Source organism: Martelella mediterranea, assembly GCF_021021415.1.
GTDB lineage: Bacteria > Pseudomonadota > Alphaproteobacteria > Rhizobiales > Rhizobiaceae > Martelella > Martelella mediterranea_C.
Genome location: NZ_JAINWJ010000007.1, coordinates 1 through 56680 on the forward strand (window position 1 = coordinate 1; position 56680 = coordinate 56680).

Sequence of the window (56680 nt, forward strand, 5' to 3'; positions counted from 1 at the left end):
CCGGGCGTGCCGGGGTTGCCGGCAAGGTCGGTATAGGAGCCATTGCCGACGGAGACCGTGACATCGCCGGTGGCTTCCGGGGTGACCGTCGCCGTCCAGGTGGTGTCGTTGACCTTGGTCAGGTTCGACAGCGTGCCATTGCCAACGCTGACATCGCTGCCATCGAAGCCGGTTACGGGCTCGGAGAAGGTGAAGGTCACATTGCCGGTCTGGCCGTTGTTTTCGATATCAACCACGACCGAGGGGCCGTCGACGTCGAAGGTCTCCGTGTCGGTGCCTTCGGAGCCAACATTACCGGCCGTGTCGGTGTAGGAACCGTCGGTGACGGTGGCCGTGACTTCGCCATTGCCGGTCGGGGTGATCGTCGCCGTCCAGACCTGGTTTCCGTCGGCATCTTCCGACCAGGTGCCGTTCGTGCCGAGATCGGCGTTCTCCAGATCGAGGTCGGCTGCGGGATCGAAGCTGTTACGATCGGTATCCGGCGAGAAGGTCAGCACCAGCGTGCCGTCCTGACCGTTATCGGTGATCTCGACGCCGACCGTCGGTGCGGTGCGGTCGAAGGGCTCACTGTCGGAGCCGGGCGTGCCCGGATTGCCGGCAAGGTCGGTATAGGAACCATCGCCGACCGAAACAGTGACATCGCCGGTTACTTCCGGGGTGACCGTGGCGGTCCAGGTGGTGTCGTTGACCTTGGTGAGGTTCGAGAGCGTGCCGTTGCCAACGCTGACATCGCCAGCCTCGAAACCGGTAACCGGCTCGGAGAAGGTGAAGGTCACATTGCCGGTCTGGCCGTTGTTCTCGATATCAACCACCACGGACGGGCCGTCGACGTCGAAGGTCTCGGTGTCGACGCCTTCGGAGCCTTCATTGCCGGCCGTGTCGGTGTAGGAGCCATCGGTGACGGTGGCGGTCACTTCGCCATTGCCGGTGGGCGTGATCGTGGCGGTCCAAATCTGATTGCCGTCGGCATCTTCCGACCACGTACCGCCGGCCGGATCGAGGTGGGCGTTTTCCAGCACCAGATCGGTGGTCGGATCGAAGCTTGCGCGATCCGTATCCGGCGAGAAGGTCAGAACCAGTTCACCATTGTGGCCGTTATCGGCTATGTTAACGCTAACATCGGGCTCAGTAAGATCGAGCGTGGCTGTTTCCGTATCCGTCACCGGATTGCCGTCTTCGCCCGGAACCGGATTTCCATCCGGGTCAGTCACAGTACCGACGATCTCAACATCGCCCTCGGCAATGCCGTCGCGCGGTATGTCGTAGCTCCAGCTACCATCCTCGCCGACGGGGATCGGCTCCGACTTCACGATGTTGCCGTCGCCGTCCGGATAAGAGACCACCACGTACTCACCGGTGCTGTTGCCGGTGACTCGCACCTGGCCGGCTTCTGGGTCATCAACGACGTCTTCCACATCAACAGCCGGAAAGACTGGAGCTGCGTCATCGTCACCGCCGCCGCCAGCGAAGGCAAGGCCGCCGGCTGAGGCGGCGCCAAGGCCGCCAAGCGCGCCCCAGGGAAAGGCGCCGACGCTGTCCGCGCCGATTTCGGCAAAGGCGAAGTCGCTCCACGGACCCGAGGCATACTGGCCCCACCAGGCGATGCCGTCATCGTCGACCAGAACCAGTTCGTTGCGCTCATCGCCGAATTCGACGAAGAAATCGCCGATGGTGATCGTCTTGCCGTCGGCGGTCGCGATCATCAGATCGTCGCCGCTCTGTTCGAAGGAAGTGACGCTTTCCGGGGCGAGCGGCAGCTTTACGACAGAGGCTTCGTCAAGCCGCAGACCCTGGGTGGACTGACGATGCTGTGATCCGTCGTCCTTGTCGACAATGATTGCGTCCATGATGCTTTTCCTCGAAGTTCGGTCAAAATGATAGCGCAACCACATCTCTCGGATGTAATAACGCAGCTCTTTTGGCGCACATATTGAAATTGTTATGGAGACCCATGTGGCGACTTATGCCTTGCCACGTTAGCGGGGGTGACTATCTCAACTTCGCGCGTCGTGCAAGTGGCATAGTGACACTTTTATGAACCGGAGCTGAATTTTTGGGCTCCAATAAGCCGATGCTTTTCAATGACAAATTGGCTTGCGCGCAATCTTTCTCCATTAAAAGCCTTTGGAATCAGCAGTTTTTGTCATTTGATTAAAACAGACTATATGAAAGTACATGGAAGAAATTTAATGTTCGTCCAACTGAAAAAAATTGTTAAGAAGACAAAGGAATAGTCCTTGCTGCGGGTCGCCAGCCCCAAAAAATCGTCCACACGTAGACTAAACCTATAATTGCGTCATAAAACCGAGGACATTTCCGGCTCTTCGCACGGTCAGAGTCTGTCCGTGCGGCGAAAGGCAGCGACCGCCAGGCGAGATGAGCCTGCAGCGGTTGTGTCACAACCGTCACCAAACCGGCACTGATGATCGACAGCGGTTCGAACAAGCCAACGCCTACAGTTCCGCCGCGAGCTTTTCGGCGCGGGCGATGCGGATGTCGGAGGCCGGATGGAAATTGGTATAGCCAGATCGGCCAGCCGCCTTATCATCAGCCTGCATGATTTTCAGGAAACGCGCGACAGCGGCGGGGTCGTATCCCGCCTTCGCCAGCAAGCGGATCGCCATGGCATCGGCCTCCAGTTCCTGTTGGCGCGAAAGCTCGGCAACGCGCGCTCTCCTTTCAGCCAGAAGCGCCTTCACTTTTTCGCTGTCGGGAAGCAGCTCGGCGATCTGGTCGCTCGAAACAGCCGCCTGCGTGCCGGCACTGGAGCGCGCCGCAGCATGGCCGGAAAGCTTGTGGGCAATTTCATGGGCGATAACGGCGGCCACTTCCGAGTCATCGTCGGTCAGTTGCAATAGTTGCCGCGTCAGATAGATATCGCCGTCCGGCCCGAGAGCGGCATTGGCAGTGGAGGCGTTCACAACCCGAATTGAAATCGGCGCTGTGCCGGCAGCAGCAGTCAGCTTTTCGCTGATCGCATCCACATCGCCCGATGCCTGCGCGTCTTTGAGCGCCCCGCCGGGCTTCGCCGCCGGATTGCTGCGAATTGTCTCCTCACGGCTTTGAGGTTGCCTCTCGGAAAGGGGTGAACCGATATTTTCGGATTGACATCCAGTCAGGCCCGCCAGAACCGCCAGAACCGGAATCCAGAGCCGCGCTCGGTGACTGCTGGTTGCCTGCAAAAGCCAACCAACGCTCGGCATATCATGTATTCCCGTCATTCCGATAAACGTTCTCCACAAAAAGCACGTGCCGAATTTGCACAGCATCAGTGTCGCATATATCGGAGGTTTCTTCGCAGTTTATTGACGCCAACACCTGCTTTTTTTGCTGCACAATCACCTGTCATGTCCGGAAATTCTTTCCAGCACGCCGACTCAGATCGCGGCCCGGAAGGCCGCCAATTTCTCGGCAACCCGGCTCTGAAATTCCGGATCGGCCAGCGGGATTTCCTGTTCCAGCGCCAGGAACGCGTCGATCAGCGCCGTGGCGACGATGACGCCGTCGGCCACGCTTGCGACACCCGCGGCCATTTCCGGCGTCTTGACGCCGAAGCCGACCATGACGGGGAGCCGGACCTGCCGGCGGCAGCGTTCCACCGCTTCGGCAATCGCGTCCTGCGAGGCCGATGGGCCGCCGGTGGGGCCGACCACCGGTATGCAGTAGAGAAAACCGCCAAGCCCCGGCTGGTCCGCGGCAAAATCCTTGGCCTCCAGCGTTGGCGCCGCCAGCGGGATCATGTAGAGCCCGTGGCGGGCGAGCGCCTTCAACAGATCGCCCGCCTCGCGCAGCGGCAGGTCGGCGGCGATGATGCCGTCGATCCCGGCCTCGGCTGCCTTTTCAGCGAACCGCTCGTAGCCGAGCGCGATGATCGGGTTGGCATAGCCCATCAGCACCAGCGGTGTTGTGTCGTCCTCTTTGCGGAAAGCGGTGCAAAGCTCAAAGGTCTTTGAAAGATTGCCGCCGGCCGCCATCGCGCGCCGGTTCGCCTTCTGGATCGTCGCGCCATCGAGGATCGGGTCGGAAAACGGATAGCCGATCTCGATCAGGTCGATGCCGGCCTCCACGAATGTCTTCAGCCGGGCGAGGCTTTCCTCGAAGGTGGGGTCGCCGCCGACCGTGAAGGTCGCGAATGCCGTTCGCTTTTCCTTTCTAAGGCGGGCGAACATGGCGTCGATGCGGTTTTCGCGTTTGTCGGTCTTGCGCGCCATATCAGTCATCCTGCCAGAGAAAATCGATGTCCTTGTCGCCCGAAGACGGCGCCATCACCACGACCGTCTCATGCGGCTCCATGGTCCGCGCCACATGCTCTGCAGCGGCGAGCGCGTGTCCCGCCTCCAGGCAGAGCAACACGCCCTCGGTCTCGGCGAGACGGCGCACGGCGGCGCGGGCCTCGCTATCCGTCACCGAAACGGTCTCGACCCGGCGGCGATGGACGAGATCGGCAAGCTGCGGCGCGGAACCCGGATAGGCAAGCCCCGGCGCGATCGAGGCGGCCGGCAATATCTGCCCTTCCGCGTCGGACAGAACCAGGGTCTCCGCCCCGTGGAAGATGCCGCGCTGGCCGTGCGACAGCCTCGCGGCGTGGAGCGCACCCGGCTCTCCGGTGCCCGCCGCTTCCACCGCGACCAGCCGGATGGAGAGGTCATCGACGAAGGACGAGAACAGGCCGATGGTGGAGGAGCCGCCGCCGACGGCGGAAAACACCGCTGCCGGGAAGATGCCGCCCTCGATGAGTTGGAGCCGGGTTTCCTTGCCGATGACCGACTGGAAGGCCGCGACCATCTCGGGATAAGGATGCGGGCCGATCGGCGCGCCGGCGAGATAGGCATCGGTGTCGGAATGGCCCATCCAATGACGGATCGCGGCGCTGGTGGCCGCACTCAGCGCCCGGTCGGCATCGTCGACGATCTCGAGCTTCGCCCCGAACAGGCGCATTTTCTTCACCGCCGCGGCCTGCTGCGCGGCATCGCGCGTGCCCATATAGATGGTGCAGCCCATGCCGAAACGCGCGGCGGTGGCCGCTGCGGCGATGCCGTTCTGACCCGAACCGGTGTCGGTGACGACGGCGGAAAGCCCCATGCGGCGCGCCAAAAGGCACTGGCCGACCGCCGAATTGGCGTAATTGCCGCCATTGAAGGTCAGGTCGTCGCGCTTGAGCACGATTCGCGCGCCACCGGCGCGCGACGGAAAGGCCGGGATATCGAACAGCGGCGTCGGGCGGCCGACGAAGCGGTTGAGAAGGAAGGTCAGTTCCGTATGGAAGGCCGGATCCGCCCACGCCTCGCGAAACGCCGCCTCCAGCCTGTCGAGCACCGGAAGCAGGACGGGCGCGACGAACTGGCCGCCGAACGTGCCGTAGCGGCCCGGCCGCGCCTCCCGCTTTTGCATGCGCGCCATGTCAGCCTCTTTCCTTACCCGCGCGGCGCACGAGCACGGCGGCGAGAATGATGGTTCCGGTGATGATATCCTGCAGGAAGGTGGAGACCCCGAGAATGGTGAGCCCGTTGCCGATGACGGCGATGATCGCCGCCCCCACCAGCGTGCCCGGAACATTGGCCTCGCCCTCGCGAAACGCGGTCATGCCGAGGAACACCGCCGCATAGGCCGAGAGCAGATAGCCGCCGCCGCCCGTCGGCCCCGCGGAGCCGATGCGCGCGGTGAGCAGAATGCCGACCAGCGCGGAGAACACGGCAGACACAATGAAGGCGAACATGGTGTTGGAGACAATCCGCACGCCCGCAAGCCTTGCTGCCTCGCGATTGCCGCCGATCGCATAAAGCCGCCGCCCGATCTCGAACTTGTCGAGGATCAGCCAGGCGAGGATCGCGATACCGATCAGCCACCAGGTCAGCGTCGGCAGGCCAAGGGTGCGGCCGCGGCCGATATCGCGGAAGGCAGCGGGTATGTCGCCGAACAGCGTCGCGCCCTCGCTGAGCCAGAAGGTGATGCCGCCAACGATCGTGCCGACCGCAAGCGTGGCGATGAAGGACAGCACCTCGAAGCGGGCGACCACGAAGCCGGAGACCATGCCGAACACGGAGGCCGCCGCCAGCACGATGACGCAGGCAAGCGGCGCCGGCACGCCGGCCTTGAACAGCACCACCACAAAAATCCCGCCAAAGGACACGATCGAGGCGGTCGAAAGGTCGAACTCGCCGACCGCCATGACCACGGTCGCGCCGATCGCGACAATGGCGAGCAGGGTCATCTGCTGGGTGATGTTGATCAGGTTGTTCGCCGAACCGAAGGCGTTCGGAGACGCGATCGAGAAGGCGATAATGATGACGACAAGCGCGGCAAGCGTGCCGTAACGTCTGACAAGGCCGGTCATGCAGCGGGGTCTTTCCGTGATTGATGTTGAAAGGCGGCGTCGATAATGCGCTCGGGCGTGAGCGTCTCGCCGGCAAGTTCCGCGGTCACCTCGCCCCCGGCCATCACGAGAACGCGGGCGGACAGCGCCAGCAACTCGTCCATGTCCGAGGTCGTCATCAGCACCGCCGCGCCCTCATCGGCGAAACGGCGCGCGACCGCGTGGATTTCCGCCTTGGCGCCGACATCGACGCCGCGCGTCGGCTCGTCCAGGATAAGGAGCCGGATCGGCCGCCCGAACCAGCGGCCGAAGAGAAGCTTCTGCTGATTGCCGCCCGACAGTGTCAGCGGCTTGGCGAAGGGCGATCCCATCTTGACCGACAGCGCCTCGCGCACCTCCTGCGTGCGGCGCTTCAGCGCGGCAACGCTGGTCCAGGGCAGGCCGGATGACGCCCGCACCGAGGCCAGATTGGCGATAGCGAGGTTTTCGGCAATCGTGCGGCTCACGATCAGCCCCTCATGGCGGCGATCCTCCGGCACATAGGCCCCGCCGCGCTTGATCCGGTCGTCGATCCGGCCGGGACGCAACGGTTTGTCCTCAAGGCTGATTGCGCCCACGCCGTGCGAAGTCGCGCCCCAGATGATCTTCATCAGCGAAGACCGGCCCGCGCCGATAAGCCCGTAAAGGCCGAGAATTTCGCCGGCCCGGATGTCGAAGGAAACCCGTGAGCCGTGGTCGCCGAAAGGCAGATCGCGGACCTTCAGCACGGTCGGCGCGTCGACCGTCATCGGCCCCGGCGTCAAACGCACCTCTTCGCGTCCGGACATCAGGCGCACGAGACCGGCGCGGTCGATATCGCCGATGGCCCCTGCCCCGGCGGTCGCCCCGTTTCTGAGCACCGTGAACCGGTCGCAGATTTCCATCACCTCATCCAGCCGGTGCGAGATGAAGATGACGGCGACGCCGCGTTCGGCAAGTCGCGCCACAGCCCGGTAAAGCCTGCGCGCCTCGCCATCGGACAGCGAGGCCGTGGGCTCGTCCATCACGACCAGCCGCGCCGGTTCGCCGATCAGCGCGCGGATGATCTCGACAAGCTGTTTCTGGCCGGTCGTCAGCCGCGCCGCGGGCACGTCAAGCGGCAGGTCGGGCGCGATATCGCGCGCGGTCTCGGCGATCTCGGCGGCCATTTGCCGGCGGTCGATGAACAAGCCGCGTTTCGGGTAGCGCCGGCCGACGAACGCATTTTCCACCGCGGTGAAATGCGGCACCAGGCTCAATTCCTGATGGATGAAGCGAAAGCCGAGGGCCTCGGCATGGCGCACGTTCTCGATCTCGACCGGCTTGCCATCGATGCGAATCTCGCCCGCATCCGGGGCGATCAGGCCGGAAAGCGTCTTGATCAGCGTCGACTTTCCGGCGCCGTTTTCGCCCAGAAGCCCGTGCACGGAGCCGGCCTCGACCGCAAGGTCGGCGCCGGCCAGCGCGCGCGCGCCGCTGAAGCGCTTTTCAAGCCCCTTGATGCTCAGCAACATGTTGATTGTCCCGCGAAAGGTGAAAGGCGGAGCCGCGGCTATCGGCGGCTCCGGTTTCGAAACGGCCCGTCAGGGGCAGGTCACGCCAAGCGATTCCGGCGTGATCATCACCGCCGGCACGTAGATTTCATCGCTTTCGGCAGCGCCGCCGGCGAGGATTTTCTCGAGCTCTTCAGCGCCAACCGCCGCCATGCCGGGGAAGTCCTGGCGGAAGGTGGCCTTAAAATGGGTGCAGGACTTGATCATGTCGACCGCCTGTTCGTTGCCATCGATGCCCATGATGATCAGCTTGGACTCCGGCAGTTCCGATTCCGTCGCCAGTTCCGCGCCGATGCCCGGATCGTCGAAAGCGGCCCAGACGCCGTCGATCTGGTCGCCATATTGCCGCAGGATGTTTTCCATGGCGATGCGGCCGTCATCGACCGGGCCCGGCACCTTGACGAAGTGATCGGCGATCACCTTGATATCCGGATATGCCTTCAGCGTCTCATCCAGTCCGAGTTCGCGCTGATGCACGCCCGGATGGGCGGAGTGATAGAACTTGACGATATTGCCCTTGCCGTCCAGCGCCTTGAACAGCGCTTCGGAAAGCTGGGTTCCGAGCTCGAAATTGTTGGAGGTCACGTTGACATCGACATTGTCGTGCTTCGAGCCGTCAAGCGAGATCACCGGAATGCCGGCCTCGGCAGCCATCGCGACCTGGTCGCCGACCTGGGCGGGATCCGTCGAGATCAGCACGATGGCATCAGCCTTGGCGTTGACCGTGTCTTCCATGCGCGAGGCGAGCTGGCCGAAATCGTTGCGGGTGTCGATGATGGTGACATCCCAGCCGCGCTTCTCGCCTTCCGCCTTGAAGCTCTGCGCCATCTCGTTGGTCGGGATCGAGCTGATATAGGGGGTGAGAATGGTGACGTCCGTCGCGAACGCGGCGGTCGTGCTGGCAAGTGACAGCGCGAAGGCTGCAAGTGTGGACTTGATCATTTTCATTCTACTGTTCCTCTTCCTTGTTTGATTTTCATGCGTGACCCGTTAGCGGAGCGGGTCGCCCATATCGATGATTCCGATGGGTTTGAGTGCGTCGATGGCCTTGGTATAGGCCTCGAACATGCGATCATAACGGCGCGCGCGCTTCGGGTCCGGTTCGAAGATGGTCTGGACCGATGTCATCGCCGGCACCGCCTCGGCAATGGTCGGAAACGCGCCGACGCCGACGGCGGCCATGATGCCCGCGCCAAGACAGCCGACGTCATTATAGGAGAAGCGGTGGAGGGCCACGCCGAGACAATCGGCGCGGATCTGGCTCCATAGATCCGACCGCGCCCCGCCGCCGCCGTAAAGCAGCCAGTCGGGGCGGTAACCCGCAGCCTCGGTCAGCGCATTGAACAATTGCCGGGCCGAGAGCGCCACGCCCTCCAGCACCGCCAGCGCGAATTCCGGCCCGCTGGTCCGGCTGTCGAGACCGATGAAGGAGCCGCGGATATCGGCATCCCACAACGGCGCGCGCTCGCCTTCCAGATGCGGCAGGAACAGGATCGGCCGGCCATCGCGATCGGCCTTTCCGGCCAATTCGGCGACGTCTCCGGGCTCGATGCCGACCGTGCGGCTCCACCAGCGGAGCGAATCCGCGCCGCTCTGGGTCGGGCCGGCATTGACGACAAGATCGTCGACCGTTGCGAAGGTGACGATGCCCGGCGCGCCGACGCGTTTTGAGCCGGCAAGCGCCAGAATTTCGCTGGTGCCGCTGACATACATGCCCTGGCCTGCGCGAAACACGCCGCAGCCGAACAGATTGCCCCAGGCATCCATGGTGCCGACAATCACCGGCGCGCGGCGGGCATGGCTGCCAAGCCGCATCTCGCCGGCGATATCGGTGAAGAAGCCGAGCGGCGGCAGGCGTTCGGCGGCGCCCTCGACGCGGGCGATCAGCGGATCGATATAGGTGAGGTCGAGACCGACATGGCCGAAGGAGGCGATCGGATCGGCAACCGCCTTCCCGGTCAGCCGCAGCAGGCAGTAATCCTTGGGCGACAGCACATAGCGGGTTTTCTCCCAGAGATCGGGATGATGTTTTTGAAACCACATCATCTTGGGAAGTGCGTGGCTCGCGCCGATCGGCATTTCCGCGCCCCACCAGGCCTTCTTGTCCTCTGCCGAAATCGTCCGGTCCAGCGCCTCGGCCTCGCGCGCGGCGCGCACGTCCTGCCAGACAATTGCCGGCGCCAGCGGTTCACCGGCCGCGTCCACGAACACATCGGTATTGACCTGGCTGCAAAGCCCGACGGCAACCACCCGGTCTGGATCACGGCCAACGAGAAGCCCGTCAATCGCATCGCGCACGCCATCGAGCCAGTGTTGCGGGTCCTGCTCGACGATGCCAGGGCCGGGCCGTTCCGTCGGATAGTTCCGGCTCCAGTGATCGACGACCGCGCCGCCGAGCGTGAACAGTCCCGCCTTGACGGCGGTCGAGCCGATATCGAAGCCGATCACATAGGCATCGTCACGCATTGAGGCCGCTCCTCAGATCACGCAACAGCGCTCTGAGCGCATCGCCGCCGGCAAGCGCCGCGCGCAGCACCTGCGACCCGACGATCACGCCATCCGCGCCGAGCTCCATTGCCTGGCGCGCCTGCGCGCCGCCGGAAATGCCGAAACCGAGAAGGATCGGCCGCGTCGCGCCCGCCGCGCGCAATTGCGCGATGCGGTCCGCATTGCCGGGATCGAGCGTCTCGCGGGGCCCGGTCGCGCCCGCATGGGCCTGCAACATGATGTAGAAGCCGGCCTCACGCGCGCGCTCAATGGCCTTTTCGTCCAGCGGCAGCGAGACAAAAGGCGACAGGGCAACGCCGTTATCGGTAGCTGCCCGCTCCAGCCGCATGGCCAGCGGATCGTCGGCCCTTGCCACCACCAGAAGACTGTCGAGGCCGCGCCATAGGTCCGTCTCATGAAGCCCGGGATGGGCCGGATCGGCATAGGTCATCAGCAGCGCGCGCGGCGGGTTTTGGAATTTCGCCAGCCGCTCCAGCACAGCATCGAGGTCCGTCCGCCAGCGGCCGCGATCGGCGCGCAGCATCGACTGGCGCACATCCGGACCGTCGAGGAACGGATCGGGCGAGGCCATGCCGATCTCGATCACGTCAACGCCCTCGCCGGCATAGATGTCCAGAAGGTCCGGGGAGACCTGCCGATCCCCCAGCGGAAAATAGCAGCTCAAAAGCGGCCTTTCCGGCAAGGCGCGACCGCGCGCCCTGGTTGCCTCGATCTCTGTTCCGGCATTCATCGCCAATCTGCCTTCCTGCGCATTTTCCGATCTCGCGTCATTGCCGGGGAAGATGCGGCAATGTCATGCGATTGTCATCCCGCGCACGGGGTTTCAGCCGCACCAGAAGGTGATTTATGCAGGATGTGGATAAGGCGGGTCGCCGCTGAGCCAAGCGGCAGCGGCCGTCAGTGCCTGCTCTTTCGGTCAGACGAGCGCAAGATGCCGAAGAATGCGCGGAATGCATATTCCGCTCTTGCGAAAGGAACGCAATCAGTCCTTCTTCGCAGAGGCGGCTTTGTCGGTGAGGCTTGAATCCCCGCCTTCACCGGAAAACTGATTTCCGCAAAAGCCGCATCCGATAAAGGCCGGCAACCCTAGTTTTCCGGCCTTCGGCGCGTTCCTGCCATAAACAAAGCCGCACTACTCCCGCGTCATCGCGTCCTCGATGTCGTCGCCGTCATATTCCTGGCGTTCAATCTCGTGCTGTTCGTGGCGGAAGCGGTCGAAGACCTCCTGGGAGACGCGGCCGCGGACGGCCATCAGGAAGATCACAACGGCAAACAGGCCGACAAGAACGGAATCGAGCGGGTGCGGAATGACGCCGAGGCCGCCGCCATAGCCGCCGAGATAGGAGATGACGGCGATGCCGGCCATGTAGACGCCGAACCAGACCGCGCTCTTCGGCTCCAGATCCTCCCGGCCGATCACCGCGAAGCGCATCAGGAACAGCAGCGCGCCGACGGCCAATAGTGCCAGCAGAAGCCAGATCGTGCTCCAGCCGGACCAGAAGATCATCAGGCTCGCGATCACGAAGGCGACGGCGCCGATGAAGCCTGCGGCGGGCACCACGAAGGGACGGTGCGCATTGGGCGCGAGATAGCGGAAGGCCACCATGGAAACCGGGCCGGCGATGAACGACAGCACGACCGCCGCGCTGTTCAGCGCCAGGATCTGCTGGAACGGCAGCACGATCAGCATGAACAGCGCCACAACATAGTTCAGGATCAACGCCCAGAGCGGCACGCCAAATTCATTGAGCTTGGCGAACAGGCGCGGGAACACGCCATTGTTCGACATCGCCAGCGCCAGACGCGCATTGGAACTGACCGAGACGAGGCCGCTGCCGGCGGGCGAGATCACGGCGGCGACGTTCAGCATGCTGAGCAGCCACAAGACGCCGATCGAGGTTGCCAGCGCGCCAAGCGGACCGAGTTCATGGGTCGCCTCGATGGTCTGCCAGCCGCCCGCAAGCGATGCCGGGTCTATGGCGCCGACGAAGGCGATCTGCAGGCCGACATAGATCGCAAGGCAGATCAGCACCGACAGGATCAACGCCAGCGGAATGACCCGCTGGGTGTTGCGCACCTCGCCCGCAAGGTCGATCGCATGGCGGAAGCCGATGAAGGCGAACACGACCCCGCCGGTGGAGACGGCGGCGAAAATGCCGGGAACGCCGAACGGCGCGAAGCCGCCGGCGGATGTGAAATTCGAGGACTCGAACCGGGACGCGACGATGACCACGATGAACACCACCGGCACGAACAGCTTGAACCATGTCATCGCCGTGTTGATGCGGGCGAACCAGGCCACGCCGAAGACGTTGACGACCGTCAGCACCGCGAGGAACACGGCGGCGGCGAGATAGCCGGAGACGGTCAGCCCGCCGGCGCTGTTGGTCAACCACGGCAGATAGGATGAGGCATAGCCGAGCGAGGCCTTCACCTCGATCGGCGCGGTGGTGCAGTAGCCGACCCAGGCGCTCCAGCCCATGGCAAGCGCCAGCAGCCGGCCGTGGGAGAATTGCGGGATGCGGGCGATGCCGCCGGCAATCGGAAACAGGGTGGAGTTTTCCGCATAGGTGAGCGCGATCAGCAGCATCGCCACCGCGCCAATCAGCCAGGCTATGATGGAGGCGGGCCCCGCAAGCTGCGCCGTATCAAGCGGAGCAAACAGCCAGCCGGAACCCAGTACACCGCCGACCGCGACAAATGTCAGTCCGATCAGCCCGATTTCGCGTCGCATTGCCATAGAAAATCCCCCTTAGCTCAATGCGCTTCAACGAGTGCAGCCGACCACCCCTGCTGGCTTACTACAGCGAATATGCAATTTTCGGCTTCAATTATTTGAACGGGCGCGAAACCGAGTCAATCGGTTTCGCGCCCTGCGTTCAAATTCATCGGCATTGCGTCCAAATTGCAACCGGGGCCTATCGACTACCGGCGCTGCCGAAGGGCCCGTCAAGTCTAGCTGGCGCTGGCGCGCATCCGCACCAGATCGGCCGTGGGGCGGAAACTGTCCGGGCTCGCCGCCCGCCACCAGTCGGCGTAGAGCGTGGAATCGGGATCGTCCACCAGCACGCCTTCCGGCAGGAAGGTATGCAGCTTGTCCAGCGGCACGGCGTCATGCGAGCCGAGACGGTGTATGATGTGATGCGGCTGCAGGTCCTGCGGATGGGCATAGCCGCAGGCGGCAACGATTTCCGACAGCGCCTCGACGGTCTTCTTGTGGAACCGGGCGGCATTGGCGCCCTGCTCTTCCGGCACAAGCGCGCGCTGGCGCCATTTGTCCTGGGTGGTGACGCCGGTGGGACAGGTGCCGGTGTGACAGCGCTGCGCCTGAATACAGCCGACCGACATCATGAAGGCGCGGGCCGCATTGCACCAGTCGGCGCCGAGCGCGAGGTTGTGCGCAAGCCCCATGCCGGAAAACACCTTGCCGCTGGCAGCAAGACGGACATGCTTCTTTACGCCCGCGCCGACAAGCGCGTTGCGCATGATGATCAGCCCGTCCCAGAGCGGCATGCCGACCCAGTCGGCAAGCTCCAGCGGGGCAGCGCCCGTGCCGCCCTCGGCGCCGTCGATCACGATGAAATCGGGATAGATGCCGGTCGAAAGCATGGCCTTCACCAGCGCAAAGGGCTCATGCGGCTGGCCGACGCAGAACTTGATGCCGACGGGCTTGCCGCCGGAAAGATCACGCATTTTGGCCGCGAATTCCAGCATCTCCACCGGCGTCGAAAATGCCGAATGACCGCGCGGCGACAGACAGTTCTGGTAGACCGGTACGCCGCGCACCTCGGCGATCTCGGGCGTCACCTTGGAGCCGAGCAGCATGCCGCCATGGCCGGGCTTGGCGCCCTGGCTGACCTTGATCTCGGTCATCTTGACGGCGTCATTGGCGGCCTTGTCGCGAAACTTCTCGGGATCGAAATGGCCATCCTTGTCGCGCGCGCCGAAATAGCCGGAGCCGATTTCCCAGACCACATCGCCGCCATGTTCGAGATGGTAGCGGCTGAGCCCGCCCTCGCCGGTGTCCTGGTAGAACCCGCCGGTCTTCGCGCCGATATTCATCGCGCGCACGGCATTGGCGGAAAGCGCGCCGAAGCTCATCGCCGAGATGTTGAGGATCGACGCCTCATAAGGCTTGGACGACTGCTCGTTGCCGACCGTGACGCGCGGCGAGCGATCCGGATCGGTATGCGGCGCCATCGAATGGGAGATCCAGTGGTGCGGATCCTCGTAGACCTCGAGTTCCGTACCGAAGGGCACCGTGTCGGAAAGGCCGTGCGCCCGGGTGCGGATCAGTTGCCGCGCGGCATAGGAATAGGGTGTGCCGTGGGTGTCGTCCTCCACCGCATAGGCGCGGATGAAAGGCCGCAGCGACAATGCGATCCAGCGGATACGGCCGGCAACGGGATAGTTGCGGGTAATGGTCCAGGACGACTGGAACCAGTCATAAAAGGCGATCGCCAGCAACGGAATCGTGATCAGCAGGATCCAGAACCAGCCCGTGGCAATCGCAATGACGGTGAAAAAGGCGGCGACGATCGGCACGATGCACCGCATGAGCATATCCAGCATGCAACCTCCCCTTGTAGTAAGCCAGCGTTATCAGACTCTGTACGCTTTTGCCACCGGAACCGAAAGACATTATGACGGCAAATCCGGCGAGAACGACACTCTCACCCACTACAACAAGTTTTCCAACACAGGATGAGCGGCGACGCAATGGCTGTCCTAATTTTCGCCTAACCGGCCATCCTTCCGTTTCGGACGACCGCCTTATATGTAAGAAGGTGCGCTCAGTACTGTCGCCAGAACCGTTACCGCAGGAGGAAAACATGCCGCCCGCTATCCGCCGCATCGCCACGGTTACATGCGCCGCGCTGCTGCTGCAGACCGCGCCTGCCCATGCCGAGGACCGCGAAATCGAAACGCTCAGGAGCCTGATCGAAACGCCCGAAAGCGCCGCCGGCCTCGTGTCCGAAAGCTTCGCAAAAGCCGTTCCGACCGCGCAGTTGACGGCCATACTTCAAAGCCTCCACGACAAGGCCGGTGCGGTGACCGCCATCACCGAGGATGACGAAGGTTACCTTATCCGCGCGGAGGCCGGCGACATACCCGCCGAAATCGAACTCGACGCTTCGGGCAAGATCACCGGCCTGTTCTTCCACCCGTTCCAGCCGAGCGGCGGAGGCATTGAGGATACGCTTGCCGATATCGCCGCCCTGCCCGGCACGGTTTCCTATCTGGTGATAGCGGAGGGCGAAACGCTCCACGAGAAGAATGCGGAGACCCCGCTTGCGGTCGGATCGACCTTCAAGCTCGGCGTGCTCAAGGTTCTCATGGACGATATCGAGGCCAGCAAGCGCCGATGGTCGGATGTGGAAACGCTCCGGCCAGAGGACCTATCGCTTCCCTCCGGCAAGCTGCAGACCTTCCCGCCGGGCTCTCCCTTCACGCTCCACACGCTGGCGGCGCTGATGATCTCGGAAAGCGACAACACCGCGACCGACATGCTGATGCGCATTCTCGGTCCCGAGCGCGTTGCCACTGCCCTTGGGCTCGACGACGTGCTCACCACCCGCGCCCTGTTTACCCTGAAGGCCGATCCCGCTCTTGCCGAACGCTACAGAACCGCCGATGGCGCGGAGCGGGCGGAACTGCTCGCCGAGATTTCCGATGCTCCCCTGCCGGCCGCCAGAGATGCAAGCGGACACGCAATCGAAGGGGTCGAATGGTATCTTTCGACGGAAACGCTTTGCCGGCTCTCGGGCGATGTCAAAGCGGCGGATATCTTCGCAATCAACAAGGGGCCGGTTCGCAGTTGGCAATACGTGGCCTACAAGGGCGGCAGCGAACCCGGCGTCCTGAACCTGACGGCGGCGCTGACCGGCGAGGACGGTCGCGGCTATTGCATCTCGGTAACGGTGAACAGCGACGATGAAATCGACGAAGCGACCGTAGCGGGGGCATTCGCGGCGCTGGCGTCCCAGCTCAAGGCCTCGCGCTGAAGGCGAGGCCCCGAGCGGATTGCTCAGCCGAATACGCGCCTGGGCTTGAACTGGCCCTCGGCGATCTCGCCGATCGCCACCAGCTTGCCGGCAAGCGAGGCGTAGGCGTCCGGCTCCTCCACCGGCGCATGGGCGCCGCGCAGGATGATCGGGTTGCCGAGCTTCAGCCGGCGGGCCTGATCCTCGTTCACCGGCACATGGGGAAGGCTGGCAAGCGCTTCCGATGTGTCAACGAGATATTCTTCCAGAGCGGCGAAGCGCTCCTCATCGTCCTCGATCTCCTCGAGCGCGGTCAGTTCCGATAGCGGCACCAGCATATCCTCGGAAAACGGCGCCACGAAAGGGCGGCGCAGCGACGAGATATGGCCGAAGCAGCCGAGATCGCGGCCCATGTCGCGGGCAAGCGCGCGCACATAGGTGCCCTTGCCGCATTCCACCTCGAATTCCGCGGTGTTTTCGTCCGGGCAGCCGAGCAACGTCAGGCGGTGGATTTCGACCTCACGGGTCGGGATATCGACCGTCTCGCCCTCGCGGGCCAGATCATAGGCGCGGTTGCCGTCGATCTTGATGGCGGAAAACTGCGGCGGCACCTGTTCGATCACGCCGGTGTATTTTTCGATCAGCGCCTCGATATCAGCCCGCTGCGGGCGTTTGTCGGAGCTCTCGCTGACCTCGCCCTCGAGATCGTCCGTGGTGCGCTCCTCGCCCCAGGTGACGGTGAATTCGTAGATCTTGCGGCCGTCCATCACGTAGGGCACGGTCTTGGTGGCGTCGCCGAGCGCGATCGGCAGCATGCCGGAGGCGAGCGGATCAAGCGTGCCGGCGTGTCCGGCCTTCTGCGCCTTGAACAGCCATTTGATCTTGGAGACGGCCTCGGTCGAGCCGTAATCGATCGGCTTATCGAGGATCAGCCAGCCGGAAATCGGACGGCCCTTGGGTTTTCTCTGTCGCGCCATTTTCTTATTCTTCGCTATCGTCTTCATCGCGATCGAGATCGCGCGCCACTTCGGGGGAATGCAGGAGTTCGTCGATCTTGCGGAAATTCTCGAAGCTTGTGTCGTCGCGGAACCTGAGTTCGGGAATGTTCTTCATCTGCCGGATTTCGCGCGTGATCCGACCGCGCAGGAACTTGGCATGGTGGTTGAGCGCCTTGACCACCGCGTCATGATCGGTCTGGCCGAGCGGCGTGACATAGGCCGTCGCGACCTTGAGATCCGGCGACATCCGCACTTCGGAAATGGAAATCACGGTGGTCTCGATCAGCGGGTCGAGAAGGTCGCCGCGCTGCAGCACCTTGGTGATGGCGGCGCGCACCTGTTCGCCAACGCGAAGCATGCGCTGGGAGGGCGCCGAGGAGGTAGCTCTCGTCATAAAAGTCCTGGTTCGTTCGTGTTCTATTCGATCCGGTCTGACGGGGTTCGAACCCGGCCGGACGCCATGGGACGCTCGTTTACCGCTTCGCTGCCGGAAGGTCAATCGGGCGCGCTCAGATGCAAATGCCGCGCGGGCCCTCCACCCGCGCGGCACGACACGTCAACAAGACCGGAAATGGTTACTGAACGTCGTAAATCCGGGCGATATCGTCGAGCATCAGGTCAGCCGCGATCACCCCGCCGGCGGTGTTCCAGATCGCGTCGGAAACGCCGTGGACCTTGCCGGCCTTGACGGCGGAGAGCGATTGCCAGAGCGGGTCCGCCAGAACCTCTTCCTCGAGCGCCTTGCCCTCGCCATTGCCGACCTCCCAGGTGAAATAGAAGATCCGGTCGCCATCCATGTCGGGAATGCTCTCCTTGCCGGTGCGGATCGCGAATTCCTCGACATTCTGGTTTTCAGGACGCTGGAACCCGATGTCCTTCAGCAACACGCCGGAGAAACTGTCGAGCTGGTAGATGCGGATCTGGCCCGGCAGGAAGCGGATGACGGAGACTTCCTCATTCGTCGCGTCGCCGAGTTTTTCCCGGAGATCGGCGACCTTGGCATCATATTCGGCGATCACCTCCTCGCCCTTGTCGGAAAGGCCTAGCGCCTCGGCATAGAGCTCGAAATTGACCTTCCAGTCGCCGCGCAACTCGCTCGACATCACCGTCGGCGCGATCGCGGAAAGCTGGGGATAGATATCCTCCTGACGCTGGCGGTTGCCGATGATCAGGTCCGGCTGCAACGCCGCGACCAGTTCCAGATTGACCGCGCTTTCGGTCCCGACCGGCTCGGCATCGCCCATCTGCGCCTCGATGTGATCCCACCACGGATCGCCCTGCCAGGAATTGACCGCGCCGACCGGGTGAACGCCAAGCGCAAGCAGCGCCTCGGTGCCCTCATTGGTAAGCACCACGATGCGCTCCGGCAGGTCCGGAACGGTGACGGTGCCCATGGCATCGCTCACCTCGCGGGCGGCAAGCGGGGTTGCGAGCAGGATGGCAAGGGCAGCCATTGCTGCCAATCGTATCGATCGAACCACTGAAACTCCCTAGTTGAATATTGTACTCATCTTTTGGGTTTTAAAGTTGACCATTTCAATCAGCAATGTCAATCGTCGCTGCGAAAGGGAAGCCCGTGCGAAAGACGCTGCTGCTGTTGAGCCTGACATTGCTGATCGCCGCGATTGCAAGCCTGCATCTCGGCGTGCGGCTCTATGGACCGGCGACGGTGTGGTCGGCCTTTTCCGGCGGCAATGACACAGCGGACATCATCATCCGCACGCTGCGCCTGCCGCGCACGCTGAACGCGATGGCGACCGGCGCGGCGCTTGCCGTCTCAGGCCTGCTGATGCAGGCGACCACCCGCAACCCGCTCGCCGAACCCGGCCTTCTGGGCGTCAATGCCGGCGCGGCCTTCGCGGTCGCCTTCGGCCTGGTGCTGTTCGGCGTGGTCTCGGTCGGCGCGATCGGCCTGCTCGCCGTCTGCGGCGCGCTTGCCGCCACCGCGCTGGTCTTCGGCCTGTCCGCAGCGCTCGGGCCGCAGGCGGGGCCAACGGGCATATTGCTGATCGGCGTCACGGTTGCCGCCATGCTTGCCTCGCTCACCCAGCTTGCGCTGCTTCTCGATGAAACCGCGCTTGAAACGCTGCTGTTCTGGCTCTCCGGCGGCTTTGCCGATCGCCCGCTTGCGCTGCTCTGGGTGGGTGTTTCGGCACTCGCGGTCGCGCTTTCCGGTTGCGCCCTTCTCGGCCCGTCGATCGATGCGCTGCGGCTTGATGACCAGAGTGCGGCCGGTATCGGCGTCGACGTGGCGCGCACGCGCATTGCCGCGCTTGCGCTTGCGGCGCTGCTTTCCGCCGGCGCGGTTGCCATGTCCGGCCCGGTCGCCTTTCTCGGACTGATCGCGCCGCATATCGCGCGCCGGCTTGCGCCGGGCCGCCCTGCCTTTCTCGGCATGGCCGTGCTCGCCATGCTGACGGGCGCGGTCATCGCGGTGCTGGCCGATATACTGGCCCGCCTGATCGTCGCCCCCGGCGAAGCGCCGATCGGCGCGGTGCTTGCCTTTGTCGGGGTGCCGTTCCTGATCGTGCTGTTGCGCGCGAAACGGCTGCGGGAGGTTGGCGTATGAACGCCCCTGCCCTCCGCCTGACCGTGCTTGCCGCGTTGCTGGCGCTCTGCGTGATTGGTGCGACCGGTCTCGGCTCGAGCTTCATCGGGCCGGATCGGGTGATCGCCGCCCTCCTCGGCGAAGGTAGCCGTATAGACACCGTCATTGTCTGGACCCTGCGCCTGCCGCGGGTGGCGCTGGCGGTGGCGGCGGGCATGGCGCTCGGCCTTGCCGGCGCGATCCTGCAGCGGGCGCTCAGAAACCCGATGGCCGCCCCCTCGATCCTCGGCATCACAGATGGCGCGGCGCTTGGCGTCGTCACCTTCCTGTGGCTGTTTTCCGATCAGGCCAATGTGCTCACCGTCTCGATCCAGTGGCAACCGCTCGCCGCGATCATCGGCGCGCTCGCCTTCGCCGCTCTTGTGGGGCTGCTGACGCTCGCCGATACCCGCCGCCGCGATCCCGTGCGCGTGATCCTCTACGGCATTGCGCTCTCAGCACTCGCCAAGGCCGCCGTCACGCTGATGATGATCATCGGCCCGGTCTATCGCGCCAGCCAGGCCTTGCAATGGATCACCGGCTCGGTCAGCGCCGCCCACTGGTTCGATGTCGGCGTGGTGATGCTCGGCCTCGCGGCGGCTGTCCCCGTGCTGATCTTTATGCGCCTGCCGATGCGCCAGATCGTGCTCGACGCCCAGACGGCGGCGACCACCGGTTTTTCGGTCGACCGAAACCGGATCGCGCTGATGGTGCTTTCGGTTCTGCTGACGGCGCTGGCGATCTCGCAGGTCGGCGCGATCGGTTTCGTCGGGCTTATCGCGCCGCACGCCGCGCGGCTCTTTCACGGCCAGTTCGCCGCCGGCTATCTGGTCGCGACCGCCCTGATCGGCGGCATGCTGGTGCTGGTTGCCGATACGCTCGCCCGCACCATCGCCAGCCCGCTGGAACTGCCGGCGGGCGCGGTCACCGCGCTGATCGGCGCGCCGCTTTTTCTCATGCTTATCCTCAGGAGCCAGCGCAGCAATGTCTAAGCCGCTTGCCGAAATGTCCACGCTTTCCGCCCATTATGACGGGTTCACCGCGCTCGATGCGATCGACCTCACGCTGCCGGAGCAAAAGATCATCGCCTTTTGCGGGCCGAACGGCAGCGGCAAATCCACCGCGCTCAAGGTGTTGCGCGCGCTCCATGCGCCAAGCAGCGGCGAGGCGGAGGTGGCAGGTCAAGCGCTTGACGACTGGACGCCGCGCGCGCTGGCCCGCGAAATCGCGATGCTCAGCCAGTCGCCGGATGCGCCGGAAGATATGACCGTGTTCGATCTCGCCATGCTCGGCCGCTATTCCCGCCGCAGCCGGTTTTCCGGCCCGTCGGCCGAAGACCGACGCGCGGTCGAAAACGCGCTCAGAACCACGGGCATGGAGGCGCTTGCCGGGCGCAGCATCGGCCAGCTTTCGGGCGGACAGGTGCAGCGCGCCTGGATCGCGATGACGCTGGCGCAGGACGCGCCGCGCATCTTCCTCGACGAGCCGACCAACCATCTCGATATCGCCCACGCGCTCGAAATCCTGGATCTGCTGGTGATGCTGAACCGGCGTGAACAACGCAGCTTCGTGATCGTGTTGCACGATCTGAACCACGCGCTGCGCTATGCCGATCACGTTGTGCTGTTCGAAAACGGCGGCATCGCCGCCGAAGGCGCGACCCGCGACGTGCTGACCGAAGAGCGGATCAGTTCCGTATTCGATATCGACTGCCGGATATTGCCGCTGCCGGAAACCGACCTGCCGGTGATCGTGCCGCTTTCGCGACAGTCGACTTAGTCCGAGGCTGCCTCCGCCGGCGGCAGTTCCACGCCGTAGACCTCGGCGAGGTCGTCCAGCATTTCCTGCGCGGCGAACCAGCCGCCGGCCGTTGCCCACACGCCGTCATCGACCTCATGGACCCGGCCATCCTGTACCGCCGAAAGCCGCGACCAGAGCGGGTCGGAGAGGAACTCCTCAGCCATCGCATCGCCCTTGCCGTCGCCGGTGTCATAGGTCAGCCAGAATATCCGGTTGCCATCCATGTCGGGAATGCTTTCGCGACCGACCGCGAGCGACAGTCCATCGGCATCCTGTTGGGGCGGACGGGTGAAGCCGGCATCGGCCAGGACATGGCCAAGGAAGCTGCCCTTGAGGTAGAGATAGGTCTGTCCCGGCACGAAGCGCACCACGGACAGGCTCTCGCCGGCATTGTCGCCGAGACCGTCCTTCAGGGCCTCAACCCGCGTCTCGTAGCTGGCGAGCGCCGCCTCGCCCTCGCCCTCGCGGTTCAGCACATCGGCGACGAAGGCGAAATTATCCTTCCAGGCGCCAAGCCCTTCGATGAACACCGTCGGCGCAATCGCCGAGAGCTGACCGTAAATCTCCTCGTCGCGCTTGCGGCTGCCGATGATCAAGTCGGGCTCGAGCGCGGCCACCAGTTCGACATTGACGGCAAGCTCTGTTCCGAGCACCTCGGTTCCCTCAAGCCTGTCGCCAAGATGCGGATACCACGGATCGCCATACCAAGATTGCGGCGCGCCGACCGGGGTGACGCCGAGCGCGAGTGCGGCCTCGGTCGTCTCGTTGGTCAGCGTGATCACCCTGAGCGGCGCGTCCGGCACCTCCGTCGTGCCCATGGCATGGTCGATCACCTGCCCGGCGAATGCGACGCCGCCGGAAAGGGAGATGGAAAGAACGGCGGATGCGAGAATGCGCGACTGCATGATAACCCCTGCTGGTTGCGAACAGGCGCAATAGTTGAGTGAAATAGTCATCATTGTCAATCGAGCGGGCCACCCTCAATCGCGAAGCTCGTAATCGAACCAGGCGAAATCGGCGTGGTGTCCGCGGCCGCCGGTGTCATAGGCCGCCATGCCGACAAAGGCGCCGGTGAAATTATTGCCCTCGCCCACGCCCGCCTCATCGGAAAGGATCGTGGCGTCAAGCACCGGCCCGATATCGCGCCACGCGCCCTCGCCGCTGCGCCAGGAAAACTGCAACGCCGCCTTGTCGACCGTGACCCGAAGTTCCAGCGGTCCATCCGGCACCGGCTCGGGATCGCAGCCGAAGACCGTCTTGCCAAACGGAAAATCGCCGAGCGCCGACATGATCCGCAACGCCCTTCTGCCGTCATCCTCGCGGCAGACGGCGAGGAAATGGTGCTGGGCCATGTTGTACCAGCACATCAGCCCGGCGAAGGTCTGGAAGTCGATCGGATCGAACTCGATCTCGGTGGTCGCCGTGAAGCGATGCTCCGTCTGACGGCGGGCGAGCATGGCGTTTTCGAACACATTGCCCGGCGACATCCGGCCGAATATGCGCAAGTGACCCGGCCGGGCATCGAGCGAGAACATCCGCTCCGGCTCCGGGCTGCGCAGCCACTGGAAGTCGGTGGGCAGCGGGCCGGGTGCGAACCGGGTGCGCACCGCAGGCGCTTCGAACGGCGCGGGCTCAAGCCCTTTCGGCGCGGGCGTGATCAGGCTTGTCGGCGCATGGCCGCCCTCGGCGAGGTAGAGCCAGCCGTCATCGCGCCATTCCATTTTCTGGATGCCGGTTTCGCGCCCCATCTGCGAGCGGCGGCGCTCGTTTTCCTCGCCCGGCAGGCCCCGGCGAAAAGCGGCCTTGCCCTCGTCCCACGACACCTCGACCGGGCGCGAGCAGAGATGCACCATATAGGTCTCGCCCGCCTGCGTTTCGACGATATCGGCATGGCCGCAGCGCTGCAGCGGCGCGTCCGGCGCATCGAATGTGGTCAGCACGTGGGTATTCGGATGCATCTCATAGGGGCCGAGAAGATCGCGCGAGCGGGCAAGCGTCACCGCATGCTCATAGCCCGTGCCGCCCTCGGCCGTCATCAGATAGTACCAGCCATTACGGTGATAGAGATGCGGAGCCTCGGTCAGCTTGCGCTCGGATCCCCGGAAGATGTTGTGGATCGGACCGACGAGCTTTTGCCCCTCGACATCGTACTCCTGCAGCACGATCCCGGCGAACTGGTCGCCATGACCTTTCTGGCGGTGGTCCCAGAGCATGTTCAGCAGATATTTCCGACCATCCGGCGCGTGAAACAGCGAGGCATCGAAGCCGCTGGCATTGAGATAGACGCGGTCCGACCAAGGGCCTTCCACCGACGGCGCGGTGGTGAGGTAATTCGGCGCGTCCTTGAAGCTGCCGGAAATGCGCTTCACGTCGGTGTAGACCAGCCAGAACAGCCCATCCGCATGCGTCAGGCACGGCGCCCAGATGCCGCCGCTGTCGCAATTGCCGCGCATGTCGAGCAGGCCGGCGCGGTTCAGCGGACGCGCCGCCAACTGCCAGTTGGCGAGATCGCGGGAGTGATGGATCTGCACGCCGGGATACCATTCGAAGGTCGATGTCGCGATATAGTAATCATCGCCGACGCGGCAGATCGATGGATCGGGATTGAAGCCCGGCAATATGGGGTTCCTGATACCGTTATCCGTCATGATGTCCTCCCGAAAGGTTCCTCAACCGCTGGCCGCAAAGAGGCCAGCAAAAACTCTCCCGCCCTGCTTAAATCGTTTCGCAGACAATTGGTATCGTCGCGTGGCCTAAATCCGCTGTTACACCGGACGGTCGACACGGGTTGACGGCGGCGGCCGTTCGCGACAAACCTCGCTGCCACTGGAAATGACGGAGACGACGATGCACGCATGGGAAAAACAAGGGATGGAGAACGTCTTTCCGGGCTTTTCCGATTTCGCCTCGCTGGATGAGATCGGCCCGATCGTGCTCTCCCACGGCGACGGCATTTACGTCATCGATGTCGATGGCAGACGCTATCTCGATGCCAATTCCGGCCTCTGGAACAATGTCGCCGGCTTCAACCATCAGGGCCTGATCGACGCGCTGTGCGCCCAGGCGCAGCGCTTCCCCGGCTACCATTCCTTCTTCGGCCGGATCGCCGATGTCACGGTCGAGCTATCGCGCCGGCTGATCGGCCTGTCGCCGTTCGAGGATGGCAAGGTCTACTACACCAATTCGGGCTCCGAGGCGAACGACACCATGGTCAAGATGCTGTGGATGATCAACCGCGCCAGGGGCGAGCCGGAGCGGCGCAAGATCATCACCCGCCACAATGCCTATCATGGCGTCACCATTGCCACCGCCTCGATGACGGGCAAGCCCTATAATGCCGAATTCGGCCTGCCGCTGCCCGGCTTTCTCCATGCCGATTGCCCGCATTTCTGGCGTTACGGCCTGCCGGAGGAAAGCGAGGAGGACTTCACCCAGCGCATGGCGCGCAACCTCGAAGACCTGATCGAGCGCGAGGGGCCGGAAACCATCGCCGGCATGTTTGCCGAACCGGTGCAGGGCGCCGGCGGCGTGATCCCGCCCTCGAAGGGCTATTTCCAGGCAATCCGCCCGATCCTCAGGAAATACGGCATCCCGCTGATCGCCGACGAGGTGATCTGCGGCTTTGGGCGGCTTGGCGAAATGTGGGGCAGCGATCGCTACGCCATGGAACCGGACGCGATCATCGCGTCGAAATGCCTGACGGCCGGCTATTATCCGATGGGCGCGGTCATTCTCGGCGAAGCGTTGTCAGCCGCACTGATGGAGGCGTCCGATCGCTTCGGCGAGTTCCCCCATGGCTTCACCGCCGCCGGCAGCCCGCTCGGCAGCGCGGTGGCGCTGAAGGCGCTGGACGTTATCGAGAATGAGGGGCTGATCGACAATGTCCGCGCGCTTACCCCGCACTTTCAGGAGCGGCTCGGCCGGTTCGCCGACCACCCTCACGCCGGCGAGGTGCGCGGCGTCGGGTTCATGGGTGCAATCGAAATCGTTGCGGACAAAGCCACCAAGACAGGTTTCGCCAGCAAGATCGGCATCTCCGAAAAGATCGCCAACAAGGCGCTTCAAAACGGGTTGATCTGCCGACCGCTCGGCGCCTCCGTCGTGCTGGCGCCGCCCTTCATCATCACCCGTCAGGAAATGGACGGGATGTTCGATACGCTGGAAAAGACCATCGCAGAGGTGTTTGCCGACGTCCGATCCTAGATCGGCAACGGCTAAGCTTCAGGCCGCGGACTGTTCGGTCTTGCGGTCTTCCTCGATGTTGAGCAGCTTGAAGATGTCCGTGCGGCGGCGCACGAGATCGGCGATCGTGTATTTCGCCAGAACCGCGAAGAAGGCGTTGAGCGCCTCGCGCAGCGCGGAATTGAAGCCGCAGCTATCCACCAGCGGGCAATCCGTTTCGGCCCCGACTTCGAAACATTCCGCCATGGCGAAATTTTCTTCCGTTACCCGCACCACATCGAACAGGGTGATTTCGGTTGCGGGACGGCCAAGGCGGACGCCGCCATTACGGCCACGAACGGTATCCATGATGCCGGCCTTGTGCAGCGGCTGGATGATCTTGAACAGGAACAGCTCGGAAACGCCGTAGGCCTTCGCGATCTCCGGCACGCGGCTCAGCTTGCCGTCATTGGCGGCGCAATACATCAGCATCCGAACCGCGTAATTTGTCTGCTTTGTCAGGCGCATGCCGTGCTCCTCTTTAGAATCTTTCCACGTTATAGCGCCTTTGGCTCTTTTGAACAATTCCAAAAGAAGAAATTTTCACTCAAGTCTTCCAGCGCATGGTTGACAGGGTCCGGCTATTACCTGATTACAATACTCAAGATATCAGATCACAGGGAGAAGCAAATGACAAGACTTTCAGCGATCACCCGCCTTTTGGCGACGGCAGGCATTATGGCATTCGCTGCGCCGGCGTTCTCCGCCGAGGAGGTTAACATCTACTCCTACCGCCAGCCGGAACTGATCGCGCCGCTCTTGGAGCGGTTCGAGGAGGAAACCGGAATCCAGACGAATGTCCTCTTCCTGGACAAGGGTCTTGTCGAACGCATTCAGGCCGAAGGGGTCAACAGCCCCGTCGACGTCATCCTCACGGTCGATATCGGACGGCTGACGGAAGCGAAGGAAGGCGGCGTTACCCAGCCGGTCGAAAGCGAACTGATCAACGCCGATATTCCCGCGCAGTACCGCGACGAAGAGGGCGAATGGTTCGCGCTGACCAAGCGCGGACGCGTGGTCTACGCCTCGAAGGATCGGATCGGCGATATTCCGATCACCTATGAGGAACTGGCCGACCCGAAATGGAAGGGCGCGATCTGCATCCGCGACGGCCAGCATCCCTACAATATCGCGCTGATCGCCTCGATGATCGCGCACCACGGCGCCGAATATACCGAGGAATGGCTGCGCGGCTTCAAGGCCAATCTGGCGCGCAAGCCGAACGGCAATGACCGCGGTCAGGCCAAGGCCATCATGTCAGGGGAATGCGATATCGCGCTCGGCAACACCTATTATGTCGGCCTGATGATGACCAACGAAAAAGAGCCGGAGCAGAAGGACTGGGCCGAGGCCATTACCGTGCTGTTCCCCAATGCCGATGACCGCGGCACCCATGTCAACATTTCCGGCATGGCCATGGCCAAGAACGCGCCCCATCCGGACACCGCGCTGAAGCTGATGGAATTCCTCGCCTCGCCCGAGGCCCAGGAAATCTACGCCGAGCAGGTTTTCGAGTATCCAGTGCTGCCGGGAGCCGAGGCCTCCGAGATCGTTCAATCCTTCGGCGAAATCAATCCCGATACGCTACCGCTTTCCGATGTGGCCGCGCACCGCAAGCAGGCTTCGGAACTGGTCGACAAGGTAAGATTCAACGACGGCCCCTGATTGTCAGGGAGCTCTCGCGAAAACGAACGGCGGCATCGTGCCGCCGTTTTTGATTGTTTCATGATGATGGCGACCATACCGAAAGGTCAGGCTGGCCCTCAGCTGCCGTCAATTCAGGATGCCGTTCGCGCTCCCAAGGATGGAAATCGACGGCAGAACCTGGGAAATCAAGCGATTCCAGTTGGTTACCGGCTGGGCAGCAACAAAGACGATATCGTTTGGCCGCAACTGCAGTTCGGTCGCCAGAAGCAGGTTGGCCGTATTCTTCGCATCAAGCGACCAGGCGGTGATCTCCATCGGGCCAGCCCCCTGCAACGGGCTCTTCCGCAACAGGTATATCCGGCTCGGGTTGCCGGTCACAGGCGAAATACCGCCCTGTTCGAACATCGCGTCGGCCAGGCTCGCATAGCGATCGAAAGGCAGCGGCCAGCGGCCCTGGTTCTTCACCTCGCCGAAAACATAGACATAGTCGCGATCGACGGCATCCATGCTCAGCCGCGTCTGGAAGATGCCGCGCTGTTCGTCCAATACACTCCGCTGGAAAGCCGCCAGAGTGAGCTCCTGTTGCATATAGCCTTCGGCAAGCGCCACGGAATACTCTGTGTCGACAAAAACCCGGTCGCCATTCTGCAACAGCACTTTCGGGATATCGTTCTTGGCGAACAGTCTGTCTGCCGCGATCTGATAGGCTTTGCCATCACGATAGAGCCGCACAGTGGCATAGCTGGAATCATCCGCCTGAATACCGCCTGCTGCCGTTATTGCCTCGTCAAGATAGAGCGGCGTGAGCGTGATAGGCTCAAGCTGGGGGCTACCGACAGCGCCTCCCACCGACACGCGCTGCGAATTGAATTCCCGTATCTCAAGGTTGAAAGTCGGGTCGATCTGGCTCGCGACGAGCTTCTGGAACAGGGCGGACTGCGCTTCCTGCAGCGTCATGCCCGCGATATTGACGCGCCCAACGGTCGGGATCGCTATCGCGCCATCATCCTGAACGGTGTAGCCCTGTCTCGCGTTCTGAGCCGCCAGCAGCCCGTTGATCTCGTTGACCGCCGAGTCGGCATTGGGCGTCGCCAGAAGAACGACATCGCCAACACCGATGCGATAGGATTTCGGTTGCTCAAGCGGGGGCAGCTTGGTGGCGACAGCGCCGGGCTTAGCCTGAGGCTTGTAGGCGGAAATCTGCGGTACGGCTGAGCCCTGGAGCGTTGCCGTCTGATCAAATACCGAAGGCAGTGACCGCGGCTTATAGGGCGTCATGGCGTTCGCGAGCAACACATTCTGGCTGGTGACCGGCACCACCTTGACCGACGAGCTCTGCCCTACAACCGGGCGCACTTCCGACGCACTATAAATGGCGCTGCAGCCGGAAAGCAGCACTGTCAGACAAATTGTTGTTACGGCACGCACCTAGAAATTCTCCGAATCGCCTTTTGTTTGCCCTGGCATTCGAGCCTTCTGAACACATGCACCGGAAACACATTACTCGATTTCAGATACGCGCGAACAGTTGAAGATGAATTAAAAAACAGCCCAACTTCATAAGTCACTAAAAAATTCGCAAGCCAAACTGCCCTAAACCGATTGCAAAGCTCCCGGTTAAATTAAGCCGTTCGATACGAACGGGATGACTTTAATACGCAAAACGTAAAGTGAGTCCATAGCGGGCCTCATCCTGAGCGAGCATTGTTCCGACTCCGTGCAGACCTGTTGCATTTGTAACATAGGCATCCGCGCTGAACGGCGTGTTTGGAAGGGCATAACGCGCGCCGCCCGCCCATACCGGGTCACCACCATCAAGAACCGCCGTAACCTCACCAATAAGCGCCAGATCGCGCAGCGGACGCACGGTCACGCCGCCCCCGATGGCTTTCAAACGTTCGTCGCCATAGGCCGCGAATTTCGGCTCGACCGCCACGGAGACGGTATCCGAAAGGTCAAGGCTTGCCGGCAGCGAGGCATAGAGGACGCCGATCGTCGGCTTGTTGAAGTCGCGCCCGGCAAGGACCTGTCCGGCAAGCGAAAACAGGTCGCCATATTTCTGGTCCATCAGCCGCAATTTGCCGCCAACCATATAGGCCCATTCATCCCCCCAGGGGCTGACCGCGTCTCCAGCCATGCCGCCACCCGGATACTGCGAGAAGAACGCGTCAAGTTGTAGATCCTGGTCTGGGCTGAAGCCGAGATGGACATCCATGAAATCCCGGCTCCCGATCCCGGCCTCCGCCAGAATCCGATGCGGGGTGAGCGTATTGGCGCTGGTCAGCGTCAATCCGTCGAACTGGCGCGCCTGTTCGAGCTGGGTGACCGGACTCAGCATATCCACGCGGTAACTGTCGAAATAGACATCGCGGGTCGCGACCCCGACCCATGGCGTGTAGCTCAACCTGATGCCGTAGGCGATCTCGTCATTGCCGGGAAACGCCAGAACGCTGGTCGCCGGCGTCTGCCCCCAGCCATTGGTCGCGAAGATATCGACGGCCGCCTTGGGGGTCACCGCAAGCTTGACGCCGGCCATCCACACCGGCGTTATCTCGAACCCGCCGGAGCTCGAAAGAGCATTGCCGTCCGTGCCATAGGGCAGCATGACGGTGGCATAGGACTGAAGGCCGGTGATCGGCTGCCAGGTGAGCCCCGCGCCGACATAGGGGATCGTGCCGTAATAGGGCACGCCGTTGACGGTCTCCGGCAGAAACGAGACGCCGGGGGTCAGGTGAAACCTCAGACTGTCGGCAACCGTCACACTCATCGGCAATTGCAGGCTGCCCGCCATCTCCCAATTGCCGGCAGCCTCATTGGCATAGAGATCGCCCGACAGATACAGCGCTTCAAGCGACCCGGAAGCGGCGATCGAAAGACCATAGCTTTCGACCAGACCCAGCTTCAAACCGCCGCCGCCGGCAAGGAAGGTGAGGTTGTCGTCGCAGAGCGGCGTCCCGCAAAGCGGCGGATCGTCGAACGCATGGCCAAAGGCGCTGACCTGAAGCCAGTCGGCCACGGCCCAGTCGCCGCGCAAGGTATAAACCTCGGTGCCTGTTCCTGAGCCAGCAGTCGTCTGGTCGGAGCCGACCTGCAGATACACCGCGCCGCGCGGCAGGAGATAGCCGGTCTCGAAGCTTGAATAGTTGGAAGCCATCATCTCGATCGGGGTCTGATCGAGGAACAGGGCGCCCGGCCCTTCCAGCAACTGCGCCGATGCCGGCCCTACGCCGGCGCACAGGCCAGCGGCGGCCGAAAGGCAAAGTCCCGTGATATAAGCGGTCAGGTTGGTCATACTATCTGTCAACCGCCAGGTCCCGGCCGAAAATGTCTCTGAAATCGCCGGAACCATAGATCATCGCCATGCTGTTCACAAGCGCCCGAAAGGTCTTCATTCATTGCCAGCACCATCCGGACGCCGCAATACCAGCAGCACAACGACTTGTTTATAACGATCACAATCGGATGTTAACGTTAACTTATAGTTGATACGGGCCCATCAGCACGACCGTCGAGGGCCTCTTTGGCGAAAAAACGATAAGATGGAGAAATGGTACGGTTGGGTGGAGTTGAACCACCGACCTCAGGTGCCACAAACCTGCGCTCTAACCAACTGAGCTACAACCGCACAAGGTGACGCTTGATGGGCGACGCTTGATGGGCGCCGCGTAATGCATCGCGGCCCGTTTAAAATGCCTGAACCGAATTTGCAAGCCCCAACCTCTCTTCCCGAGAAGATTTGAGACGCCGGGCCTCCGGACATTAACCGTGGAGCGCAAAAAACCGGACCGCATTCTGGACCGTATTGGCATTTATCATTAAAAAAGCATTAAAAGGCCAAGCGCCAGGCCGACAACGCGAACCGGACAGCCGTTCATGAGCAACCCGCCCTTCATCGCCTTTGCATCGCACCCTGCCCTGCGCCAGCGATTCCTGGAAGCGCGGCCGATGCTCGTGCTCGATGCGCCGGACGGCGCGATCATCTGGGCCAATGAAGCAGGCGCCAGGCTTTTCGGCTATTCCGGGGTAGACGCGGCGATCGGGACGGGCCCGAGCGACCCGATTCTTCGCCGTCAGTTTGCCGTCGCCGCCGGAAGGCTTTCCGAGCCGGGCGATAGCGAGAGCCTTACGATACACCTGACGCAACGATTCAGGCGGGTGACGAGAAAAGCGAAGGCGAGCCTGTTCATCCTCGCCAACCATCGGTATTTCCTGCTGGAATGCGAATCCGACGCAAGGGATGACGCAAGCCTCGTGCGCGGATCGCAACATCTGGCGCTCGTGGACGGTGACGGCCAGATCACGCTCCGCTCCGACGAATTCGCGGCCACAGCCATTGGCGAGGCCGATATTGCCGACATGGTCGACAGCCTTTCGCGCCGGGCCGACAGCTATATCGAGCGGCTGGTCACCAATGAAGCCGGTATCTGGCCCGTGGCGCTGGGGCGGCTTTCCAGCACGCCCGACCTTTTCCTGCTCGCCGTCTCGCCGGACCTGTCGGCGGAGATCAGGCCGCATATACGCCCAGAACGCGGCGAAGCGCCTGTGCCACAAAGACCGGCGCGCGACGTCATCGCCGCGATTGACGAAAGCTTCGGCGCGTTGATGGAGGAAAGCCCCGCGGAATCCACTGCACCCCTCATGGAGCGTGCAGACCCGGCAATTCAACCCGCCGCTCCGGTGATAAGGAAGCAGCCCGAAATCGCGGCGGTCGAGGAGACACGGGCCCCGGAACCGGAAGTGGAACAAGGGCCGCTTCCGCGCCGCTTTGTCTGGCGCACGGATATCTATGGGCGGATCACCGAGGTCTCGAGCGAACTGGTGGAAGCCGTCGGCGAGGAAACCGGCGCAATCTCCGGCCTCACCTTCGGTGAGGTCGAATCGCGGCTTGGCGTCAAGGGCGCCGGCGCGATCGGCGACCTGCTGCAAACGACGGAAACCTGGTCGGGCCGCAGCGTCGAATGGCCGCTCGGCAACACCAATATGCTTGTGCCGGTCGATCTCGCGGCCCTGCCCACCTTTACCCGGGAGCGCCGTTTCGACGGTTTTCGCGGATTCGGCCTCGTTCGGCTCGGCGAACAGCGCGAAGCGCCGCGCCCGCCGCGCGTTCCGGAGACCCGACAGACCACAAGCGCGAAGACGCTGACGGATGACGAGCGCCATGCGCTGGATGAGATCGCAAGCCAGTTGCGCTCCGCGGCCCCTGCCGAAGACTTGCGCCCTGAGGCCACCGCCGAAGACATACAGCCGGAAACGCCGGAATCTCAGCCCCGCGGCCCGGTGATCCGCCGCACCACCGCGCCTGCCGAAAAGCCCGAAACCACAGCGGACACATCCGAATTCGATCGCAGCGAGAACCCGATTGTGATCCAGGCGGGAGAGCGCATTCTCCACGTCAATCCCGCCTTTCTGGCGGTGTCCGGCTATGGCTCGCTCGAGGCGGTGATCGCTGCCGGCGGCACCGATGCCTTTGTCGAACGCGGAAGCGACGACCGGCTGTTCCTGCGCACCGCCGATGGCGACAGGCTTCCGGTATCCTTCCACATGCAGGCGATCGCCTGGAACAATGGCCGTGCGCTGGCCCTGACATTGCGGCCGGCACAGGATTCCGACACGCTCGCAACGCCTTTGGTTGGCGCCGCGCCGAAGCCGGCGGAAGCGCCCGCCCCCAGCGCCGACAAGGACGCTGAAGTCGCGGAACTCTCCTCGATCCTCGACACCGCCACCGACGGCATAGTGATCCTGGACGGAGAGCGGCGACTGCGTTCGCTCTCCGCCTCCGCCGCCGCTCTGTTTGCCACCGACACGGCCGAGATCGCGGGCAAGCCCGTCGATATCCTGTTCGCCGAGGAAAGCCACGGCGACCTCCGCAGGCATCTCGACCGCCTGGGACAGCGGCCGGCCGGCGAGATCGCCACGGAGGGACTGGAAGTGATCGGCCGGGAATCCGGCGGAGGCCTGATCCCGCTCTACGTGACGCTCGGCCCGCTGCCGCAATCGGACGGCATCTGCATGGCGCTGCGCGACATCACCGCGCTGAAGCGCCGCGAGGACGATCTGCGGGCGGCCCGGCGCGAGGCGCGGCAGGCCGAGGATGACCGCGATGCCTTCATCTCGGCGTTGCGCTACGAAGTGCGCCAGCCGATCGATGCGATCGTTTCGCTTTCCGAAACGCTTGATCACCAGCCGTTTGGCGCGATCGGCGATCAGCGCTATCACCGCATCGCCCGCGAAATCGCGCTCAAGGGCCGTCATGCCCGGGGCGTGATCGGCAGGCTTCTGGGCGAGCCGGAGCCCGAACCCGAGATCGCTCCGCCCCCGGCCGAACCCGACATCACCCCCCGCAAGGATGAGGCAGCGCGCATCAATGACGCCGTTGCCGAGGCCGTGAGCATGGTCCAGCCGCGCGCCAATGGACGCCGGATCATCATCCGCGCCGCCCTTTCGCCGAGCGTCGGCAACGCGCCGGGTTCCGCGGAAACGCTCAGGCACATCGCCCAGGAGCTGCTGATGGGCGCGGTTCAGTTCACCCCGGCGGGCGGGCAGGTCGTTGTGTCGACGGCGCTGACGGCGGACGGGGCCACGGTGCTGCGGTTCCGCGACAATGGCATCGCGCCCTCGCGACGGCGCGTCGGCAATGGCGGCGCGCGCTCCGAACAGGGCGGGGCGGAAAACACCCATCTTGAAAAGGCCCGCAGGCTTGCCGAAAGTCTCGGCGCGCGCCTTGAGGTGCAGGCCGTTCCCAACGAAGGCATGCTGGTCGAGGTTTTTCTGCCAGTGCGGCAGACAAGGCCGCTGCATTATTGAGCGCGCGACGCGTATTGCCCGGGGCGGCGTGAGATCGTAAGAACGGGCATCCGCAACGGCTCGACTGAAGGCCGCACCCCATGTCCGCAACAGAGATCAACACCACTACGCGCATATTCCGGCGGGTTGCGCCAGCGCCGCTCACGCTTGCGGCGGGCGCGATTGCGGCGCTGATGCTGCTGCCGCTCGCGGCGATCGTCTGGCTTGCCTTCACATCCGATCTTTCGTCGCTCGCCCATCTGGCCACGACGGTGCTGCCGGGCGCCGCGCGGCGCACCTTCTGGCTGCTGCTGCTGAACGGCCTGATCACCGGGGTGGTCGGCGTGATGACGGCATGGCTGGTGGTGTCATTCGACTTCCCCTTCCGCCGCCTACTCTCGGCGCTGCTGGTGCTGCCGCTCGCCATGCCGATCTATCTCGCCGCCTATGCCTTTGGCGAGTTCCTCGATTTCACCGGCCCGGTGCAGACGCTCTATCGATCGATCTTCGGTTTCCAGAGCGCGCGCGATTATTATTTCCCCGATATCCGCTCGCTTGGCGGCGCGGTGCTGGTGATGTCGGCCGTGCTCTATCCTTACGTCTATCTGACGGCCCGCGCCGTCTTCGCCATGCAGGGGCGCAATGCTGCGGAGGTGGCGCGCACGCTTGGCGCGGGGCGCTGGCGGGTGCTGCGGCGCGTGCAGTTTCCGATGGCGCGGCCGGCCATCATCGTCGGCGTGACTCTGGTGCTGATGGAAAGCCTGAACGATATCGGCGCGGTGCAATATCTCGGCGTCAATACGCTGACCTTCTCGATCTACGAGACCTGGCTGAACCGGGGCGATCTCGGCGGCGCGGCGCAGCTTTCGGCGATCATGCTGGTCTTCGTGCTCGGGCTGATCCTGCTCGAACGGCTTGCGCGGCGCAACCAGCGCTACGCGACTTCGCGCGCCAGCGGCGAGGCTGCCCGGCAGCGCCTCACCGGCGCTAAGGCCGCGCTCGCGACCCTTTCATGCGCTATTCCGGTTGTCATCGGCTTTCTGGTGCCGGCGCTGGTGCTCCTCGATTTCGCGCTGAAACGACTGGACGATTTTGCATCCGCCCGCCTGCTGGAAGCGCTGGTGACCAGCATCACCGTGTCCGGCCTTGCCGCGATCGTGGCGGTCATCTTCGGCCTCACCCTCGCCTATGCCGTCAGAAGCCATGCTTCGCCCAGGACCCGCAGCCTCGCCCGGCTTGCCTCGCTCGGCTATGCCATTCCCGGCACGGTGCTGGCGATCGGCGTGCTGATCCCGCTTGCCGGCCTCGATAACTGGACGGACGGGCTGATGCGATCCTCCTTCGGCATTTCCACGGGGCTTGTGCTTTCGGGCAGCGGCTTTGCGATCGTCTATGCCTGCACCGCGCGGTTTCTGGCGATGGCCGAGGGCAGCGTGGATTCCGGCTTCCAGAAGCTCTCGCCCAATCTCGACATGGCCGCCCGCACGCTCGGGCGAACGCCGCTGAAGGCGTTGTTTGCCGTGCTGCTGCCCAATATGCGCCCGGCGCTCTGGACCGCAGCGCTGCTGGTGTTCATCGAAACGCTGAAGGAGCTTTCGGCCACGATCCTGCTGCGCCCCTTCAACTTCAACACGCTTGCAACTCTCGTCTACGAGGATGCGTCGCGCGCCGAGGTCGAAAGCGCCTCCGTGCCCGCCATCATCATCATTCTGGCGGGCTTGATCCCGGTGCTGCTGGTATCGCGGTCGATGGACAGGCGAGGCTGACGCGCCCGCTTCCCGTTACCCGATCTTCGGCGCCAGCGAGCCATCGGCGTAGCGCTTGGCCATATCCGCCATCGGGATCGCCTTGATCTTGTCGGCGTGGCCGGCTGTGCCGAAGGCCTCGAAGCGTTCGACGCAGAGCTTGGTCATCGCCTCCATGGCGGGTTTGAGATATTTGCGGGGATCGAATTCGGATGGGTTTTCGGCAAACACCTTGCGGATCGCGCCGGTCATGGCCATGCGGTTGTCGGTGTCGATATTGACCTTGCGCACGCCGTGCTTGATGCCGCGCTGGATCTCCTCGACCGGCACGCCCCAGGTCGGCTTCATCTCGCCGCCATACTTGTTGATGATCTCCTGCAGTTCCTCCGGCACGGAGGAGGAGCCGTGCATGACCAGATGGGTATCAGGAAGGCGGCGGTGGATTTCCTCGATCACATTCATCGCCAGCACGTCGCCATCCGGCTTGCGGGTGAACTTGTAGGCCCCGTGGCTGGTGCCCATGGCAACCGCCAGCGCATCCACCTGGGTTTCCTTGACGAACTGGACGGCCTGATCCGGATCGGTCAGCAACTGGTCGTGCTCCAGCTTGCCCTCGAAGCCGTGGCCGTCCTCTTTCTCGCCCTCGCCGGTTTCCAGCGAGCCCAGAATGCCGATCTCGCCTTCGACGGATGCGCCGGCCCAGTGGGCGAAATCCGATACGCGCTTGGTGATGCCGGCATTATATTCGTAATCCGCCGGGGTCGAGCCATCGGCCTTCAGCGAGCCGTCCATCATCACCGAGGTGAAGCCGTATTTGATCGCGGTCATGCAGGTTGCTTCGTTGTTGCCGTGGTCCTGATGCATCACCAGCGGAATGTCGGGGTAGAGCTCCGACAGGCCCTCGATCAGTTTGGCGAGCACCAGATCGTTGGCATAAGAGCGCGCGCCCCTGCTCGCCTGAATGATCAGCGGCGACGAGGTTTTCTTCGCCGCGGCCATGATCGCAAGGCCCTGTTCCATATTGTTGATGTTGAAGGCCGGCACGCCGTAGCCGTATTCGGCTGCGTGGTCGAGCAACTGCCGCAAGGTAATCATGGGCATCGCCAAGTCTCCTGTGATTGCACGCCGCCCTGTCGGCGGCTCATCAAATGTTCCTTAGCCGCCCGAGTATGGCAGCTTTGTATCTTGATGATAGGAGCTGCCGCAAAAATAACAATACCATTTTACAAACAACACTTTAATTGTTATTTTAATCGTTATAAAATGTGATATCTATCATAAACAGCGGTGTTACATCAAAAACGCCACAACATTGGACATGGAGAGGCCGGTGAAAGCCGATGAAAGACGGGCGGCGATGATGGCGCTGCTGATGGAAAAGGGCACGGCGAGCGTCGATGAACTGAGTCTCAGATTCCATGTTTCGAAGATGACGGTGCACCGCGATCTCGATGAGCTTGAGGCTTCCGGACAGCTCCGCAAAGTGCGTGGCGGCGCGTCCGTCCAGTCCTCGGCGATGTTTCAGGCCGATTTCCGCTATCGCCAGAAGATGGCGGCGAACGAGAAGGCGCGGATCGCGGCAAGCGCCGCGACACTCGTGGAGCCCGGCATGACGCTGATGATCGACGATTCGTCAACGGCGGCGAACCTGACCGAGCACATCACCCACCGCCTGCCGCTGACCGTGATTTCAAACAATCTGAGTGTTATATCACAACTGGCCGGCATTGCCGGCATCGAGTTGATGGCGCTTGGCGGCCAGTACAGCCGCAAGTTCAACGGCTTTTTCGGCCTGCTGACGGAGGATGCGCTGCGGGGGCTGCGCGCCGATATCGGCTTCATCTCCGCTTCCGCGATCTATGAGGGCGCGGCCTTCCACCAGGATCCGGAAGTGGTGCAGACCAAGAGGCTGATCGTCAAGGGCGCGGAACGGCGCGTGCTTCTGGCCGATCACACCAAGTTCGGTCGCCCCGGCCTGCATTTCCTGACCGGTCTCGAAACCTTCACCGCCGTGTTCACCGGCTCGGAGCTGGCCGAAGAGCATCGCAACGTCTTGCAGGAAAAAGGCGTCGCGCTGCATTGCGTTGACGCCTGAATCCGGTATTCATCAGATCACGCCAAGAATTTCAGTTGTGAAATGTCGATGGATACGCGCGAGACGATTACGCTCTACGAAGCAATAGGCGGGGCCGATGCCGTGGAAAGGCTGACGCGCCGCTTCTACGAACTGATGGATACGCTGCCGGAGGCCGCGCGGTGTCGCGCGGTCCATCCCGCCGACCTTTCAGGCTCGGAAGCGAAATTTCGTGACTATCTGACCGGCTATCTCGGCGGTCCGCCCGTCTATGTCGAAAAACACGGTCATCCGCGCCTCAGGATGCGCCATATGCCGGCGCCGATCGGGCCACAGGAGCGCGACGAATGGCTGCTGTGCTTCCGGCGCGCGCTGGAGGAGACCGTGCCCGATATCCGCCTGCGCAGCGTGATCATGCCGCCGATCGAAAAACTCGCTTATCATATGCAAAACAGGAACTGAGTATGGCAGGCCTTACGCTTTCATCCCGCATCTTGCTGTTCTGCGGCGGCCTTGCCGGTGCCGCCGGTGTCATGCTCGCTGCCGCCGCCTATCACGGCGACAGCGCGGTGCTGCAATCGGCGGCGCTGGTCTGCCTTGCCAATGGCCCGGCGCTGCTGGCGCTCGCGGTATTGGCAATGCGCACCGCCGTCGCAACCGCAGCGGGGCTCGCGATCGCGCTCGGAACGCTGCTGTTTGCAGGCGATATCGCGGCGCTTTCCTATATGGGCTCCGGCCTTTTCCGCATGGCGGCACCGGTCGGGGGCACCGCGATCATCGCCGGCTGGCTGATAGCGGCGCTCGCCGCCCTGCTGCCGGCGAGCCGGGACTGACTACGCTTCTAAGCTTCCTGGCCATCCGGGATACGACCGAAGCGCAGCAGATTGCCGTGCGGATCGGAGACATAGAACTCCTTCATGCCCCATTCGCGCTCGGTAAAGCCCATCGGGTGAAGGATATCGCGCATCTCGTATTCGGCATAAAGCGCATCAATGCCGCCGCCGCGGATATAGACCGAGGTGCGCTCGCAAAGCGTCTTGTCGTCGGTCAGCCAGAAATGCAGTTCAAGACCGGGGCGGCGGAGGATGAGATAGCTCTCATCCTCGTGCACCACTTCAGAGAGCCCGAGCTTCTCGGTGTAGAAGGCCTTGGTCTCGGCAAGATTGACCGAGGGCAGAACGGGCAGGACTTCGATTTCCGCCGGATCGCTCATCACGCACCCTCGACCGTGTTGAAGCCTTCGAAGACCGGCGGCCCGAGATATTCCGCCTTGCGTTCGCCGGCATTCCGGTGGGCATCGCGAAACTGCTCGGATTTGGTCCAGTCGGTAAACGCCTGCTCGCTTTCCCACATCGTGTGCGAGGCATAGAGCGTATAGCCTTCTTCGGCAAAGTGCTTGCCCTTCAGCAGATGGAAGGAGATGAAGCCGGCAAGTTCGGCAAGGCGCGAATCGCGCCCCTTCCAGATGGCCTCGAAAGCCTCTTCCGAGCCGGACGCGACCTTGAAGCGGTTCATTGCGATATACATTGTCTTACCTCTATCATTTTATTGCCCTGGCGGCGGATATCGGCGAGGTGAACCACCTCGGCAGACCCGCGCACCATGCCAGCCCCACGCCGAGGCGCCGGGAAAGGGATGACGGCAGCGCCGGCGCGCATTGCCGCGAAGCATCTGACCGGCATGCCGGCCGCATCGGCCCGGTGCAGGCCGATCAGGCGAATGCCATCGATATCACAGATCATCAGTTTCCGCGCTCATTCATGCTGTGAAGCGCGCGCTCCAGCGAGGATTTCGAACCGTTGCGGAGCGGGATGAAGGCCTTGTTGAACTTCTTGCAGCCGGATTTGACCCGCACACAGGCGTCATGGCTGATGCAGTCGATCGGGCAGAACACGCAGTCGACCGATGGCAAGACCCGGTCGATCCGCGACACCGCCTCGCGCAGGCCGCCATCGTGATGGATCAGCTCGGCGCCGAAACCATCGGCCACCGCGCGCAGATGGGCGACCTGACAGTCGCGCCCACCGACATAGAGAAAGCTGCGGCCAGCAAGTCCATCCGGTCCCTCCGCAACGCGCGTTACCTCGCCGGATTTCTGCTCGGCCCTCGCCGATTTCCGCCGGTTTTTCTTCGCCATGACAGCCTCCTCATCAAGGGCGGTTTCACTTGGTTGCCGCGAGCTTATAAAACATGATTAAAAAGGTAAAGTTTAAATATGAGAATTATAATCATGTTTTTATCCGAGCCCGCGACGCCTATTACAAATCCGCAATCCTGCGCGGCGGCGCTTTCAAAGTTGCGGCTGGCGCGCTACAACACCGAGCAAAATCGGAGGACTTCCATGCTTGAGAAAATCGAAAGCCTGCCGGACAACATGATCGGCTTCACGATCCACAAGGCGCTGAGCGCCAATGACTATCAGAATGTCCTGCTGCCGGCGCTCGAAACCCAGAGCACGAAGGGTGGCGGGCTGCGTCTGCTGCTGGTGACCGGTGAGGATTTCGCCGGTTCGGATGTCGGCACCGCCATGGGCGGTCAGCCTTTCCGCCGCTCCGAACCGCTGGAGTTCAAGAGCATCGCGATCGTCAGCGCCAACAAGGGCTTTACCCAGGCGGTGCAGATGTTCGGCATGCTGTTCCATGCGGAAGTGAAGGTGTTCGCCCCCGACAATCGCGACGAAGCCATTTCCTGGCTCTCCAACTGATCGCGAAAGTTCCTACCGGCAGTAACGAAAGCCGCTCTTGCGCTTTATCACGTCGAGATGCATGTGGTCCTGGTGGGTTGCATCACTCCCGGGCGAAAGCACCGTGGTGAAATAGAGGCAGGCGGCGGCGCTGACGGTGCGCTGGAAGGCGCCTGTGACGCTGCCATCCTTCATGCGCGGCAGCATTTCCACGGTTTCGCCGCTGGAAAAGGTCAGCGAACGGATATCGATGGCATTGCCCTTGGCATGTTCGGAAATCCTGGCGCCATCCACATTGTTGCGGCTGCGGCAGACATAGGCTGACGCCTGTTCCACCTCCGTCAGGCGCGCATCCGGGGACAGCGCGATCTTCGCCGTCGGCTCGACATAGCTTTTGGCCCATGTGGCGAGCGCAAGCGCGGTCTCGCAGCGCATCGTGCCCTCCGGCGAAAGCGCCACTCCTTCCATGACCGTGGTCACCTTCAACGGCCGCGCCATGCCGCAGGCGCCTTCCTCGTCGATCGGCTCCAGCACTTCATATTCTGTTCCGAGCGCGGTGAGCGCCGCCGTGCAGCGGAGAAATTCGCCATCGTCTTCCTCCGGCGGTTTCGGATCGGGCGGCGGCGGGTTCTCCGCGCGTTCCTCCGGCACCGGGGGCTCCTCGGGGAGATCGTCCTCGACCTTTTCGGCGGCCTCGTCTTCCGCCGGACCGGGCTCTGCCGCTTCCGGTGTTTCTTCCGTTGCCGGCGTTGGCGCAGCCTCCGCCTCCACGGCGGCATCGCCATCCGGACGCTGTTCCGGCACCGGCGGATTGTCGGGAAGGTCGAGCGCCATCAGGCATAATGCCATCGCCGGAATGAGAGCGACGGTCAGGGGTTTCCTGGAACTGGCCACGGGCTGTCCTCGGTTGATGTTGCCATTGGACAACGTGCAGTGGTGACGGACGGTTCCGCTCAAGCATCCGCCACAAACGAAAACCCGGCGGGACGAGCCGCCGGGTTTCCAGTTATTTCAAGGCTTTGGCTATTCGATCGCCTTGACGATGTCCTCGGTCATCTTCTTGGCGTCGCCGAGCAGCATCATCGTGCCGTCCTTGTAGAACAGCTCGTTGTCGATGCCGGCATAGCCGGAGCCGAGCGAGCGCTTGACGAACAGGCAGGTCTTGGCCTTGTCGACATCGAGGATCGGCATGCCGTAGATCGGCGAGGCCTTGTCGTCGCGCGCCGCCGGGTTGGTGACGTCGTTGGCGCCGATGACATAGGCGACATCCGCCTGGGCGAATTCGGAGTTGATATCCTCCAGTTCGAACACTTCGTCATAGGGTACGTTGGCCTCGGCGAGCAGCACATTCATATGCCCCGGCATGCGGCCCGCGACCGGGTGAATGGCATATTTCACCTCGACGCCCTTTTCCTTGAGCTTGTCGGCAAGCTCGCGCAGCGCGTGCTGGGCCTGGGCAACCGCCATGCCGTAACCCGGCACGATGATGACCCTGGAGGCGTTTTCCATCAGGAAGGCCGCGTCGTCCGCCGAGCCGGTCTTGACCGTGCGGTCGATATCCGACGCCCCGGCTGCCGATGCGCTATCGCCGCCAAAGCCGCCGAGAATGACCGAGATGAACGACCGGTTCATGCCCTTGCACATGATGTAGGACAGGATCGCGCCCGACGAGCCGACCAGCGCGCCGGTAACGATCAGCGCCATATTGCCGAGCGTGAAGCCGATGCCGGCAGCAGCCCAGCCCGAATAGGAGTTCAGCATCGAGACCACGACCGGCATGTCGGCTCCGCCGATCGGCACGATCAGCAGCACGCCCAGCACCAGCGCCAGAATGACGATCAGCCAGAAGTGGATCGGATTGGCCGTTGCCGAAAGCGACACGATGAACAGCACCAGACCGGCCAGAAGCGCGATGTTGATGATGTGGCGCGCCGGCAGCATGATCGGCTTGCCGGACATGCGCCCATCGAGCTTCAGGAAGGCGATGATCGAGCCGGTGAAGGTGATCGCGCCGATCGCGGCACCAATCGAAAGCTCGATCAGAGCGCGCAGATGAATATCATCCGGCGTGCCGATACCGAAGCTTTCCGGCGAGTAAAGCGCCGCGCCCGCCACCAGCACGGCGGCAAGACCGACGAGCGAGTGGAAGCCGGCGACAAGCTGCGGCATCGCCGTCATCGGAATCGTGCGGGCGATATAGGCCCCGATGCCGCCGCCGATCGCAAGCGCCAGCACGATCAGGATCAGCGCCGGGAAATCCGGCTTGGCGAGCAACAGCGTAGTGACGATCGCGATCCCCATACCGACCATGCCGTAAAGGTTGCCCTTGCGGCTGGTGGAGGGGTGCGACAGGCCGCGCAGCGCCAGAATGAACAGCACGGCGGAGACGAGAAACAGCAAGGCTGCAAGATTGACAGACATCGTCTATGGCCTCACTTCTCTTTTTTCTTGTACATCGCCAGCATGCGCTGGGTAACGAGGAAGCCGCCGAAAATATTGATCGCGACCAGGATCAGGGCGATGAAGCCCATGCCGGTAGCGATGCCGCTTGCCGAAAGGGCAACCGAGAGAAGCGCGCCGACCACGATCACCGAGGAGATCGCGTTGGTGACCGCCATCAGCGGCGTATGCAGCGCCGGCGTCACCGACCACACCACGTAATAGCCGACGAAAATTGCCAGCACGAAGATCGCGAGCTGAAACACGAAGGGGTCGATGACCCCGCCGGTCGCGCCATGGGCGAGCGCTGCGAGCGAGCCGTCGTCGAGATTGCCGAGCGCGCTCTTGGCGTGCTCCAGCGACATCATCGCCTGATCGATCGAGCTATGAACATCATCTAACGGCATCAGGCCTCTCCCCCGGCGGGCTGACCGCCAAATTTCGGATGAACGAGCGCGCCCTCATGCGTCAAAAGCGTGGCGGCGACAAGTTCGTCTTCCCGGTTGATTTTCAGATCGCCGGTCTCCTTGTCGACCAGCGTTTCGAAGAAGGTCAGCAGGTTCTTGGCGTAAAGCGCCGAGGCACTGGCGGCGATCCGGCCCGGCAGATTTTCGTAGCCGATGACGTTGACGCCCTCGACTTCGGTCACCGCGCCGGCGACCGCGCCCTCGATATTGCCGCCGCGTTCCACCGCGAGGTCAACTGCGACCGAGCCGAGCTTCATCGATGCCAGCATCTGGCGGCTGACAAGCCGGGGCGCGGGGCGGCCGGGGATCAGCGCCGTGGTGATGACGATATCCTGCTTGGCGATGTGGGAGGCCACGAGTTCGGCCTGCTTGGCCTGATATTCGGCCGACATTTCCTTGGCGTAACCGCCGGCGGTCTCGGCCGCCTTGAACTCGTCATCCTCGACCGCGATGAACTTCGCGCCGAGCGAGGCGACCTGTTCCTTGGCGGCGGGGCGCACGTCGGTGGCCGATACCACGGCGCCGAGACGACGCGCCGTCGCGATCGCCTGGAGGCCAGCAACGCCCGCGCCCATCACGAACACGCGCGCGGCCGGCACGGTGCCCGCCGCCGTCATCATCATCGGCATGGCGCGGTCGAACACCGCTGCCGCCTCGATCACGGCCTGATAGCCGGCAAGGTTAGCCTGCGAGGAAAGCACATCCATCGACTGCGCGCGGGTGATGCGCGGCATCAGTTCCATCGCGAAGGCGGAAACACCCTGCTTGGCCATGGCCGACAGCGCGTCCTCATGGCCGTAGGGGTCCATGGTCGCAATCACAATCGCGCCGCTCTTGTAGCCGGAAAACTCCTGCTCGCCGGGGCGGCGGACGCGGAAGATGACATCGGCGTCGGCCGCCGCTTCGGGGCCGGCGATCTCGGCGCCCGCAGCGCGGAACGCCTCGTCATCCATGCGGGATTTGAGGCCGGCGCCGCTTTCGACGACAACATCAAAGCCGAGGCCCTTCAGTTTCTTGACCGTGTCGGGAGAAGCGGCGACGCGCGTTTCCGCGTCCGCCGTCTCCTTCGGTACGAATAGTGTCTTGCTCAAGACATGCTCCCAGATTGAAGTCGGAACGGACGGCAGCCGTCAGCGGCGCGCCGGCTTTCCGGTACGCCCTGTTCCGCAGAAAATCGAATTTCTTCCAAGGCTTTCAGCGCAGGATAACGTAGCCAAGCACGCTGATGACGATGAAGATGATCAGACTGCCGATGAAACCGAAAGGCCCAAGCAGACCCGCCGCCATGGCGACCATGAGCGCGACCAGATGGATCGTGCCGTACTTCGTGCCATTGACGAACATCTTGTAGGTTTTGGCGTGTTCCGAAAAATCCGCCTCGTCTGCGGGCTGGGACATTTCGACATTCTGCATAGACTTCCCTCCTTTGCGGCGTCACCGCGCTCGCCGCCATCTCCGGCCGGCCAAACTCCCTCGGGGCTCCCGATTATCATACCTTGTTTCACGCTTTCAACAACGCCATCGGAAAACTCCGCCCATTCAATCGATTATTGATGAGGACAATTGACAGCATTTATTTAGGTTGATATCAACTTATATCACTCGATGACCCGCTTGCGCGGTCGTGATGGCACGGGGGCCGGATTTTGATGCGCACTATTCCCTATCGCTGGATCATGGTTGCCGCGGGCGCGGTGATCGGCTGCCTCGCCATCGGCGCGATCTTCTCGCTGCCGGTCTTCCTGCGGCCGATGGCGGATGCGACCGGCTGGTCGACCACCGGCATCTCCACGGCCATGACCATCGGCTTCATCACGTCGGCGCTTGCGAGCATGATCATGGGCTCGCTGTCGGACCGGATCGGCCCGCGCCCCGTGGTTCTCGCCGGTAGCGTGGCGATGGTCGCGGCCCTCCTCCTCGGCAGCGTCAGCCCCAGCCTGCTGGCCTTTCAAATGAGCTTCGGCCTGGTATCCGGCCTGGCGATCGCGGCGTTGATGGCCCCGATGATGTCGTCCATCGTCGGCTGGTTCGATACCCACCGCTCGCTCGCCGTGTCGCTGGTTTCGGTCGGCTTCGGCGTTGCGCCGATGACGATGTCGCCGCTTGCCGCCTTTCTGGTCGAGGGGTATGACTGGCGCACCGCGATGCAGATCATCGCTCTCGTGGTGGCCGTGCTGATGCTGCCCGCCGCCATGCTGATCCGCCGCCCGCCGCAGGTCGAGGCAAGCCAGCCCGGCATGGCCGGCGCGGAACCGGAGATCACGGTGGCGGAAGCGATCCGCTCGCCGCAATTCATCGTGCTCTGCCTCACCAATTTCTTCTGCTGCGCCACCCATGCCGGCCCGATCTTCCACACCGTCAGCTATGCGGTAACCTGCGGCATTCCGCTGATGGCGGCGGTTTCGATCTACTCGATCGAGGGCCTGGCGGGGCTCGGCGGTCGCGTCGCCTTCGGCATTCTCGGCGACCGGCTGGGGGCCAAGCGGGTGCTGGTTGCCGGCCTTCTCGCCCAGGCCTTCGGCGCGCTCGCCTATGCATTCGTCCGGGAGCTTTCCGGCTTCTACGCCGTCGCGGCGCTCTTCGGCTTCATCTATGCCGGCGTGATGCCGCTCTACGCGGTGCTGGCGCGCGAGAACTTCCCGCAGCGGATGATGGGCACCGTCATCGGCGGCACCGGACTTGCCGGTGGCCTCGGCATGGCGCTCGGCCCGCTCGCCGGCGGGCTAATCTACGATGCCTTCGCGACCTACACCTGGATGTATGTCGGCGCCTGGGGCATGGGCATCGGCGCCACGCTGATGGCGCTCACCTTCCGCTCCCGCGCAGGCCGCGGCACGGCCGCGCCGCAACCCGCCTGAAGCGGCGCTCTGGAGGGGCGGCCACGGCGCGCTCCTCCGCCTCCCCGCAACAAAAGTACAACGCCGCACCGATTTTCAGCCTAAAACTTCCAAAACCGCTCGTTTTTCGGTCCGTATTGTACCAAAGGCATGTTGCGTGGCCTTGACAACTTCCATTAAGGAAGACGGACGGTTTGGAGGCCCCAATGAGACCACTAATAATAATAAGCCGTACGATCGACAGGCTGAACGAATTCATCGGACATTCGGTGTCCTGGCTCCTTCTGGTAGCGATCCTGGTCAGCGCAGGCAATGCGGTCAGCCGCAAGCTGTTTTCGCTGTCCTCGAATGCCATGCTGGAGCTGCAATGGTACCTTTACGGCGCCGTGTTCATGCTGGCGACCGCCTACGCGCTCCTGAAGAACGAGCATATCCGCATCGATATCCTGTCAGGATCGTGGTCCCGGCGGACCCGGGACTGGATCGATCTCGTGCTCCACATCATCTTCCTGGTGCCGTTCGCGTCCATGATGGTATACCTGTCCTGGCCGTGGTTCCTGCGCTCGTTCCTTTCCGGCGAGCACTCCACCAATGCCGGCGGGCTGATCCTGTGGCCGGCGAAATCCTTCATCCTCATCGGCTTTATCCTGCTTTTGCTGCAGGCCTTTTCCGAGATCATCAAACGGGCGGCCGCGCTTTCCGGTCATCTGAAAGAAGACGAAGAACTCTATGCCGACGCCGGCAACGCCGCCCACATGATGACCGAGGACCAGCCGAATGATTGATCTCGTCGCGCACAATCTCGCGCCCATCATGTTCGTTTCCGTGATGGCGATGCTGCTTCTCGGCTATCCGGTCGCCTTCACGCTGGCCGCCGGCGGGCTGATCTTCTTCGTGCTGGGCGTCGAGTTCTCCTCGATCTCGCCGGAAATCAATCTGTTCTGGCCGCTGCTGCAATCCCATCCCGACCGGTTTTTCGGGGGGATCATGTCGAACGAGACGCTGCTTGCCGTTCCGTTCTTCACCTTTATGGGCATCATCCTCGAGCGCTCGCGCATGGCCGAGGACCTGCTGGATACGATCGGCCAGCTCTTCGGCCCGATCCGCGGCGGGGTCGCCTATGCCGTGGTTCTGGTCGGCGCGCTTCTGGGCGCCACCACCGGCGTTGTCGCGGCCTCCGTCATGGCGATGGGGCTGATCTCGCTGCCGGTGATGCTGCGCTACAGCTATGACCGTTCGTTCGCCACCGGCACGATCGCCGCTTCCGGCACGCTGGCGCAGATCGTGCCGCCCTCGCTGGTGCTGATCGTGATGGCCGACCAACTCGGCCGCTCGGTCGGCGATATGTATATCGGCGCACTCTATCCCTCGCTGATGGTGATCGCGGCCTACTGCCTCTACGTGTTCATAACGACGCTAATCCGCCCGAAGGCGGCGCCGGCCATGCCGGTGGAAGCCCGCACGCTCGGCAACGGCGTCACCTCGCTATTCGTGATGATCGCAATCGCGGTGGCGCTCTACTTCCTCGGTTATCACGTGCTGTTCACGGCGCTTGACGAGGCCTGGCGGTTCGTGGCGGCGCTGTTCTTCGGCGTGGTCGTGATCTATCTCGCCGCACTTGCCAACGACCGGTTCAAGCTCAACATCCTGTCGCGGCTTTCCCAGCAGGTCATCATCGTGATGGTGCCGCCGCTGGCGCTGATCTTCCTGGTGCTCGGCACGATCTTCCTCGGCATTGCCACGCCAACGGAAGGCGGCGCCATGGGCGCGACCGGCGCTCTGGCTCTTGCGATCGCCAAGGGTCGCCTCGATTTCACGGCGCTGAAGGCCGCGCTCGACAGCACGACCAAGCTTTCCGCTTTCGTGATGATGATCCTGATGGGTGCACGCGTCTTCAGCCTCACCTTCTACGGCATCAACGGCAATGTCTGGATCGAGGACCTGCTGACCAGCCTGCCGGGCGGGGAATACGGCTTCCTGATCGTGGTCACGATCATCATCTTCATCCTCGGCTGCTTCCTCGATTTCTTCGAGATCGCCTTCATCATGGTGCCGCTTCTGGTGGCGCCGGCCCAGGCGCTCGGCATCGACCTGATCTGGTTCGGCATCATTCTCGGTCTCAACCTGCAGACCTCGTTCCTGACGCCACCCTTCGGCTTCTCGCTGTTCTACCTGCGCTCGGTGACGCCGGCCGGCGAATGGCGGGACAAGGCCACCGGCGCGACGATGCGGGGCGTCAGAACGCTGGAGATCTACAAGGGAATCGTGCCGTATATCATTATCCAGTTCCTGGCGATCCTGGCGGTGATCTTCTTCCCGAAACTGGTCACCCATTACCAGGATGACGTTGTGCGGGTCGATCCGGACACGATCCAGATCGAAATGCCCTCCTTCGGCGAAGGCGGCGACAATTTCGGCTTCGACAGCGGCTTCGGCGGTGAAAGCAACGACCCGTTCGCCCTGCCCGACTTCGGCAGCGGCGACCAGCCCGCGGACGGCGGCTCGGATGCTTTCAACCTCGACAGTCCGCCGAATCTGAATTTCAATTGATCCGACTGGCCACAAAAAACCCCGGAAGCGCGCGCTTCCGGGGTTTTTCATTCTCAGCAAACCAATCTGTTACGAAAGCGGCTTGATCTGTCCGGCGTTCTGGGCGGCCATCATGAACTGGTCGTAGCGGAATTCGCAGGTCTTCAGCCAGCCATAGGCGTCGTTCTTGTAGACGGTCTGATCGTTGTAGATCTTCTTGAACATCGCGTTCTCGGCGCCAAGTTCCGCATAGACTTCCATTGCGGCGTTGTAGCAGGCCTGCATGATGTCGGTGCTGAAGCCCTTCATCTGCGCGCCATCGGCGATCAATTCGCGGATCGCGACCGGGTTCTTGACGTCGTATTTCGCCATCATGTTGGTGTTGGCGAAGGCGCAGGCATCATCGAGCGCCGCCTGATAATGCTTCGGCAGTTCCTGATATTTCTGCTTGTTGAAGAAGGCGTGGATCACCGGGCCGCCTTCCCACCATCCGGGATAGTAGTAGTATTTGGCGACCTTGTAGAAGCCGAGCTTCTGGTCGTCATAGGGGCCGACGAATTCGGCGGCGTCGATCGTGCCCTTTTCCAGCGCCGGATAGATATCGCCGCCGGCAAGCTGCTGCGGCACGACGCCGACCTTTTCCATCACCTTGCCGGCAATGCCGGCGATGCGCATCTTCAGGCCCTTGAGGTCGTCGACCGTGTTCACTTCCTTGGAGAACCAGCCGCCCATCTGCGCCCCGGTATTGCCGGCGGGAAGCCCGTAGACGCCGTAGCCGTCAAAGAACTCGTTCATCAGCGTGTTGCCGTTGCCCTGATAGAACCAGGCATTCGAAAGCCGCGCGTTGAGCCCGAAGGGGATTGCCGTGCCGATTGCGAATGTCGGGTCCTTGCCCCAGAAGTAATAGGAGCAGGTGTGCGCTGCTTCCACCGTGCCGTCCTGCACGGCATCGAGCGCCTGCAGGCCGGGAACGATCTCGCCCGCGGCATAGCACTGGATCTCGAAATTGCCGCCTGTGGCCGCGCCGACGTGATTGGCGACATCCTCCGCGCCGCCGTAGATCGTATCCAGCGACTTCGGGAACGACGACGTCAGGCGCCAGGTGATCTTCGGATTTTCCTGCGCGATGGCGGGTGCTGCGAGCGCGGTGGCGGCAGCAGCGCCGACGCCGCCCGCACCGACCTTTTTCATAAAGGAACGACGGTCCATAAATACCTCCCAGTTGTGATGTGCCCGCACATAATTCCTCCGGCGGACGTCCTTTGAGGAAAGCACTTTGCTCCCGTGGTTTCAACTCCTGCACGAGCCGCCGGACGCGTTTTTAGGCCGCCAGATGCCCGGCTTTAAACGAAGGTCTAATAGGCGGCGGATCAATTTCGCTTATCAGGCCAATCGAAATTCGCATCGCGCCGACAAAGGAAACATTTGACAGCGCTGCTGCCACTCGACATCACTTCACTCATTCGCAACAGGCAGGGAAAAATCCATGTCCACCCCCATCATTGCCGTTCCCGCAGACACCAAGGTCATTGGCGAGATCACCTGGCATTCGGCCCAGCAGCAATATGTCGGGGCGGCGCTGGATGTGGCGGGCGTGATGAGCCTGATCTTACCGGCCTATGCCGAGGGCGCAGACATCGACGCCGTGCTCGACAGGGTGGAAGGCGTGATGATCACGGGCGCGGCCAGCAATGTCGCCCCCCAGCTTTACGGCAAAGAGGCCGAGGAAAAGGACGGGCCCTTCGATCCCGGCCGCGATGCCATCACCCTGCCGCTGATCCGCCGCGCCATTTCGCGCGGCATCCCGCTTCTTTGCATCTGCCGGGGCATTCAGGAACTGAATGTCGCGCTCGGCGGCACGCTGATCAGCGAGGTGCATGAGCTCGATGACCGCATCGACCACCGTCAGCCGCCCGAAGGCAACCGTGACGCGCTGTTCGTCATCCGCCAGCCCGTCTTTATCAGGGAAGGCACTTGCCTCGCCGATATTCTCGGCGCCGGCGAGGTGACGGTGAATTCGCTGCACCGGCAGGCGATCGGCGATCTCGCGCCGAACCTGGCGGTGGAGGCGGTTGCCGAGGACGGCACCGTCGAGGCGGTTTCGGTCATCGGGGCAACCAATTTCGCCGTCGGCGTCCAGTGGCACCCGGAATACTGGGCCCGCACCGATAGCGCGTCCCGCAAGCTGTTCGAAGCCTTCGGCGATGCCGTGCGCGCCTTTGCCCGGTCGAAGGACGGGTTCAACGCTGCCGCTCAGTAGAGCCAGGCAAAAGCGCGCTTCAGAAACGCCTGCCCGTCGCGCCGCACCGGCGCGCCGTGGGCAAACAGCACCTGCTCCGTCGGCCATTGCAATATCCGCTCTACCTTTTCCCGCGTTGCGGCGCGATCGCTAAAGGCGACACGAAACTTGCGCGGCACGGCGGGTTCCGCGCCCTGCATGGCGTCGAGCCGGGCCACGATCCCGCGCCATCCGGAAAACCAGCCGTGTTCGAAATGCTGGATCAGGTCGGTGAAGATTGCCGTCTTGCTGTCACGGTGAAAGAACACGACCTCGGTCATGATCCGGTTGCCGTCAAGCACGACGCGCTCGATCTCGCCCGACCATTGCGCAGCCACAGCTTCGTCCTCCAGAAAGCCGGAGAAGGCGATGTCGCTGCGCTTTTGAGCAAGCGCACGCGGACCATATACATCGGCCGCGGGAAATGCCTCGGCCCATTCCCTCATGAAAACATGGTGGAGCGTATTGGGCGCGACAAGGAAGCACGGCTCGCCGAGCGCCGTGGTCGCTTCGACAAGCGCAGGCGATGCCGCAACGGGCGACCAGATCAACAGGTGGCCATCACTGAGGCGGACCACCGCCATCCGCGTGGGATAGCAAAACCCCATATTTGCTTTGACGACCGGGCCGTCCGCAATCCACAGATTGGCGCCGAGTTGTTCCAGCATGACATGTCATTCCTATTTACATATGGGCAAAAATACACAAATGTATAAAAATGACAAGATTATCCCGCACCGAACGTTCGCGCTCGCTGATCCTCACCGCCGCCGAGGACCTGTTTCGGCGCAAGGGCTTTGCCGCGACCACAATGGAGGAGATCGCCGAGGGCGCGGGGCTGACGCGCAAGACAGCCTATAATCTGTTCTCCTCGAAGGAGGATATCGCGCTCACGCTGATCGCACGGGACGAAGCTGATGACGGCCGCTACCGCGACAGGATGGCAGCCGATGAGGACGCGAAGACGCTCCTCTGCGCCATATTCAACGACAGCGCCGCGTGGTGCCGCGCCAACCCCACGCTTGCAGAACTGGCGCTGCGGCCCGCCCGCCGCCCCGGTCTTGCGCCGCCCCCGGACCGGCCATCCTTTCAGGGGCTGGTGCGCGACGTCGTCGCGCTCGGGCAGGATCAGGGAATATTCCGCCGGGACGAGGCCCCGGAATTCATGGCGCTGATCCTGCTTGCCGTCTTTGGCCAGGCCATGCTGAACGCGCTTGCCGGCACGCCGCTGACCGAGGACGGGATCGCCGACATCGTGCGCCTCGTCACCGAGGGCATCGGGGCCTGACGGCATGGCGAAAGTCAGCGCCGCCGCCCCTTCATGCGCAATCCGTCGCGCATGTTCATCGCCATAAGCGCGATATTGACGGCGCCTAAGACGAGTTCAATAGCCTGCACGGCATAAAACGATGCGTCAAACGCGCCCGCCTCCGCCTTTGACGCGAGGAACAGCGCGCAGGGGATCAGCACGAGGATACCGTTGGCGGCAATGATCGGCATGCGCCTGCGCTTTGCCACGACCAGCGGCCCGCGCATTTTTCCCGCAAGACGAAAGCCTGACAATCCCGCCAGCGCCAGTAGCGGCACCAGCAGCAGGAAGCCCCAGGGGATGGCGGCCTTGACCAGCGCCACCAGTTCGGGGCCGGCGAAGACCTCCGCCATAACGGTCGAGAGCCAGAATGTGGTGATGAGCACAAGCGCCAATGCGCCGGCTATGGGATGCATGGTCTTCAGCATGGTCGTACTCCTGTCAATTTACATAGCAAGCTATATAACATTGCATAGTAAGCTATGCAAATGCTAATGAAAAACATGAGCTTTTCAAAAGACGATTCCGCCGGCTATCTCGCCAATCATATGGCGCGCCTGTTCGAACGCGGTCTGGCCGCCCGAATCCGGCCGCTCGGGCTGACGACAGGCACCTTCCCGGCCCTTCTGGAATTATGGGAGAATGACGGACTGACGCAGAAACAGTTGGTGGAACGGCTCGATATCGAGCAGGCAACGATGGCCAACACCCTGTCGCGCATGGAACGCGACGGGTTGATCAGGCGAGAAAAAGACCCCGGCGACGGCCGCGTTCAGCGCATCCGGCTGACGGAGCGCGCGCGCGCCCTGCGCGATCCCGCGATCGCCGCCGCCACGGCGGAAAACGAAGACGCTCTCCTCGCCCTTTCGGACGAGGAGAGCGCAGAACTCATCTCACTCATGCAGAAGATCATCGCGGCCAGAAAGCAGCGCGCCTGAGAGCCTTACGCTTTCGGCGCGAACGGCGTTTCCGGAACCGGTGTGACCGGGCGGCCTTCGGCGAACCAGGATCTCAGGTTGTCGGCGACCAGTTGCGCCATGGCGCGGCGGGTAGCGACGGAGGCCGAGGCTACATGGGGCAGGACGCTGACGGTGTCGAAACTCAGAAGCTTTTCCGGCACATGCGGTTCGTCATAGAACACGTCGAGGCCCGCGCCGCCGAGCGCGCCGGCCTCAAGGGCCGCGATCAGATCATCCTCATCCACGGTCCATCCACGGCCGACATTGATGAGGATGCCGTTCGGGCCCAGCGCTTTCAGGATATCGGCGTTGATGGTCTTGTGGGTTTCGTCGGTTTTCGGAACGATGGCGATCAGCGTATCCACGGCGTCCGCCAGCGAGGCGAGCGTCGGGTGATAGGCATAGGCCACGCCCTTTTTCGGGCTGCGGGTGTGATAGGAAATCTCGACCTTGAACGGCTCCAGCCGCGCGGCAATCTCCTCGCCGATCCGGCCGAGGCCGTAAAGGCCCACCTTGCGGCCTTTCAGCGTGAACGGCGAAAGCTCGAAGGCGCCGTCGCGCTCCCAGCGGCCGTCGCGCACCCACTTTTCGGCGAAATAGAACTGCCGCACCGTGTTGAGCAGCAGCGCCACCGCCGTGTCGGCCACCTCGTCGTTCAGCACATTCGGCGTGTGGGTGATGATGATGCCCCGGCTTGCGGCATGGTCGGTATCGATGCCGTCATAGCCAACACCCGGGCAGGTGATGATTTCGAGGTTCGGCAGCGCGTCCATCTGTGCCGCCGAAAACCCACCAAAGGCAATCACCGCGCGGATATCATCCGCACGGACGCCGAGCGCGTTCACGCCCTCCTCGGGCATGTCCAGCAGCTCGTAATCATCGGCGAGCGCCTCTTCGATGAACTTGTTCAGCTTTTGCGACAGCAGCACGACGGGTTTGGGCATGGGGCCTCCGAGGGTATTTTTTTCTAAATGATGAATTAGACCGCGAGCGGGTTGTCCGCGGTCTCGCGATGGGGACCGGTGGATTGGCGGATGCGCATCTCCGGCTTGATCAGGTGCATGCCATTCGGCGCGCTGGAGCCGGCGAGCCGGTCGAGCAGCGCGCGCGCGGCAAGCCGGCCGACCTCGGCCTGACCGTTCCATACTGTCGTTAGCGATGGCGTGGCGATCGAGGCTTCCTCAAGATCGTCATAGCCGGTGACGGAAATGTCGACGCCCGGCGTCAGCCCGGCGCGGGAAATGCCGTTCATCAGCCCGATCGCCACCAGATCGTTCCAGCATACCGCGGCCGTCGGCTTCTGCGGCAGCGACAGGAAATGCACTGCCGCCTCGAATCCGCCCTGTTTGGAACGCGGACCGGGAATGCGCAGGCCCGGATCGACCGGGATACCGGCCTTCTTCAGCGCATTGACATAGCCGGCATAGCGGTCGCGCCCCGTCGACGTCTGGTCTGTGCCGCCGATCATCGCGATACAGCGATGGCCGAGACCGATCAGGTGGTTGGTCGCAAGCGCAATACCGTAGCTGTCATCGCCGCGATAGGTCGGCAGGTCGAGTTCCTCCAGCGTACGCGCCACGAAGATCGCCGGCATGCCGTTATCCTCGGCAAGTTGCACATCCGCGGCCGGCGTGCCGATCGCCGGCGACATGATCACGCCGTCACCGCCAAGCTGCAGCAGCGTTTCGATGAAGTTGCGCTGCTTTTCGACCGAATCGTAATGGTTGGAGAGGATGAATGTGTGCTGGTTGCGGTCGAGCTCGCTCTCGATCGCCTTCAGGATCTCGCCGTAGAACGGGTTCATGATGTCATGCACCACGACCCCGATAATGCCCGAACGCGAGGTGCGGAGGCTGGCCGCGCGGCGATTGTAGATATAGCCGAGCGCGCGCGCCTGTTCCTTGATCCGGTCCCGCGTGGCCGCCGCCACCAGCGGACTGTCGCGCAATGCCAGCGAGACCGTGGCCGTGGAGATGCCCAGCGACTCCGCGATGGTGGAGAGTTTGACTTTCTGGGCCACGACATACTCCGAATTGACCTGCGGCGCCCCTCTGCGCCGCGTTCATTTAAATTTTTTAAACAAAAATCTTGGCTATTTCAACTATCCATCTACAATCGGTTTAATAGAGGCGGCTTATCAACAGGGACGGCTCATCCCCACCGCCTTCTTGCTCCTCCCTGCTGCGCTCCTTATATAGGCGCAAACGCCCTCTCAAGGTCCGCTTCAAGGATTGATCCATGACCGAAACGCTCGCAAAGCCCATTCCCGTGACCGTGCTGACCGGCTATCTCGGCTCCGGCAAGACCACGCTTCTGAACCGCATCCTCTCCGAAAACCACGGCAAGCAATATGCGGTGATCGTCAACGAGTTCGGCGAGATCGGCATCGACAACGACCTGATCGTGGAATCCGACGAGGAAATCTACGAGATGAACAATGGCTGCGTGTGCTGCACGGTGCGCGGCGACCTGATCCGCGTGGTCGAAGGCCTGATGCGCCGCCCGCGTTTCGACGGCATCATCGTGGAAACCACCGGCCTTGCCGACCCGGTCCCCGTGGCACAGACCTTCTTCATGGATGACGATGTGCGCGCCAAGACCGCGCTCGACGCCGTGATCACGCTGGTCGACGCCAAGCACCTGCCGCTGCGCCTCAAGGACAGCCGCGAGGCCGAGGACCAGATCGCCTTCGCCGACATCGTTTTGCTGAACAAGACCGACCTCGTCAGCGCCGAGGAACTCGCCAATGTCGAACGCCTGGTGCGCGCCATCAACCCGGCAGCGAAGATCCATCACACGGAACGCTCGGGCATAGACCTCAACAACATTCTCGGTCAGAACGCCTTCGACCTGCAGCATGTGCTCGCCGACGATCCCCACTTCCTCGATCATGACGACCATCACGATCATGATCACGAATGCGGCCCGGATTGCGACCACGATCATCA

The 56680-nt window shown here is 62.9% G+C and carries 52 protein-coding genes and 1 tRNA gene (1 of these 53 cut by a window edge); 19 read left to right on the forward strand and 34 right to left on the reverse strand.

Going from position 1 to position 56680, the window contains the following annotated elements:
- From K7H91_RS04545 to K7H91_RS04595, 11 genes are all read right to left on the reverse strand, one after another.
- On the reverse strand, nt 1-1847 hold a 1847-nt coding region (locus tag K7H91_RS04545; RefSeq protein WP_230719026.1), incomplete at its 3' end, for an Ig-like domain-containing protein.
- A 606-nt stretch (nt 1848-2453) separates the two neighbouring features.
- Complete coding sequence (locus K7H91_RS04550; RefSeq protein ID WP_230719027.1) at nt 2454-3203, reverse strand: M48 family metalloprotease; 750 nt, start codon at nt 3201-3203, stop codon at nt 2454-2456.
- A 174-nt stretch (nt 3204-3377) separates the two neighbouring features.
- On the reverse strand, nt 3378-4211 hold the full coding sequence (gene trpA, locus K7H91_RS04555; protein WP_230719028.1) for a tryptophan synthase subunit alpha: 834 nt from the start codon (nt 4209-4211) through the stop codon (nt 3378-3380).
- A 1-nt stretch (nt 4212) separates the two neighbouring features.
- Nucleotides 4213-5400, reverse strand: coding sequence for a tryptophan synthase subunit beta (trpB, locus tag K7H91_RS04560; protein WP_230719029.1), 1188 nt, complete (start codon nt 5398-5400; stop codon nt 4213-4215).
- A gap of 1 nt (nt 5401) precedes the next feature.
- A complete protein-coding gene (locus K7H91_RS04565) occupies nt 5402-6334 on the reverse strand; it encodes an ABC transporter permease (protein ID WP_230719030.1) in 933 nt (310 codons plus the stop codon).
- On the reverse strand, nt 6331-7845 hold the full coding sequence (locus K7H91_RS04570; protein ID WP_230719031.1) for a sugar ABC transporter ATP-binding protein: 1515 nt from the start codon (nt 7843-7845) through the stop codon (nt 6331-6333). The genes K7H91_RS04565 and K7H91_RS04570 overlap by 4 nt, the downstream gene beginning before the upstream one ends.
- Before the next feature lie 69 nt (nt 7846-7914).
- Nucleotides 7915-8832 (reverse strand): sugar ABC transporter substrate-binding protein, encoded by a 918-nt coding sequence (locus K7H91_RS04575; protein WP_230719032.1) that lies wholly within the window; start codon nt 8830-8832, stop codon nt 7915-7917.
- A gap of 42 nt (nt 8833-8874) precedes the next feature.
- A complete protein-coding gene (locus tag K7H91_RS04580) occupies nt 8875-10350 on the reverse strand; it encodes a xylulokinase (protein ID WP_230719033.1) in 1476 nt (491 codons plus the stop codon).
- Nucleotides 10343-11122 (reverse strand): tryptophan synthase subunit alpha, encoded by a 780-nt coding sequence (locus K7H91_RS04585; protein ID WP_230719034.1) that lies wholly within the window; start codon nt 11120-11122, stop codon nt 10343-10345. Before K7H91_RS04585 ends, K7H91_RS04580 begins: the two co-directional genes overlap by 8 nt.
- Before the next feature lie 402 nt (nt 11123-11524).
- Nucleotides 11525-13132, reverse strand: a complete 1608-nt coding sequence (locus K7H91_RS04590) for an APC family permease (RefSeq protein WP_230719035.1) — start codon at nt 13130-13132, stop codon at nt 11525-11527.
- Nucleotides 13133-13347: 215 nt separating this feature from the next.
- Complete coding sequence (locus K7H91_RS04595) at nt 13348-14964, reverse strand: FMN-binding glutamate synthase family protein (protein WP_230719036.1); 1617 nt, start codon at nt 14962-14964, stop codon at nt 13348-13350.
- 260 nt (nt 14965-15224) lie between these two features.
- Between K7H91_RS04595 and K7H91_RS04600 the strand changes: the two genes are divergently transcribed.
- Nucleotides 15225-16397 (forward strand): class A beta-lactamase-related serine hydrolase, encoded by a 1173-nt coding sequence (locus K7H91_RS04600; protein ID WP_230719037.1) that lies wholly within the window; start codon nt 15225-15227, stop codon nt 16395-16397.
- 23 nt (nt 16398-16420) lie between these two features.
- Here the strand turns inward: K7H91_RS04600 and truB are convergent, their stop codons facing one another.
- The 3 genes from truB to K7H91_RS04615 form a co-directional block, all read right to left on the reverse strand.
- A complete protein-coding gene (truB, locus tag K7H91_RS04605) occupies nt 16421-17353 on the reverse strand; it encodes a tRNA pseudouridine(55) synthase TruB (protein ID WP_230719038.1) in 933 nt (310 codons plus the stop codon).
- A 4-nt stretch (nt 17354-17357) separates the two neighbouring features.
- Nucleotides 17358-17768: a 30S ribosome-binding factor RbfA gene (gene rbfA, locus K7H91_RS04610; protein ID WP_230719039.1), complete on the reverse strand. Its 411-nt coding sequence runs from the start codon at nt 17766-17768 to the stop codon at nt 17358-17360.
- A gap of 181 nt (nt 17769-17949) precedes the next feature.
- The gene (locus K7H91_RS04615; RefSeq protein WP_230719040.1) at nt 17950-18828 is read right to left on the reverse strand and encodes an ABC transporter substrate-binding protein; all 879 of its coding nucleotides are present in this window, start codon (nt 18826-18828) and stop codon (nt 17950-17952) included.
- A 122-nt stretch (nt 18829-18950) separates the two neighbouring features.
- On the opposite strand from K7H91_RS04615, the gene K7H91_RS04620 reads away from it, so the two are divergent.
- Genes K7H91_RS04620 through K7H91_RS04630 form a run of 3 tightly spaced genes read left to right on the forward strand, consistent with a single transcriptional unit; the run spans nt 18951 to nt 21740 of the window.
- Nucleotides 18951-19943, forward strand: coding sequence for a FecCD family ABC transporter permease (locus K7H91_RS04620; protein ID WP_230719041.1), 993 nt, complete (start codon nt 18951-18953; stop codon nt 19941-19943).
- Nucleotides 19940-20953 carry a FecCD family ABC transporter permease gene (locus tag K7H91_RS04625; protein ID WP_230719042.1) on the forward strand — a complete coding sequence of 338 codons (1014 nt, stop codon included), beginning with the start codon at nt 19940-19942 and terminating at the stop codon, nt 20951-20953. Before K7H91_RS04620 ends, K7H91_RS04625 begins: the two co-directional genes overlap by 4 nt.
- Nucleotides 20946-21740: an ABC transporter ATP-binding protein gene (locus tag K7H91_RS04630; RefSeq protein WP_230719043.1), complete on the forward strand. Its 795-nt coding sequence runs from the start codon at nt 20946-20948 to the stop codon at nt 21738-21740. The genes K7H91_RS04625 and K7H91_RS04630 overlap by 8 nt, the downstream gene beginning before the upstream one ends.
- Here K7H91_RS04630 and K7H91_RS04635 read toward each other — a convergent pair.
- Complete coding sequence (locus K7H91_RS04635) at nt 21737-22666, reverse strand: ABC transporter substrate-binding protein (RefSeq protein ID WP_230719044.1); 930 nt, start codon at nt 22664-22666, stop codon at nt 21737-21739. The genes K7H91_RS04630 and K7H91_RS04635 overlap by 4 nt on opposite strands.
- 75 nt (nt 22667-22741) lie before the next feature.
- Nucleotides 22742-24409 carry a glycoside hydrolase family 43 protein gene (locus K7H91_RS04640; RefSeq protein ID WP_230719045.1) on the reverse strand — a complete coding sequence of 556 codons (1668 nt, stop codon included), beginning with the start codon at nt 24407-24409 and terminating at the stop codon, nt 22742-22744.
- A 199-nt stretch (nt 24410-24608) separates the two neighbouring features.
- Between K7H91_RS04640 and K7H91_RS04645 the strand changes: the two genes are divergently transcribed.
- Nucleotides 24609-25964, forward strand: coding sequence for an aminotransferase (locus tag K7H91_RS04645; protein ID WP_230719046.1), 1356 nt, complete (start codon nt 24609-24611; stop codon nt 25962-25964).
- 18 nt (nt 25965-25982) lie between these two features.
- Here the strand turns inward: K7H91_RS04645 and rirA are convergent, their stop codons facing one another.
- Nucleotides 25983-26450, reverse strand: coding sequence for an iron-responsive transcriptional regulator RirA (rirA, locus tag K7H91_RS04650; RefSeq protein WP_230719047.1), 468 nt, complete (start codon nt 26448-26450; stop codon nt 25983-25985).
- Between the two features lie 210 nt (nt 26451-26660).
- On the opposite strand from rirA, the gene K7H91_RS04655 reads away from it, so the two are divergent.
- A complete protein-coding gene (locus K7H91_RS04655) occupies nt 26661-27647 on the forward strand; it encodes a Fe(3+) ABC transporter substrate-binding protein (protein WP_230719228.1) in 987 nt (328 codons plus the stop codon).
- A gap of 108 nt (nt 27648-27755) precedes the next feature.
- On the opposite strand, the gene K7H91_RS04660 is transcribed toward K7H91_RS04655, so the two are convergent.
- From K7H91_RS04660 to K7H91_RS04670, 3 genes are all read right to left on the reverse strand, one after another.
- Nucleotides 27756-28946 carry a polysaccharide biosynthesis/export family protein gene (locus K7H91_RS04660; RefSeq protein ID WP_230719048.1) on the reverse strand — a complete coding sequence of 397 codons (1191 nt, stop codon included), beginning with the start codon at nt 28944-28946 and terminating at the stop codon, nt 27756-27758.
- 334 nt (nt 28947-29280) lie between these two features.
- Nucleotides 29281-30921 (reverse strand): hypothetical protein, encoded by a 1641-nt coding sequence (locus K7H91_RS04665; protein ID WP_230719049.1) that lies wholly within the window; start codon nt 30919-30921, stop codon nt 29281-29283.
- Nucleotides 30922-31177: 256 nt separating this feature from the next.
- Nucleotides 31178-31254 (reverse strand) — tRNA-His (locus K7H91_RS04670).
- A 248-nt stretch (nt 31255-31502) separates the two neighbouring features.
- On the opposite strand from K7H91_RS04670, the gene K7H91_RS04675 reads away from it, so the two are divergent.
- Nucleotides 31503-34433, forward strand: coding sequence for a PAS domain-containing sensor histidine kinase (locus K7H91_RS04675; protein WP_230719050.1), 2931 nt, complete (start codon nt 31503-31505; stop codon nt 34431-34433).
- 80 nt (nt 34434-34513) lie between these two features.
- A complete protein-coding gene (locus K7H91_RS04680; protein WP_230719051.1) occupies nt 34514-36178 on the forward strand; it encodes an ABC transporter permease in 1665 nt (554 codons plus the stop codon).
- A gap of 15 nt (nt 36179-36193) precedes the next feature.
- On the opposite strand, the gene fba is transcribed toward K7H91_RS04680, so the two are convergent.
- On the reverse strand, nt 36194-37258 hold the full coding sequence (gene fba, locus K7H91_RS04685) for a class II fructose-bisphosphate aldolase (RefSeq protein ID WP_230719052.1): 1065 nt from the start codon (nt 37256-37258) through the stop codon (nt 36194-36196).
- 229 nt (nt 37259-37487) lie between these two features.
- Between fba and K7H91_RS04690 the strand changes: the two genes are divergently transcribed.
- Genes K7H91_RS04690 through K7H91_RS04700 form a run of 3 tightly spaced genes read left to right on the forward strand, consistent with a single transcriptional unit; the run spans nt 37488 to nt 39064 of the window.
- Nucleotides 37488-38252 (forward strand): DeoR/GlpR family DNA-binding transcription regulator, encoded by a 765-nt coding sequence (locus K7H91_RS04690; protein ID WP_230719053.1) that lies wholly within the window; start codon nt 37488-37490, stop codon nt 38250-38252.
- A 48-nt stretch (nt 38253-38300) separates the two neighbouring features.
- Nucleotides 38301-38693, forward strand: a complete 393-nt coding sequence (locus tag K7H91_RS04695) for a group II truncated hemoglobin (protein WP_230719054.1) — start codon at nt 38301-38303, stop codon at nt 38691-38693.
- Nucleotides 38694-38695: 2 nt separating this feature from the next.
- Entirely contained in the window at nt 38696-39064 is a 369-nt protein-coding gene (locus K7H91_RS04700) for a DUF423 domain-containing protein (RefSeq protein ID WP_230719055.1), read from the forward strand.
- 8 nt (nt 39065-39072) lie between these two features.
- On the opposite strand, the gene K7H91_RS04705 is transcribed toward K7H91_RS04700, so the two are convergent.
- The 3 genes from K7H91_RS04705 to K7H91_RS04715 form a co-directional block, all read right to left on the reverse strand.
- The gene (locus K7H91_RS04705; RefSeq protein ID WP_230719056.1) at nt 39073-39444 is read right to left on the reverse strand and encodes a bleomycin resistance protein; all 372 of its coding nucleotides are present in this window, start codon (nt 39442-39444) and stop codon (nt 39073-39075) included.
- Nucleotides 39444-39758, reverse strand: a complete 315-nt coding sequence (locus tag K7H91_RS04710; RefSeq protein WP_230719057.1) for an antibiotic biosynthesis monooxygenase family protein — start codon at nt 39756-39758, stop codon at nt 39444-39446. Before K7H91_RS04710 ends, K7H91_RS04705 begins: the two co-directional genes overlap by 1 nt.
- Nucleotides 39759-39972: 214 nt before the next feature.
- On the reverse strand, nt 39973-40368 hold the full coding sequence (locus K7H91_RS04715) for a DUF2325 domain-containing protein (RefSeq protein ID WP_230719058.1): 396 nt from the start codon (nt 40366-40368) through the stop codon (nt 39973-39975).
- Between the two features lie 204 nt (nt 40369-40572).
- Here K7H91_RS04715 and K7H91_RS04720 point away from each other — a divergent pair, with 204 nt between their 5' ends.
- On the forward strand, nt 40573-40935 hold the full coding sequence (locus tag K7H91_RS04720) for an STAS/SEC14 domain-containing protein (RefSeq protein ID WP_230719059.1): 363 nt from the start codon (nt 40573-40575) through the stop codon (nt 40933-40935).
- A gap of 12 nt (nt 40936-40947) precedes the next feature.
- Here the strand turns inward: K7H91_RS04720 and K7H91_RS04725 are convergent, their stop codons facing one another.
- The 5 genes from K7H91_RS04725 to K7H91_RS04745 all read right to left on the reverse strand — a co-directional run bounded on the left by K7H91_RS04725 (nt 40948) and on the right by K7H91_RS04745 (nt 45233).
- Nucleotides 40948-41808 carry an extensin family protein gene (locus K7H91_RS04725; protein ID WP_230719060.1) on the reverse strand — a complete coding sequence of 287 codons (861 nt, stop codon included), beginning with the start codon at nt 41806-41808 and terminating at the stop codon, nt 40948-40950.
- A gap of 129 nt (nt 41809-41937) precedes the next feature.
- Complete coding sequence (locus K7H91_RS04730) at nt 41938-43335, reverse strand: NAD(P)(+) transhydrogenase (Re/Si-specific) subunit beta (RefSeq protein ID WP_230719061.1); 1398 nt, start codon at nt 43333-43335, stop codon at nt 41938-41940.
- A gap of 11 nt (nt 43336-43346) precedes the next feature.
- Entirely contained in the window at nt 43347-43721 is a 375-nt protein-coding gene (locus K7H91_RS04735; protein WP_230719229.1) for a proton-translocating transhydrogenase family protein, read from the reverse strand.
- A 38-nt stretch (nt 43722-43759) separates the two neighbouring features.
- Nucleotides 43760-44911: a Re/Si-specific NAD(P)(+) transhydrogenase subunit alpha gene (locus K7H91_RS04740; RefSeq protein WP_230719062.1), complete on the reverse strand. Its 1152-nt coding sequence runs from the start codon at nt 44909-44911 to the stop codon at nt 43760-43762.
- A gap of 103 nt (nt 44912-45014) precedes the next feature.
- Nucleotides 45015-45233, reverse strand: a complete 219-nt coding sequence (locus K7H91_RS04745; RefSeq protein ID WP_018062845.1) for an aa3-type cytochrome c oxidase subunit IV — start codon at nt 45231-45233, stop codon at nt 45015-45017.
- A 236-nt stretch (nt 45234-45469) separates the two neighbouring features.
- On the opposite strand from K7H91_RS04745, the gene K7H91_RS04750 reads away from it, so the two are divergent.
- From K7H91_RS04750 to K7H91_RS04760, 3 genes are all read left to right on the forward strand, one after another.
- Nucleotides 45470-46678: an MFS transporter gene (locus K7H91_RS04750; RefSeq protein WP_230719063.1), complete on the forward strand. Its 1209-nt coding sequence runs from the start codon at nt 45470-45472 to the stop codon at nt 46676-46678.
- A 185-nt stretch (nt 46679-46863) separates the two neighbouring features.
- Nucleotides 46864-47442 carry a TRAP transporter small permease subunit gene (locus tag K7H91_RS04755; protein ID WP_230719064.1) on the forward strand — a complete coding sequence of 193 codons (579 nt, stop codon included), beginning with the start codon at nt 46864-46866 and terminating at the stop codon, nt 47440-47442.
- Nucleotides 47435-49207, forward strand: coding sequence for a TRAP transporter large permease (locus K7H91_RS04760; protein ID WP_230719065.1), 1773 nt, complete (start codon nt 47435-47437; stop codon nt 49205-49207). Before K7H91_RS04755 ends, K7H91_RS04760 begins: the two co-directional genes overlap by 8 nt.
- Nucleotides 49208-49276: 69 nt before the next feature.
- Here the strand turns inward: K7H91_RS04760 and K7H91_RS04765 are convergent, their stop codons facing one another.
- Complete coding sequence (locus K7H91_RS04765) at nt 49277-50395, reverse strand: TRAP transporter substrate-binding protein (RefSeq protein WP_230719066.1); 1119 nt, start codon at nt 50393-50395, stop codon at nt 49277-49279.
- 277 nt (nt 50396-50672) lie between these two features.
- Here K7H91_RS04765 and K7H91_RS04770 point away from each other — a divergent pair, with 277 nt between their 5' ends.
- Nucleotides 50673-51446 carry a gamma-glutamyl-gamma-aminobutyrate hydrolase family protein gene (locus K7H91_RS04770; protein ID WP_230719067.1) on the forward strand — a complete coding sequence of 258 codons (774 nt, stop codon included), beginning with the start codon at nt 50673-50675 and terminating at the stop codon, nt 51444-51446.
- Here the strand turns inward: K7H91_RS04770 and K7H91_RS04775 are convergent.
- Entirely contained in the window at nt 51440-52132 is a 693-nt protein-coding gene (locus tag K7H91_RS04775) for a DUF4336 domain-containing protein (RefSeq protein WP_230719068.1), read from the reverse strand. The two genes, K7H91_RS04770 and K7H91_RS04775, sit on opposite strands and share 7 nt — an antisense overlap.
- Before the next feature lie 50 nt (nt 52133-52182).
- On the opposite strand from K7H91_RS04775, the gene K7H91_RS04780 reads away from it, so the two are divergent.
- Nucleotides 52183-52752 carry a TetR/AcrR family transcriptional regulator gene (locus tag K7H91_RS04780; RefSeq protein WP_230719069.1) on the forward strand — a complete coding sequence of 190 codons (570 nt, stop codon included), beginning with the start codon at nt 52183-52185 and terminating at the stop codon, nt 52750-52752.
- Between the two features lie 14 nt (nt 52753-52766).
- On the opposite strand, the gene K7H91_RS04785 is transcribed toward K7H91_RS04780, so the two are convergent.
- Nucleotides 52767-53201: a hypothetical protein gene (locus tag K7H91_RS04785; RefSeq protein WP_230719070.1), complete on the reverse strand. Its 435-nt coding sequence runs from the start codon at nt 53199-53201 to the stop codon at nt 52767-52769.
- Between the two features lie 75 nt (nt 53202-53276).
- On the opposite strand from K7H91_RS04785, the gene K7H91_RS04790 reads away from it, so the two are divergent.
- Nucleotides 53277-53711: a MarR family winged helix-turn-helix transcriptional regulator gene (locus K7H91_RS04790; protein WP_230719071.1), complete on the forward strand. Its 435-nt coding sequence runs from the start codon at nt 53277-53279 to the stop codon at nt 53709-53711.
- A 5-nt stretch (nt 53712-53716) separates the two neighbouring features.
- On the opposite strand, the gene K7H91_RS04795 is transcribed toward K7H91_RS04790, so the two are convergent.
- The gene (locus tag K7H91_RS04795; RefSeq protein ID WP_230719072.1) at nt 53717-54676 is read right to left on the reverse strand and encodes a 2-hydroxyacid dehydrogenase; all 960 of its coding nucleotides are present in this window, start codon (nt 54674-54676) and stop codon (nt 53717-53719) included.
- 35 nt (nt 54677-54711) lie between these two features.
- Nucleotides 54712-55752 (reverse strand): LacI family DNA-binding transcriptional regulator, encoded by a 1041-nt coding sequence (locus K7H91_RS04800; RefSeq protein WP_230719073.1) that lies wholly within the window; start codon nt 55750-55752, stop codon nt 54712-54714.
- A gap of 218 nt (nt 55753-55970) precedes the next feature.
- Here K7H91_RS04800 and K7H91_RS04805 point away from each other — a divergent pair, with 218 nt between their 5' ends.
- Nucleotides 55971-56680, forward strand: the 5' portion of a protein-coding gene (locus K7H91_RS04805; RefSeq protein WP_230719074.1) for a CobW family GTP-binding protein. The gene runs 364 nt beyond the window's last position; only the first 710 of its 1074 coding nucleotides appear in the window; the start codon lies at nt 55971-55973; its stop codon lies beyond the right edge, outside the window.

Excerpts from the sequence above, each read along its gene's own strand:
- K7H91_RS04665 (WP_230719049.1), bottom strand. The coding sequence starts at position 30,921 with ATGACCAACCTGACCGCTTATATCACGGGACTTTGCCTTTCGGCCGCC.
- K7H91_RS04775 (WP_230719068.1), bottom strand. The coding sequence starts at position 52,132 with ATGCTGGAACAACTCGGCGCCAATCTGTGGATTGCGGACGGCCCGGTC.
- K7H91_RS04730 (WP_230719061.1), bottom strand. The coding sequence starts at position 43,335 with ATGTCTGTCAATCTTGCAGCCTTGCTGTTTCTCGTCTCCGCCGTGCTG.
- K7H91_RS04615 (WP_230719040.1), bottom strand. The coding sequence starts at position 18,828 with ATGGCTGCCCTTGCCATCCTGCTCGCAACCCCGCTTGCCGCCCGCGAG.
- K7H91_RS04795 (WP_230719072.1), bottom strand. The coding sequence starts at position 54,676 with ATGCCCAAACCCGTCGTGCTGCTGTCGCAAAAGCTGAACAAGTTCATC.
- K7H91_RS04785 (WP_230719070.1), bottom strand. The coding sequence starts at position 53,201 with ATGCTGAAGACCATGCATCCCATAGCCGGCGCATTGGCGCTTGTGCTC.
- K7H91_RS04695 (WP_230719054.1), top strand. The coding sequence starts at position 38,301 with ATGGATACGCGCGAGACGATTACGCTCTACGAAGCAATAGGCGGGGCC.
- K7H91_RS04550 (WP_230719027.1), bottom strand. The coding sequence starts at position 3,203 with ATGCCGAGCGTTGGTTGGCTTTTGCAGGCAACCAGCAGTCACCGAGCG.
- rbfA (WP_230719039.1), bottom strand. The coding sequence starts at position 17,768 with ATGACGAGAGCTACCTCCTCGGCGCCCTCCCAGCGCATGCTTCGCGTT.
- K7H91_RS04600 (WP_230719037.1), top strand. The coding sequence starts at position 15,225 with ATGCCGCCCGCTATCCGCCGCATCGCCACGGTTACATGCGCCGCGCTG.
- K7H91_RS04575 (WP_230719032.1), bottom strand. The coding sequence starts at position 8,832 with ATGAAAATGATCAAGTCCACACTTGCAGCCTTCGCGCTGTCACTTGCC.
- K7H91_RS04765 (WP_230719066.1), bottom strand. The coding sequence starts at position 50,395 with ATGGACCGTCGTTCCTTTATGAAAAAGGTCGGTGCGGGCGGCGTCGGC.
- K7H91_RS04720 (WP_230719059.1), top strand. The coding sequence starts at position 40,573 with ATGCTTGAGAAAATCGAAAGCCTGCCGGACAACATGATCGGCTTCACG.
- trpB (WP_230719029.1), bottom strand. The coding sequence starts at position 5,400 with ATGGCGCGCATGCAAAAGCGGGAGGCGCGGCCGGGCCGCTACGGCACG.
- K7H91_RS04590 (WP_230719035.1), bottom strand. The coding sequence starts at position 13,132 with ATGGCAATGCGACGCGAAATCGGGCTGATCGGACTGACATTTGTCGCG.
- K7H91_RS04790 (WP_230719071.1), top strand. The coding sequence starts at position 53,277 with ATGAGCTTTTCAAAAGACGATTCCGCCGGCTATCTCGCCAATCATATG.
- K7H91_RS04640 (WP_230719045.1), bottom strand. The coding sequence starts at position 24,409 with ATGACGGATAACGGTATCAGGAACCCCATATTGCCGGGCTTCAATCCC.
- K7H91_RS04675 (WP_230719050.1), top strand. The coding sequence starts at position 31,503 with ATGAGCAACCCGCCCTTCATCGCCTTTGCATCGCACCCTGCCCTGCGC.
- K7H91_RS04570 (WP_230719031.1), bottom strand. The coding sequence starts at position 7,845 with ATGTTGCTGAGCATCAAGGGGCTTGAAAAGCGCTTCAGCGGCGCGCGC.
- K7H91_RS04780 (WP_230719069.1), top strand. The coding sequence starts at position 52,183 with ATGACAAGATTATCCCGCACCGAACGTTCGCGCTCGCTGATCCTCACC.
- K7H91_RS04625 (WP_230719042.1), top strand. The coding sequence starts at position 19,940 with ATGAACGCCCCTGCCCTCCGCCTGACCGTGCTTGCCGCGTTGCTGGCG.
- K7H91_RS04680 (WP_230719051.1), top strand. The coding sequence starts at position 34,514 with ATGTCCGCAACAGAGATCAACACCACTACGCGCATATTCCGGCGGGTT.
- K7H91_RS04645 (WP_230719046.1), top strand. The coding sequence starts at position 24,609 with ATGCACGCATGGGAAAAACAAGGGATGGAGAACGTCTTTCCGGGCTTT.
- K7H91_RS04755 (WP_230719064.1), top strand. The coding sequence starts at position 46,864 with ATGAGACCACTAATAATAATAAGCCGTACGATCGACAGGCTGAACGAA.
- K7H91_RS04630 (WP_230719043.1), top strand. The coding sequence starts at position 20,946 with ATGTCTAAGCCGCTTGCCGAAATGTCCACGCTTTCCGCCCATTATGAC.
- truB (WP_230719038.1), bottom strand. The coding sequence starts at position 17,353 with ATGGCGCGACAGAGAAAACCCAAGGGCCGTCCGATTTCCGGCTGGCTG.
- fba (WP_230719052.1), bottom strand. The coding sequence starts at position 37,258 with ATGCCCATGATTACCTTGCGGCAGTTGCTCGACCACGCAGCCGAATAC.
- K7H91_RS04750 (WP_230719063.1), top strand. The coding sequence starts at position 45,470 with ATGCGCACTATTCCCTATCGCTGGATCATGGTTGCCGCGGGCGCGGTG.
- K7H91_RS04735 (WP_230719229.1), bottom strand. The coding sequence starts at position 43,721 with ATGATGTCGCTGGAGCACGCCAAGAGCGCGCTCGGCAATCTCGACGAC.
- K7H91_RS04635 (WP_230719044.1), bottom strand. The coding sequence starts at position 22,666 with ATGCAGTCGCGCATTCTCGCATCCGCCGTTCTTTCCATCTCCCTTTCC.
- rirA (WP_230719047.1), bottom strand. The coding sequence starts at position 26,450 with ATGCGCCTGACAAAGCAGACAAATTACGCGGTTCGGATGCTGATGTAT.
- K7H91_RS04580 (WP_230719033.1), bottom strand. The coding sequence starts at position 10,350 with ATGCGTGACGATGCCTATGTGATCGGCTTCGATATCGGCTCGACCGCC.
- K7H91_RS04770 (WP_230719067.1), top strand. The coding sequence starts at position 50,673 with ATGTCCACCCCCATCATTGCCGTTCCCGCAGACACCAAGGTCATTGGC.
- K7H91_RS04705 (WP_230719056.1), bottom strand. The coding sequence starts at position 39,444 with ATGAGCGATCCGGCGGAAATCGAAGTCCTGCCCGTTCTGCCCTCGGTC.
- K7H91_RS04710 (WP_230719057.1), bottom strand. The coding sequence starts at position 39,758 with ATGTATATCGCAATGAACCGCTTCAAGGTCGCGTCCGGCTCGGAAGAG.
- K7H91_RS04745 (WP_018062845.1), bottom strand. The coding sequence starts at position 45,233 with ATGCAGAATGTCGAAATGTCCCAGCCCGCAGACGAGGCGGATTTTTCG.
- K7H91_RS04655 (WP_230719228.1), top strand. The coding sequence starts at position 26,661 with ATGGCATTCGCTGCGCCGGCGTTCTCCGCCGAGGAGGTTAACATCTAC.
- K7H91_RS04585 (WP_230719034.1), bottom strand. The coding sequence starts at position 11,122 with ATGAATGCCGGAACAGAGATCGAGGCAACCAGGGCGCGCGGTCGCGCC.
- trpA (WP_230719028.1), bottom strand. The coding sequence starts at position 4,211 with ATGGCGCGCAAGACCGACAAACGCGAAAACCGCATCGACGCCATGTTC.
- K7H91_RS04595 (WP_230719036.1), bottom strand. The coding sequence starts at position 14,964 with ATGCTGGATATGCTCATGCGGTGCATCGTGCCGATCGTCGCCGCCTTT.
- K7H91_RS04565 (WP_230719030.1), bottom strand. The coding sequence starts at position 6,334 with ATGACCGGCCTTGTCAGACGTTACGGCACGCTTGCCGCGCTTGTCGTC.
- K7H91_RS04760 (WP_230719065.1), top strand. The coding sequence starts at position 47,435 with ATGATTGATCTCGTCGCGCACAATCTCGCGCCCATCATGTTCGTTTCC.
- K7H91_RS04700 (WP_230719055.1), top strand. The coding sequence starts at position 38,696 with ATGGCAGGCCTTACGCTTTCATCCCGCATCTTGCTGTTCTGCGGCGGC.
- K7H91_RS04715 (WP_230719058.1), bottom strand. The coding sequence starts at position 40,368 with ATGGCGAAGAAAAACCGGCGGAAATCGGCGAGGGCCGAGCAGAAATCC.